The 57,671-nt window shown below is 26.3% G+C and carries 47 protein-coding genes and 1 riboswitch (2 of these 48 cut by a window edge); of the genes, 46 read left to right on the forward strand and 1 reads right to left on the reverse strand.

What is annotated here, in order from left to right; translation table 11 throughout:
• The 20 genes from AC07E4_RS05770 to AC07E4_RS05865 form a co-directional block, all read left to right on the forward strand.
• A protein-coding gene (locus AC07E4_RS05770; protein ID WP_040330550.1) for a TetR/AcrR family transcriptional regulator crosses the window boundary here: on the forward strand, nucleotides 1–377 show its 3' portion. 280 nt of this gene lie to the left of the window's left edge; only the last 377 of its 657 coding nucleotides appear in the window; the start codon falls outside the window, past its left edge; its stop codon occupies nucleotides 375–377.
• 76 nt (nucleotides 378–453) lie between these two features.
• Nucleotides 454–1,752: an MFS transporter gene (locus tag AC07E4_RS05775; RefSeq protein WP_478215918.1), complete on the forward strand. Its 1,299-nt coding sequence runs from the start codon at nucleotides 454–456 to the stop codon at nucleotides 1,750–1,752.
• A 23-nt stretch (nucleotides 1,753–1,775) separates the two neighbouring features.
• Entirely contained in the window at nucleotides 1,776–2,111 is a 336-nt protein-coding gene (locus AC07E4_RS05780) for a hypothetical protein (protein ID WP_040330548.1), read from the forward strand.
• Nucleotides 2,112–2,390: 279 nt separating this feature from the next.
• Complete coding sequence (locus tag AC07E4_RS05785) at nucleotides 2,391–3,167, forward strand: nitroreductase family protein (protein ID WP_040330547.1); 777 nt, start codon at nucleotides 2,391–2,393, stop codon at nucleotides 3,165–3,167.
• A 16-nt stretch (nucleotides 3,168–3,183) separates the two neighbouring features.
• The gene (locus AC07E4_RS05790; protein WP_430828977.1) at nucleotides 3,184–3,549 is read left to right on the forward strand and encodes an ArsR/SmtB family transcription factor; all 366 of its coding nucleotides are present in this window, start codon (nucleotides 3,184–3,186) and stop codon (nucleotides 3,547–3,549) included.
• An 87-nt stretch (nucleotides 3,550–3,636) separates the two neighbouring features.
• Nucleotides 3,637–3,972 (forward strand): hypothetical protein, encoded by a 336-nt coding sequence (locus AC07E4_RS05795; protein ID WP_430828976.1) that lies wholly within the window; start codon nucleotides 3,637–3,639, stop codon nucleotides 3,970–3,972.
• A 26-nt stretch (nucleotides 3,973–3,998) separates the two neighbouring features.
• Nucleotides 3,999–4,652, forward strand: a complete 654-nt coding sequence (locus tag AC07E4_RS05800; protein ID WP_040330544.1) for an HD domain-containing protein — start codon at nucleotides 3,999–4,001, stop codon at nucleotides 4,650–4,652.
• Nucleotides 4,653–4,703: 51 nt separating this feature from the next.
• Nucleotides 4,704–5,288: a sugar O-acetyltransferase gene (locus tag AC07E4_RS05805; protein ID WP_478215919.1), complete on the forward strand. Its 585-nt coding sequence runs from the start codon at nucleotides 4,704–4,706 to the stop codon at nucleotides 5,286–5,288.
• 184 nt (nucleotides 5,289–5,472) lie between these two features.
• A complete protein-coding gene (locus tag AC07E4_RS05810; RefSeq protein WP_040330541.1) occupies nucleotides 5,473–6,030 on the forward strand; it encodes a class I SAM-dependent methyltransferase in 558 nt (185 codons plus the stop codon).
• Nucleotides 6,023–6,700, forward strand: a complete 678-nt coding sequence (locus AC07E4_RS05815) for a response regulator transcription factor (protein WP_040330540.1) — start codon at nucleotides 6,023–6,025, stop codon at nucleotides 6,698–6,700. The genes AC07E4_RS05810 and AC07E4_RS05815 overlap by 8 nt, the downstream gene beginning before the upstream one ends.
• Complete coding sequence (locus AC07E4_RS05820) at nucleotides 6,697–7,992, forward strand: HAMP domain-containing sensor histidine kinase (RefSeq protein WP_478215920.1); 1,296 nt, start codon at nucleotides 6,697–6,699, stop codon at nucleotides 7,990–7,992. The genes AC07E4_RS05815 and AC07E4_RS05820 overlap by 4 nt, the downstream gene beginning before the upstream one ends.
• 238 nt (nucleotides 7,993–8,230) lie before the next feature.
• The gene (locus tag AC07E4_RS05825; RefSeq protein WP_430828971.1) at nucleotides 8,231–8,908 is read left to right on the forward strand and encodes an ABC transporter ATP-binding protein; all 678 of its coding nucleotides are present in this window, start codon (nucleotides 8,231–8,233) and stop codon (nucleotides 8,906–8,908) included.
• Between the two features lie 14 nt (nucleotides 8,909–8,922).
• Nucleotides 8,923–11,430, forward strand: a complete 2,508-nt coding sequence (locus tag AC07E4_RS05830) for an ABC transporter permease (protein ID WP_478215921.1) — start codon at nucleotides 8,923–8,925, stop codon at nucleotides 11,428–11,430.
• Nucleotides 11,431–11,496: 66 nt separating this feature from the next.
• The gene (locus AC07E4_RS05835; protein ID WP_478215922.1) at nucleotides 11,497–12,171 is read left to right on the forward strand and encodes a response regulator transcription factor; all 675 of its coding nucleotides are present in this window, start codon (nucleotides 11,497–11,499) and stop codon (nucleotides 12,169–12,171) included.
• A 4-nt stretch (nucleotides 12,172–12,175) separates the two neighbouring features.
• Nucleotides 12,176–13,216, forward strand: coding sequence for a sensor histidine kinase (locus tag AC07E4_RS05840; RefSeq protein ID WP_478215923.1), 1,041 nt, complete (start codon nucleotides 12,176–12,178; stop codon nucleotides 13,214–13,216).
• Between the two features lie 284 nt (nucleotides 13,217–13,500).
• Complete coding sequence (locus AC07E4_RS05845; RefSeq protein ID WP_478215924.1) at nucleotides 13,501–14,268, forward strand: ABC transporter ATP-binding protein; 768 nt, start codon at nucleotides 13,501–13,503, stop codon at nucleotides 14,266–14,268.
• Nucleotides 14,258–16,276: an FtsX-like permease family protein gene (locus tag AC07E4_RS05850; RefSeq protein WP_040330533.1), complete on the forward strand. Its 2,019-nt coding sequence runs from the start codon at nucleotides 14,258–14,260 to the stop codon at nucleotides 16,274–16,276. Before AC07E4_RS05845 ends, AC07E4_RS05850 begins: the two co-directional genes overlap by 11 nt.
• A 341-nt stretch (nucleotides 16,277–16,617) precedes the next feature.
• Nucleotides 16,618–17,289, forward strand: coding sequence for a response regulator transcription factor (locus tag AC07E4_RS05855; RefSeq protein WP_040330532.1), 672 nt, complete (start codon nucleotides 16,618–16,620; stop codon nucleotides 17,287–17,289).
• The gene (locus AC07E4_RS05860) at nucleotides 17,286–18,311 is read left to right on the forward strand and encodes a sensor histidine kinase (RefSeq protein ID WP_478215925.1); all 1,026 of its coding nucleotides are present in this window, start codon (nucleotides 17,286–17,288) and stop codon (nucleotides 18,309–18,311) included. The genes AC07E4_RS05855 and AC07E4_RS05860 overlap by 4 nt, the downstream gene beginning before the upstream one ends.
• 70 nt (nucleotides 18,312–18,381) lie before the next feature.
• Complete coding sequence (locus tag AC07E4_RS05865) at nucleotides 18,382–19,239, forward strand: AAA family ATPase (RefSeq protein ID WP_040330529.1); 858 nt, start codon at nucleotides 18,382–18,384, stop codon at nucleotides 19,237–19,239.
• A gap of 42 nt (nucleotides 19,240–19,281) precedes the next feature.
• On the opposite strand, the gene AC07E4_RS05870 is transcribed toward AC07E4_RS05865, so the two are convergent.
• On the reverse strand, nucleotides 19,282–19,872 hold the full coding sequence (locus tag AC07E4_RS05870; protein ID WP_040330528.1) for an ATP-dependent Clp protease proteolytic subunit: 591 nt from the start codon (nucleotides 19,870–19,872) through the stop codon (nucleotides 19,282–19,284).
• Between the two features lie 389 nt (nucleotides 19,873–20,261).
• On the opposite strand from AC07E4_RS05870, the gene AC07E4_RS05875 reads away from it, so the two are divergent.
• The 26 genes from AC07E4_RS05875 to AC07E4_RS06000 all read left to right on the forward strand — a co-directional run.
• Nucleotides 20,262–22,064, forward strand: coding sequence for a 5'-nucleotidase C-terminal domain-containing protein (locus AC07E4_RS05875; protein ID WP_051540516.1), 1,803 nt, complete (start codon nucleotides 20,262–20,264; stop codon nucleotides 22,062–22,064).
• A gap of 91 nt (nucleotides 22,065–22,155) precedes the next feature.
• Nucleotides 22,156–24,237: a 5'-nucleotidase C-terminal domain-containing protein gene (locus tag AC07E4_RS05880; RefSeq protein WP_478215926.1), complete on the forward strand. Its 2,082-nt coding sequence runs from the start codon at nucleotides 22,156–22,158 to the stop codon at nucleotides 24,235–24,237.
• Nucleotides 24,238–24,351: 114 nt separating this feature from the next.
• Entirely contained in the window at nucleotides 24,352–25,959 is a 1,608-nt protein-coding gene (locus tag AC07E4_RS05885; protein ID WP_478215927.1) for a 5'-nucleotidase C-terminal domain-containing protein, read from the forward strand.
• A gap of 110 nt (nucleotides 25,960–26,069) precedes the next feature.
• Nucleotides 26,070–26,603 carry a chromate transporter gene (locus AC07E4_RS05890; RefSeq protein ID WP_040330526.1) on the forward strand — a complete coding sequence of 178 codons (534 nt, stop codon included), beginning with the start codon at nucleotides 26,070–26,072 and terminating at the stop codon, nucleotides 26,601–26,603.
• A 5-nt stretch (nucleotides 26,604–26,608) separates the two neighbouring features.
• Nucleotides 26,609–27,172 carry a chromate transporter gene (locus AC07E4_RS05895; protein WP_478215928.1) on the forward strand — a complete coding sequence of 188 codons (564 nt, stop codon included), beginning with the start codon at nucleotides 26,609–26,611 and terminating at the stop codon, nucleotides 27,170–27,172.
• A 300-nt stretch (nucleotides 27,173–27,472) separates the two neighbouring features.
• Complete coding sequence (locus tag AC07E4_RS05900) at nucleotides 27,473–29,335, forward strand: sensor histidine kinase (protein WP_074432741.1); 1,863 nt, start codon at nucleotides 27,473–27,475, stop codon at nucleotides 29,333–29,335.
• Nucleotides 29,336–29,387: 52 nt separating this feature from the next.
• Nucleotides 29,388–29,551, forward strand: a riboswitch (M-box (ykoK) riboswitch).
• Nucleotides 29,552–29,741: 190 nt separating this feature from the next.
• Nucleotides 29,742–31,088, forward strand: coding sequence for a magnesium transporter (gene mgtE, locus AC07E4_RS05905; protein ID WP_040330522.1), 1,347 nt, complete (start codon nucleotides 29,742–29,744; stop codon nucleotides 31,086–31,088).
• A gap of 845 nt (nucleotides 31,089–31,933) precedes the next feature.
• Nucleotides 31,934–32,098: a hypothetical protein gene (locus AC07E4_RS05910; protein WP_158644515.1), complete on the forward strand. Its 165-nt coding sequence runs from the start codon at nucleotides 31,934–31,936 to the stop codon at nucleotides 32,096–32,098.
• Between the two features lie 12 nt (nucleotides 32,099–32,110).
• Nucleotides 32,111–32,659 carry a class D sortase gene (locus AC07E4_RS05915; RefSeq protein ID WP_040330521.1) on the forward strand — a complete coding sequence of 183 codons (549 nt, stop codon included), beginning with the start codon at nucleotides 32,111–32,113 and terminating at the stop codon, nucleotides 32,657–32,659.
• Between the two features lie 50 nt (nucleotides 32,660–32,709).
• Nucleotides 32,710–36,291: a DNA polymerase III subunit alpha gene (locus AC07E4_RS05920; protein WP_478215929.1), complete on the forward strand. Its 3,582-nt coding sequence runs from the start codon at nucleotides 32,710–32,712 to the stop codon at nucleotides 36,289–36,291.
• Nucleotides 36,292–36,785: 494 nt separating this feature from the next.
• On the forward strand, nucleotides 36,786–38,420 hold the full coding sequence (locus AC07E4_RS05925; protein WP_040330518.1) for a carbon starvation CstA family protein: 1,635 nt from the start codon (nucleotides 36,786–36,788) through the stop codon (nucleotides 38,418–38,420).
• A gap of 409 nt (nucleotides 38,421–38,829) precedes the next feature.
• Nucleotides 38,830–39,348 (forward strand): DUF8052 family protein, encoded by a 519-nt coding sequence (locus tag AC07E4_RS05930; protein WP_148361122.1) that lies wholly within the window; start codon nucleotides 38,830–38,832, stop codon nucleotides 39,346–39,348.
• 614 nt (nucleotides 39,349–39,962) lie between these two features.
• Nucleotides 39,963–40,934 (forward strand): 6-phosphofructokinase, encoded by a 972-nt coding sequence (pfkA, locus tag AC07E4_RS05935; protein WP_040330516.1) that lies wholly within the window; start codon nucleotides 39,963–39,965, stop codon nucleotides 40,932–40,934.
• Nucleotides 40,935–41,032: 98 nt separating this feature from the next.
• A complete protein-coding gene (gene pyk / locus AC07E4_RS05940; protein ID WP_478216032.1) occupies nucleotides 41,033–42,799 on the forward strand; it encodes a pyruvate kinase in 1,767 nt (588 codons plus the stop codon).
• A 368-nt stretch (nucleotides 42,800–43,167) separates the two neighbouring features.
• On the forward strand, nucleotides 43,168–45,198 hold the full coding sequence (locus tag AC07E4_RS05945; RefSeq protein ID WP_040330515.1) for a methyl-accepting chemotaxis protein: 2,031 nt from the start codon (nucleotides 43,168–43,170) through the stop codon (nucleotides 45,196–45,198).
• 331 nt (nucleotides 45,199–45,529) lie between these two features.
• Complete coding sequence (locus AC07E4_RS05950) at nucleotides 45,530–47,560, forward strand: methyl-accepting chemotaxis protein (protein ID WP_478215930.1); 2,031 nt, start codon at nucleotides 45,530–45,532, stop codon at nucleotides 47,558–47,560.
• A 163-nt stretch (nucleotides 47,561–47,723) separates the two neighbouring features.
• A complete protein-coding gene (locus AC07E4_RS05955; protein ID WP_040330514.1) occupies nucleotides 47,724–48,083 on the forward strand; it encodes a DUF1540 domain-containing protein in 360 nt (119 codons plus the stop codon).
• Nucleotides 48,084–48,294: 211 nt separating this feature from the next.
• Entirely contained in the window at nucleotides 48,295–49,266 is a 972-nt protein-coding gene (locus tag AC07E4_RS05960) for an MBL fold metallo-hydrolase (protein WP_478215931.1), read from the forward strand.
• Nucleotides 49,267–49,430: 164 nt separating this feature from the next.
• Entirely contained in the window at nucleotides 49,431–50,819 is a 1,389-nt protein-coding gene (rlmD, locus tag AC07E4_RS05965) for a 23S rRNA (uracil(1939)-C(5))-methyltransferase RlmD (RefSeq protein WP_478215932.1), read from the forward strand.
• Nucleotides 50,820–51,110: 291 nt separating this feature from the next.
• Nucleotides 51,111–52,607: a methyl-accepting chemotaxis protein gene (locus tag AC07E4_RS05970; protein ID WP_478215933.1), complete on the forward strand. Its 1,497-nt coding sequence runs from the start codon at nucleotides 51,111–51,113 to the stop codon at nucleotides 52,605–52,607.
• Nucleotides 52,608–52,862: 255 nt separating this feature from the next.
• Nucleotides 52,863–53,588 (forward strand): LytR/AlgR family response regulator transcription factor, encoded by a 726-nt coding sequence (locus AC07E4_RS05975; protein WP_040330510.1) that lies wholly within the window; start codon nucleotides 52,863–52,865, stop codon nucleotides 53,586–53,588.
• Entirely contained in the window at nucleotides 53,588–54,841 is a 1,254-nt protein-coding gene (locus AC07E4_RS05980) for a sensor histidine kinase (RefSeq protein ID WP_040330509.1), read from the forward strand. Before AC07E4_RS05975 ends, AC07E4_RS05980 begins: the two co-directional genes overlap by 1 nt.
• A 126-nt stretch (nucleotides 54,842–54,967) precedes the next feature.
• Nucleotides 54,968–55,111, forward strand: coding sequence for a cyclic lactone autoinducer peptide (locus AC07E4_RS05985; protein ID WP_074432740.1), 144 nt, complete (start codon nucleotides 54,968–54,970; stop codon nucleotides 55,109–55,111).
• Complete coding sequence (locus AC07E4_RS05990) at nucleotides 55,111–55,713, forward strand: accessory gene regulator ArgB-like protein (RefSeq protein WP_478215934.1); 603 nt, start codon at nucleotides 55,111–55,113, stop codon at nucleotides 55,711–55,713. The genes AC07E4_RS05985 and AC07E4_RS05990 overlap by 1 nt, the downstream gene beginning before the upstream one ends.
• Before the next feature lie 279 nt (nucleotides 55,714–55,992).
• A complete protein-coding gene (locus AC07E4_RS05995; protein WP_478215935.1) occupies nucleotides 55,993–56,646 on the forward strand; it encodes a response regulator transcription factor in 654 nt (217 codons plus the stop codon).
• Nucleotides 56,647–56,648: 2 nt separating this feature from the next.
• Nucleotides 56,649–57,671: the 5' portion of a sensor histidine kinase gene (locus AC07E4_RS06000; protein ID WP_478215936.1), read on the forward strand. The gene runs 390 nt beyond the window's last position; 1,023 of the gene's 1,413 nt are visible here — the first part of the coding sequence; its start codon is at nucleotides 56,649–56,651; the stop codon falls past the right edge of the window.

Below are 57,671 nucleotides of genomic sequence, written 5' to 3' on the forward strand. Positions count from 1 at the left end.
CATCGTTAAAGAATCCTGCTCAAGAAAGGCTTATTAAAGCAGCACCTAATTTAATGAAAAATCCAAGGATATTAACACAGCAGCTTTTTGATGTTATAGAAACAATAGTACCTAATGTAATTGAACCAATTATTAGAGAAGGTATGAATGATGGATCTATAAAAACTAACAATCCCAAAGAGGTTGCAGAAAGTTTTCTTATATTGATGAATGTGTGGTTAAATCCATCTATATTTTTTGTTAGTAAAGAAGAATTCAGACAAAAGTTTGAGTTTTTAAAAGATGTATTAATAGGCTTGGGAATTCCAGTTTTAGATGATGAATTTCTAGAGGTAATGGAAAAGTACCGTAGTATTATTGAAAATAGTAAAAAATAACTGCCTAATTGGCAGTTTAATTTTAAAAAAATACATACCAAACGAATGTATGTAAAATATTTAGGAGGATAATAATATGGAAAATAAAATAAAATTTTTAAACAAAAACTTTACACTAATGGTGATAGGGCAAATAATATCTCTTTTTGGGAATTCAATTTTAAGGTTTGCTTTACCATTATATCTTTTAGAAGAAACAGGTTCAGCCGCATTGTTTGGGTTAGTATCAGCATGTTCATTCATTCCAATGATTTTATTAACTCCATTTGGTGGAATTATAGCTGATAGAGTAAATAAAAAATATGTTATGGTGGTATTAGATTTTATTACAGCATTATTAATGATTGGTTTTACAATTTTTATTGGAAGTTCAAATTTAGTAATATTAATAATTATAACTTTGATGATTTTATATGGAATACAGGGAGCATATCAACCGTCAGTACAAGCTAGTTTACCTTTTTTAGTAGATAAAGAAGATTTGCTTAAGGGAAATGCAATTATTAATCAAGTTAGTGCTTTAGCAAGTTTAATCGGGCCAATAATAGGTGGACTTTTATATGGAGTATATGGATTAATTCCAATATTGCTAGCAAGTATAGTATGTTTTATTTTAGCTATAATTATGGAAATGATTATGAAAATACCATATGTAAAAAATGAAACTACAGATAGTATAGTTTCAATAGTGAAAAATGATATAAAAACGAGTGTAAGTTTTGTTGTGAAAGATAAACCAGTATTATTTAGAACTATTGTTATAATTTCACTTTTTAATTTAGTTTTAACTGCCATGATAATAGTAGGAATACCAGTAATTATCACAACTGTATTAAATATGTCTAGCCAAGCCTATGGAATAACACAAGGTGTTATAGCTTTAGGGGGATTATTTGGAGGCATTTTAACAGGGTTATTAGTTAAAAAATTGAAAATATCTAATAGTTATATAATATTATTTTTAGATATATTAGCATTAATTCCTATGGGCTTAGTTCTTATGTTTGAAATACCAACTAATATTTCATATATTATTATAACTATTTGTTGCTTCTTTATTATGACGGTATCAACTATATTTAGTATCCAGATGATAACTTTTATACAAGGAGAAACACCAGGAGATTTAATAGGAAAGGTAATGTCAATTTGTTTAACAATAGGTATGTGTGCCCAACCAATAGGACAATTAGCATATGGATATCTTTTTGAGATATTAAGAGATAATATTTCATTAATAATTTTTGGAGCATTTATAGCAGGAGGAATAATAGTATTTATATCAAAAAAAGTTTTTAGTGAATTGGAATCTTTATCTGTAGTAGGTGAAAAAGAATTAGATATAAAAGATAGCACTATGAAGGAAATAAATTAAGTTATAGGGGTTGAGGTTGACATATGGAAAAAGGATTAAAAATAGTAGGATATACAATAATGAAGATATTTAATATTTTAATAGGATTACCATTAGTATTTGCAGGAACATTAGTGGTTTTATCAATATGTTTAGTAGATTTAATACTTCTATTACTACCAGTTTTTTTAGTATTAAATGTAGTTTTAAAAGATATATGTGTTGTAGTTGTTCCGAATAGTTTAGGGTTACAGCTTGTATTTACTATTTTAGGAACACTAATGGGATATTATTTACAAAGAACATTAAAGGTATATATTCCAAAATGGTTCAAGGGAGTAAAAGTATATATAATTAGAAGTGTAACTTTTCATTATTAAGAATAAATTAGAAGAATTCTATTTAGTATAGCTATTTATGATTGAATACGGAGTAAATGAAATTTATAGCCTTAGGTATTTAAATATATTGCCTAAGGTTATGTTTGTCAGAAGAGTGTTTGTATACTTAATATAGCAAACAGATAAGAATGCTTAGAATAATTCCAAATATGTATATTAAAAATTTAATGGTAAACAAATTCTTTACCAATGAATATAAATAATATTTAAATGATACAATAGTTTAAACAAATAAACGAAAGGCAGATGAATATATTTATGAAAGAAAAGCACATAATTGAAGTTAATAGAAATCTTTGTATTGGATGTGGTCTTTGCAAAAATGATTGTCCGGTAAATAATATTGAAATGAAAGATAAAAAATCAGTAATAAAAAATCAAGAGTGTATAAAGTGTGGTCATTGTGTAGCTATTTGTCCCAAGGCGGCTATTACAATGAATGGGTTTGATGAATCACCAATTGAACTTGTAAAACAGCCTAAGTTAGATTCCAATGAATTGTTAATGTCAATTAAAGCAAGAAGAACAATTCGTAAGTTTAAAGATAAAGAAGTACCTTTAGACATTATAAAGCAAATTATTGAGGCAGGTCGATTTACACCTAGTGCTAAAAATGCACAAGATGTATCATACATTGTTTTAAAAGATCATAAGGAAAAGTATGAGGAAGTTGCAGTGAAGTTTTTTAGAAGAATAAAACCAATTGCAAGTATTTTTATGAAAGATGCAAAGGAAGTTACAATTGATGATAATTTCTTTTTCAAGAAAGCATCTATTGCAATAATGGTACTAACAAAGGATAAGATTAGTGGTTCACTTGCAGCATCCAATATGGCATTAATGGCAGAGTCTTATGGATTGGGTGTATTGTATAGTGGATTTTTCTCAGAGGTTGTAAAACATTCATCAAAGTTACGAAAAATTTTAAATGTAAAGAGTAAGAATCATGTAGTTACAACTCTTGTAATTGGATATCCAGATGTGAAATATAGACGGACTGCACAAAAAGAAACTGCTAATGTTAATTATTTATAAGGATTAGGAGAAACTTATGGAAAAAGAATGTCAGGAAAGATTAAAAGAAATAACATGCAAATTTAAAATATGTCGTAAAGCTTTGTCTGCTATGGGTGATGAGACTAGACAGTTAATTTTGATTACACTTTTAGAGAGTGAATTTAATGGAATTAGAGTAGGGGAGATTACGAAGAAAACGCATCTTTCGCGCCCAGCTGTATCACATCATCTTAAAATATTGAAAGAAGCAGAAATTGTGAATGTACGTAGAGAAGGTACAAAAAACTATTACTATCTTGATTCAAATGAATCCCAGTGGCAAACACTAACAGAGCTAATAAATCTTATATTTAATGGAATACAACATATTGGAAAAGATGATTTAAGAAAAGAGGAATAAACTACTGTAACCGTGCAAAAAATTATATGTTCAAGAGATTAAGAAAACAAGTTTAAAGCAAAATGGGAATTTGTAGAGGTGATTATAATGGCAAAGCATGAGTTTGGACTTATGCAAATTGAACCACAACATAAAGAAAGATTTGATGAGTCTCAACCCAACCAATATAATTGTATTAAGGTTGATGATGAGTTTATTGAACCAATTTTAATAGAATTAGAAAGCTTGAATTGTTATTGGCATACTCTTCAAGTTGAAGGAAAAGGTATTGCATATTGTGGAATTACACTTATACCACCTGAGTCAATGGATAATTTAACGAAAATTTTAGTAGCACAAAATAAATTAGAATATAATGAGTTAATTCTTTTATGTAAAAAGGCAAGAGAAGAAAATAAATATATAATTCATTTTGGAATATAAATTGTTATTTAAAAGAGGTTAAAGAAATGAGTAAGTTTGAGCAAATAGTAAATGATGAGAAGATTATTCAACAGTATAATAAGATATCTGAGTTTGAAGATTTAGACAAAGGGTGGGCACATCATAATTTAGAACATGTAAAAAATGTTTCAAAGTTAGTTGAGGTTTTATTGAAAAAATTAAATTATGATGAGAATTTTATAGAAGAAGCAAAGATAGCAGCTATATTACATGATGTTGGTGCAGTAGAAGGTAAAAATAATCATGCCTTACGAAGTTATGAGTTTGCTAAAAAGTATTTTGATGAAAATAATATTTTATTAAAAAATAGAGAGTTAGTTTTAGATTCAATAAAAAGCCATAGTGATGGATTTAATAGTGATAATATTATGACTTTAACATTAATTATAAGTGATAAACTAGATATAAAACATACTAGAGTTGCAAAAGAAGGATATAATGTAAAAGGAATGAGGCAGTTACAATATATAAAAGATATATTAGTTGATATTTATAATAAAAATTTAGAAATTAAATTTATCTGTGATGATAAAATTAACATAAATGAATTAGAAGAATTTTATTTTATGATTAAAGTGTTTAGAGCAATAAAAACTTTTTCGGAAAAAATGAATTTAACACCTAAGGTATTTTTAAATAATTGTAAATGGGAGTACTAGAATAATATTAAATTTAAAGTAGAATATAAATGGGTTAGTGAGGAGATTGTTATGACTGAAAGGGAGAAAATGCTAGCAGGAGAACTTTATGACTGTGGAGATGATGAACTAATTAAACAATGGCATAAAGCTAAAGATTTAATTAGAGAATACAATAATTGTATATCATCTGATATGAATACTAAAAATAGAATTTTAGATAATTTACTTGGAGGTAAAGGAAAGAATCTTTGGATTACAGCTCCATTTTTTGTTGACTATGGAAATAATATTTACTTTGGGAATAATTGCGAAGTTAATATGAATTGTACTTTTTTAGATGATAATAAAATAACCATTGGAAACAATGCATTAATTGCACCAAATGTTCAAATATATACAGCATTTCATCCAACGAATGCAAAGGATAGGTTTGGAAAAACTAAAGAAGATGGTTCATTTGAGTTTTGTAAGACTAAAACAGCACCAGTAGTTATAGGTGATAATGTGTGGATTGGTGGTGGTGCAATAATAATGCCAGGAGTAACAATTGGAGATAATGTTGTAATAGGTGCAGGAAGTGTTGTTACTAACAATATTGCTTCTAATAAGGTGGCTTATGGTAATCCATGTAGAGTTGTTAGAGAAAATACTTAATAGAAAATAGTAGCATCCAATTATAATTGGGACTATTATTTTTTTTGAGTGTGCACACATTTATGTTAACAAATTTAATGATTAATAAGTAAATTATTAAGAAATCTTAAAACATTTATAGAGATTTACTTAAACAATTATTTTTATAATTAATAAAAAAGAATTTGTGGAGGTAATACTTATAATGTTTATAATAGAATATATTAAAAATCCTAGATTGGTAGGTGCAATTGCTCCAAGTGGTAGATATTTAGCTGATAAAATGGTGAATGAGATTAATTTTAATAAAGCTAAGTGTATAGTGGAATTTGGACCAGGAACAGGAGTTTTTACTGAAAAAATATTATCAAAAGTAAAAGAAGATACAAAAGTTTTATTAATTGAAGTAAATAATGAATTTTATAATATTTTAAAAGAGAAATATGGTTATAAGAATAATGTAATAATAATCAATGATAGTGCTGAAAATATTGATATAATATTAAAACAGAATAACATAAAAAATGTGGATTACATTTTATCAGGACTTCCATTTGCATCATTGCCTAAAGAAATTTCAAGAACAATTTTAAATAAAACAGCAAAAATAATTAATGAAAAAGGATGTTTCATAACTTTTCAATATTCATTATTCAAATTAAAACTTTTCGAAAACTACTTTTGTAGTATTAATTATAAAAAGGAGATACGAAATTTACCACCAGCATATATCTTACAATGCAGAGGAGAGAAAAATGGGTAAAAATATATTAGTAGTTGATGATGACAAAGACATTAGAGAACTTATAGCTGTTTATATGAAAACAGAAAATTTTAATGTAGATAATGCATCTAATGGAGAAGAAGCTTTAAAACTAATTGAAGGAAAGAAATATGATTTAGTTATTTTAGATATAATGATGCCGAAAGTTGATGGTTTACAAACTTTAATAGAAATAAGAAAAAGTTACACTATGCCAGTAATTTTTTTAACAGCAAAAGACGAGGAAATAGATATGATAAAGGGGTTAGCTTTAGGGGCAGATGATTATATAGCAAAACCTTTTAGTTCTATGGAGTTAATTGCAAGGGTTAAATCGCATTTAAGAAGATATACTATTTTTAATAACTCAGATAAGAGTTTGATAACTATAGGAGATTTGAAGGTAGACACTGATATGAGAAGTGTAGTAGTGGAAGGCAAGGAGATAAATTTAACGCCAACAGAATATAAAATATTAGAGTTATTGTGTAAAAACAGAGGGATGGTTTTTAGTGTTGAACAAATTTATGAAAACATTTGGAGAGATAAGTATGCTGTAGGAGATACATCTATCATGGTTCACATAACTAAACTTAGACAAAAAATAGAGAAGGATCCTAAAACTCCAGAATACATAAAAACTGTATGGGGTGTAGGGTATAAAATATGAAAAAGAAAATAAATATAAAATATAATTTAATACTAGGAATATTTATAGGATTTTTTTTAGCTCAGTTAGTAATGGCAGAGGGATATGCAATTTTAGTTAGAAAGCAACAAAATAATGGAACATTGGAAATGGGATTAACTTATACAGACACAAAGTTTTTAAAGATAATATCAATATTGGTTTTTATATTAACAGTAGCTATTTTTTGTACAAAAAGACTTAGACAAATTAATTTAAATAAAATGAGTATATATTTATTGTCAGTTGTAATAATTTCGGTAATAGTAGCTATTGAAGGGGTTATGATTTTAGTAACAATTGTATTAAAGTTAAATCCTAATATTAAAAACCTTATAGAAATTAACTATTTTATATCAGTGAATTTCTTCTTTATTATGTGTTTTATAGGAATAGCTATATTTTTAGCTACATTTATTTTTTTTGTAAATAGAAAAGTTAAGTATATAAAGTTTATAACAAAGGAAGTCAATGTTATTAAAGAAAAAGGATTTGGGACAACAATTGAAATAAAAGGCAAGGATGAATTATCTAAGTTATGTAAAAGTATAAATGATATGTCCATAGAACTTGGGAAAAAGATAGAAAATGAAAAGAAGATAGAAAATAATAAAAATGAGCTTATCACTAATATTTCTCATGATTTAAAAACACCATTAACTTCTATAGTTGGTTATTTAGAATTATTAAATAATAAAGATATTAATGAAGAAGATAAAGAGAAATATATTAAAATAGCATATAATAAAAGTTTAAGACTTAAAGAATTAGTTAATGAACTTTTTGAATACACTAAGTTAACTGATAATAATATAAAAATAGATAAAGTAAAATACAATATTTCAAGTCTAATTAATCAAATAGTTGGTGAAAGTATATTAAGTTTTCAAGAAAATAATATAGAAGTAATATTAGAAAATCCATACAAAGATTTATATTATGATATAGACCCTAAGTTATTTGTACGTGTTATTGAGAACTTAGTAAAAAATGCTGAAAAATACAGTGATCCAAATTCAATATTTAAGGTAATAATTGAGAAAAAGATAGAAGATATAGAAATATTATTTATAAATCATTGCGAAGGCTTAAATGAAAAAGAGTTAGAAAAAATATTTGAAAAGTTTTATAGATTAGATAAAGCAAGAAGTAGTGACAATGAAGGTTCAGGGTTAGGGTTAAGTATAGCAAAAAGAATAATAGAATTACATGGTGGAGATTTGACTGTAGAAAATAAAAATAAAGATATAATATTTAAGATTACTTTGTATTAAGAGCTATGCTAAAAATAATAAAATAGTATTTTAATTAAATTTACTATATATAGTAGTAATTAAATTTGTTTGGATAGGTTTTAAATAGTCTATCCTATTTTTATGCATAAAATTATGATGTAAAAGTTGAAGTTTATAAGTGAAAAAATATTATAAATAGAATTATACTGTAAGAAGATTGTAAGAAGTGTTGTTTAGAATAGAATTATAGAAAATAAGAAGTTTGGGAGTGAGAGAAATGTGTATTTTAAAAACAGAAAATTTAGTTAAGATATATGGTGAAGAGCCTAATGTGGTTAAGGCATTAGATGGAATAAGTATAGATGTAAATGAAGGTGAGTTTGTTGCAATAGTAGGTACTTCAGGAAGTGGAAAGTCAACTTTATTAAATATGCTTGGTGGACTTGATAAACCTACTAGTGGAGAGACTATTATAAATAATAAAAGATTAAGCAGTATGAAAGATGAAGAACTTACAATTTTTAGAAGAAGAAGTATTGGATTTATATTTCAAAATTATAATTTAGTACCTATATTAAATGTTTATGAAAATATTGTACTTCCAATAGAGTTAGATGGAACTAAGATTGATAAACATTACGTTGATTCAATAATAGATACATTAGGATTAAAAGAAAAACTAAGCAATATGCCTAATAATTTATCTGGTGGACAACAGCAAAGGGTTGCAATTGCAAGAGCATTGGCTACAAAACCAAGTATTATACTTGCAGATGAACCTACTGGAAATCTTGATAGCAAAACAAGTATGGATGTTATAGGACTTTTAAAAACAACAAGCAAAAAGTTTAATCAAACTATGGTTATGATTACCCACAATGAAGAAATAGCACAACTTGCTGATAGAATTGTAAGGATAGAAGATGGAAAAGTTGTTGTTAAAAATAATAAGTAATGTGGGGGTAAAAAATGAAGATTGAAAATAATAATAAAGAAATTATACAAAGAATAACAAAACGCTCACTAAAAACTAATAAAGTAAGAAATATCTTTGCAATTTTAGCAATAATATTAACTACATTTATGATTTCTTCTGTATTTAGTGTTGGTATAAGTTTTGTGAAAAATTATAAAACAATGAATACGCGTTTACAGGGGACTACAGCAGATACTTATTTACAAAGGCCAACATCTGAGCAAATAAATAAAATTAAAGATTTAAATATATTTAATAGTACAGGCTCTGAAATTAATGTTGGAAAAGTTCACTTAGATAATTTAAGGGAAAATAGAACAAGTGTAATATTAAAATATCATGATAAGGACAACTTTAAAAATCAAATATCACCTGCACTTGGAGATATAAAAGGAAGCTATCCAGAAAGTAATAATGAAATTATGATATCAAGATTAGCTTTAGAATTACTTAATAAAAATAATTCTAAAATTGGAGATAAAATAGACATTCCATGTAAAATAAATGATGAAGTTAAGAATGAAAGTTTTACTATAAAAGGAATTTTTACTTCTTATGGATTAACTCAAGATGTTGGTTATATATTTGTTTCTGAAAAATTTGTTAGCGAAAATAATTTAACTATAGAAAAAAATGGATTATTTTCTATGAAAACAAAAAAGGATTATATGAATGCATCATCTGATATATTAAGTAAAGAAGTTAAACTTAATAAAAATCAAAAATTTGATTATTCTTATGCAGTTGATGATTTAACAGAACAAGCAATAAGTATTGCTATTATAGTTTTAGTAATTGTATCATTTATAATATTAAGTGGATATCTTTTAATTTATAATGTTTTTTATATTGCAGTTACAAAAGATATTAATTTTTATGGACTTTTAAAAACTATAGGTTCATCACCAAAACAAATTAAGAAGATAGTTAAAGGTCAAGCTTTACGACTTTCTATAATAGGAATTCCAATAGGATTAGCAGTTGGAGCAATTGTTTCATTTGGAATAGTTCCAGCTGTTATGGCAATGTTTTTTAGTGGAACATCAAAATTGGCAATGCCAGGCGATGTGTCATTCAGCCCATTAATATTTATATTATCAGCATTATTTTCGTTAATAACAGTAATAATAAGTTGCAGAAAGCCAGCTAAAATAGCTGGAAATATTTCTCCAGTTGAAGCATTACGTTATACAGGAGCAAAAGCTAAAAAGCAAAAGAAAAATAGAAATACAACTAATGGTGGTAAACTTCATAAGATGGCTTGGTACAATGTATTTAGAGATAAAAAAAGAGCTATATTAGTATTTTTATCATTATTCATGGGTATAATTGCATTTTTAAGTGTTAACACATTTATAGACAGCATAAAAGTGGAAAATTATATAAATGAATATGTTCCAAATGACTTTGAACTTCAAAATGAAAATGCAACAGAAGGAAAAATGGATAATGATGTTTTAGATAACATTAAAAATATGACAGGTGTAGAAGAAGTAACAGACTTTAAGATTAGTACATTACGTTTAACTATGAATAATGACATAATAGTGCCATCACTAAAAAGTAGTTTTGAAAGATTTGGTCAAGAAGAAGAAAATGTTGATTTATTTATTGAAAATAGTAAAGAGAATCCTGAGTTTTTAGATACTAATGTAATTGGAATAGATGACAAAACTATTGAAAAAATAAATAAAAATAATAATGATAAATTTGATGTAGAGGCATTTAAAAATGGAGATTTAATACTTATAAGCAATTGGTACTATGGAGATAAGTATAAAGATATAAAAGGAAACCTTACAATTAATAATACTAAGGAAAAAATATCGCAAACATTTAATACACAAGTTATTAAATTTGATGATAGTTTGCCAGATGGACTGCCTACTCCATTAGGAATACCAACTATTTATATGAGTCAATTAGCACTAGAAGGATTAGATAAAAAATCTTCAAATTATGTTTTATATGTAAATGTAGATGATAAATATGAAGAGCAAATAAAAGCTAGTTTAGAAAAAATATCAAAAAGTCAGGGTTTAATGCTAGAATCAAAAACTGGAATGACAGAACTATTTAATAAAACTTCCATGGTGCAAAGAATTCTTGGTGGTGGAATTTCAATTATATTAATACTAATAGGTATTTTAAACTTTGTTAATGTTATGATTACAGGAGTAAATATAAGGTTAAAAGAACTTGCTGTTATGGAAAGTATAGGTATGACTAAAAAGCAGATTAAAAAAATACTTACATTTGAGGGAGTTTACTATGCTGGGATAACAATGGCATTAATATACACAATAGGAATTGGAATTATATTTGGAGTGTCTGTGTTAACAAAAAATGTAGCAGATTATGCAGTATTCACATTTCCAACAGTACAACTTGTAACTTTAACAATTATAATATTTATTATATGTTTAGTAACTCCAGTTATGGTATTTAAATCATCATCAAAGGAAAGTGTAACAGAAAGAATTAGAAAAATAGAAAAATAGACTATTATAAAAGTGGTAGATGGTTATCTACCACTTTTGTTATAATTCATAATAAGAGGTGATATAATGGCAACTATTTTAATTATAGAGGATGATAGAATTTTAAATAGAGGAGTTTCTTTTGCTTTAAAAAAGGAAGGCTATGATATTCTTTCAGCATATACAAAATTAGAGGGAAAACAAATAATATTAAATAATAAAATAGATTTTTTACTTTTAGATATTAATTTGCCAGATGGAAATGGTATAGAACTATGCAGGGAAATTAGAGAAAAGGTTAGTTTTCCTATAGTATATTTTACTGCAAATGACACGGAAGAAGATATGGTTAAAGGGTTTGAAAGTGGATGTGATGATTATATAGCCAAGCCTTTTTCAGTAGAGTTATTAAAACATAAAATAAGCGCAATGCTTAGAAGAAATACTATAGTTAATAATAATATATTTGAGTATAAAGATTTAAAAATAGATTTTGATAAAATGGCGATTTGGATTAAAGAAAAAGAAATTGCATTAACGGCTACAGAATATAAACTGTTAGAATTACTTGTAAGAAATAAGGGCAAGGTTCTTACTAAAGAAATGTTATTAGAAAAGCTTTGGGATAATAGTGGTAACTTTGTTGATGAAAATACTTTAAGTGTAAATATAAGAAGACTTAGAAAGAAAATAGAAATTGACTCTAAAAAGCCAGAATATGTAGTAACTGTATTTGGTATTGGATATATATTTGGAGAATAAGATTATGAAGGATTCATTTAAAAAAGAAAATTTTATAAATAAATTAAATATTATTTTGAAAGCTAGTGTAATTATAATTAGTATTTTTTTTGTTGGATTAATATTATCTTTAACGAGAAGTATAAAATTAACTACTATAGCAAGTGTTTTTTCAATATTAATAATTTTAATAATGTTTGTATATGAAAAGATATATAAAATGTATATGCAAAATATATTTGTTCAGTTATCAGACATGTTAGATGCTATTATAAATATGCGAAATGAAAATATATTTTCTACAACAGAAGATACAGTACTTTCTAAGTTACAATATCAAACTATAAAATTAACTAATATACTTAAAAGTAAAAATAAAAAAATAGAAGATGAAAGAAATGAGATTAAATCTCTAATATCAGATATAGCACATCAATTAAAAACACCTCTTACTAATTTAAAAATGTATGGAGAGTTTTTGCAGGATGAAAGTTTAACTGATGAAGAAAGAAAAGAATTTTCTGAAGTGATAAATACATCTCTAAATAGATTAAGTTTTTTAGTTGAAAGTATGATTAAAATGTCTAGATTAGAGAGCGGAGTTATTCAATTAAAAACTCATAAAAATAATTTAAATGATACAGTGTTGATGGTTATAGGACAAATTCAAAAAAAGGCAAAAGAGAAAAATATAGAAATTAAATTAGAAGAAATAGATAAGATAGAGCTTAATTATGATAAGAATTGGATATCAGAAGCAATACTAAATATTTTAGATAATGCAGTAAAATACACTGGGAAAAATGGAGAAATTCAAATTACATTACAAAGTTATGATATATTTTCTAGAGTGGATATTAAGGATAATGGAATGGGAATAGAGGAAAATGAAATACCTAAAATATTTTCAAGATTTTATAGAGGTAATAATACATTAGATGTTGAAGGAATAGGAATAGGACTTTATTTAAGCAGAGAAATAGTAGATAAACATGGAGGATACATTAAAGTAAAATCAAATGAAAATGAAACAATATTTTCAGTGTTTTTACCTAATAATATATAATAATTAGTAAGATAGACTTTGAAAATAGCCTATCTTATTTTTATGTAATAATTTATTTTTTAATACTAAATTAAAACAACTATAAAATTTTTCAAAAGAGAAACATTACAAAAATGTAGCATTAATGAAAAGCAAATCAATATTATAAAAACGGAACAAAATATATAATGTATTCATAAGGTTTATAAAAATTAAAATTTAGTATAGCAAAAACATATGCAGATAAGAAGTAAGATTAAGGAAATATTTAATAAAAAAATTTATTATAAGGGAGAGTAAGTCTTATGAAAAATATATTAAGTGTAGAGAAGATAGAAAAATATTATGGAAATAAGGGCAATATTACAAAGGCTTTAGATAATATTAGTTTAAAAGTTTATGAGGGGGAATTTGTTGGTATAATGGGTCCTTCAGGAAGTGGTAAAACAACTCTTTTAAATTGTATTTCAACAATAGATGAAGTTACTGCGGGAAAAATTATAATTAATGATAATGATATTACAAGATTAAAATCAAAACAGTTAGATAAATTTAGACAAAATGAGTTAGGGTTTATATTTCAAGATTTTAATTTATTAGATACATTAACAGCTTATGAAAATATAGCATTAGCATTAACCATTAAAGGGGAAAAACCATCAGAAATAGATAAAAACATTAAGGAAGTTGCTGGATATTTAGATATTCAAGAAATACTTTCAAAATATCCTTATCAAATGTCAGGTGGACAAAAGCAAAGGGTTGCATCAGCTAGAGCAATAGTAACAAAGCCATCATTGATATTAGCAGATGAGCCAACAGGAGCACTAGATTCTAAATCTTCAAGACTGTTATTAGAACGATTTGAAAAGCTAAATAAAGAGTTAAATGCAACTATTTTAATGGTAACACATGATGCTTTTACAGCAAGTTATGCTCATAAAATTTTATTTATTAAAGATGGCAAGATATTTACTGAAATAGTAAGAGAAAATGATTCAAGAAAAGAATTCTTTAATAGAATAATTGAAGTAATAACTCTAATTGGGGGGGATGACAGCAATGTATTCTAAAATGGCTTTAAAAAATGTTAAAAAAAGTTTTAAAGATTATACAATTTATTTTTTAACATTAACATTGTCAGTTTGTATATTTTATAGTTTTAACTCCATAGGAGCTCAAAAAGCTTTACAGGAAGTTTCTTCAAGTGGAAAAGAGTTTACAGAAACAATAACAGCTATCATATCATATATATCTATTTTTGTTTCTATTATACTAGGTGGACTAATTCTTTATGCAAACAATTTTCTTATAAAAAAGAGAAATAAGGAACTTGGAATATACATGACATTAGGAATGGGAAAAAATAAAATTTCAAGGATATTAATAATGGAAACATTAATAGTTGGAGTTATGAGTCTTATAAGTGGATTATTACTAGGAATTATAGCATCACAAGGACTTTCCGTACTAATATCTAAAATGTTTTATGTTTCTATGAATGATTATAAATTTGTAATATCAGTTTCAGCTATTTATAAAACAATATTATATTTTGGTGTAATGTTTTTACTTGTAATGATATTTAATACTATAGTAATTTCAAAATATAAAATAATAGATCTTTTAACAGTAGGAAGAAAAACACAAGATATAAAAGTTAAAAATCCATTGATTTTTCTAGGTACATTTATTATTTCAATTAGTTCACTTGTTATTGCATATAAATTTGTTTTATCAGTTGGAGTTAACATAGACAACCCTAAGTTTACTATCTCTATAATTTTAGGAGTTGTTGGAACTACATTATTTTTCTTTAGTTTAGCAGGCGCTATTTTATTCATAGTAAAAAGAAATAAAAATATATATTTTAATAAATTAAATATTTTTACTGTTAAACAGATAAATAGTAAGATAAACACTAACTTTATTTCAATGTCAGTAATATGCTTAATGCTTTTCTTAACAATTTCTATTTTATCTACAGGAATTAGTTTTAAAAACACAATAGAAAAAGGATTAGAGGCTTCAACACCATATGATGTAAGTATGCGTGGGTATGGTGATGATGAGAATTTAACTACAATTTTAGATTTTCTGAAGAAAATGGATTTTGAAATAGATGAAAAATCTGAGTATGTAGAATTTAATCAGTATGGAAAAGGATTATATGTAAGAGATTTAATTCCTTTAGAAGGAGTGAAAATAGTATCTGGTGCAGATGTGAAATTTGTTAAACTTTCTGATTACAACAAGTTAAGAGAACTTAGAAATGAAGAAACTTTTACATTAGAAAATGATGAAGTTTTGGCAATTTCAGATTCAGCAAAAGTTATTCCAGTGTTAGATAAATTGATAAAAGATAGAGAAAAAATTAAGTTTGATAATAATGACTATTCTATAAAGAATAAAAAAGTAATAGAAGAGAATTTAGTGACTGATTATCCAGAAATGTTTAAAAAGAATTTCTTAACTATAGTTACTAATGATAGTATTTTGAGTGACGCTGAAATTATGTTAAAAAATATTAATATAAATTATAATGATGGTGATAGTAAAGCTGAAGATAAGAGATATAAAGAACTTTCTAGAAAGAGATATAGTAGAGATTTAATGAGTATGGAAACAAATAAAGATGATTTAGGACTTGTTATGATAAATACAAGAACAGATATTTATGATAATAATAAAAGTGTTACAACTATTATGTTATTTGTGGGAATGTATATAGGAATAGTGTTCCTAATCAGTAGTATGGCAATTTTAGCACTTCAACAGTTATCAGAAGCAAGTGATAGTGTTGAAAGATATGAAGCTATTAAAAAATTAGGTGCAAGTAAAAAAGATATAAATAAAACTATATTTACACAGACTTTAGTATATTTTAGTTTACCTGTAATTTTAGCCATAGTTCATTCTATTGTAGGAATAAAAGTAGCATGTGGATTTTTAACTATGTATAATAGGCCAGATATAGGAGGTTCTGCATCATTAACAGCAGGAATATTCTTAGTGATTTATATAGGATATTTCTATGCAACTTATACTGGATATAAAAATATAGTAAAAATGGGGCTGTAGCATAAGCTACAGCCTTTTTACAACCTTATAGCCCAACCCAAGACCGCCAAGGTTAAAACCTCAGCCACAAAGGATAAGAAAAGCTCGTTTATCTGTAGGCAAGAATTCATTCTTTCGAAATGTTATTTAAATATATTATTTAAAAAAATCACACTCCACATTAAGACCGCCAAGGTTAAAACCTCGGCTACAAGGGAAAATAAAGTATTAATTACAAAGGAGAACGAAATCTCAGTTATAAAGAAAAAGGAAGTTTGCAGTTATGAAGGAAGAAAATAACACAAAACATTGAAAAGAGAAGTATTTATGTTAAGATAATTATGAAAATAGGAGGTGTATTTATGTTTAAAATTACTATTATAGAAGATGATGAAGTTATAAGAGAAGAACTAAAAAGCTTTTTAGAGAATTATGGATACATGGTAAAAGCACCTGTAGATTTTAAAAATATATTAAATTTCTTAGAAAATGAAGACAGTGATTTAATACTTCTAGATATTAATCTCCCAGTTTATGATGGTTATTACATTTGTAGAGAAATTAGAAAAAAATCTGATGTACCAATAATTATAGTAACAAGTAGAGATAGTGATATGGATGAGCTCATGAGCATGAATTTAGGTGCAGATGATTTTATAACTAAACCATATAATACACAAATTCTTTTAGCAAGGATTTCTGTATTATTAAAGAGAACTCATGGAAATAACAATATGAAAGCTATTTTAACTTATAAGGATTTTGAAATTAATTTATCTAATGCTACCATAAAACACATGGGAAAAGAAATGGAACTTACAAAAAATGAAGTTAAAATAATGTCTTGTTTAATAGAAAACAAAGGCTCAATAGTTTCTAGAGAAAGACTTATGGAGTATCTTTGGAACTCTGATTATTTTGTAGATGATAGTACATTATCTGTTAATGTAGCTAGACTACGTAAAAAACTAGAGAATATAGGTATAAAAAATGCAATAGAAACAAGAAGAGGACTAGGTTATATAATGCCATGAAGATAAGAGATTATATTAAAGATAAAGGTGTATTTTTGATTGTTAACTTTATTATATTCTTAGTCATAACTATAAGTATGATATTTTATGGAATTAGTTTTATATTTATATTTATATTAGGATGTATTTGGTTTTTACCACTCTTAAGTTATATGGCTATAGATTATATAAAATTTAAAAGATACTTCTCAAATATAGAAAGTATCTTAGAGAATTTAGATAAAAAGTTTCTATTTCCAGAATTATTGGAGAAAGAAACTTTTGGTGTAGGAGAAAAATTTAATGAAGTTTTAAAAGAAATAAGTAGAGGAATGTATGAACACCTTAAGTATTACAAGGACATACAAATAGATTATAGAGAATATATAGAAATGTGGGTTCATGAAATAAAGACACCTATAGCGTCAACGAAGCTTTTAATAGAAAATAATAATAGTAATGAGACTGTTAAGAAAATAGATAATCAAATTAATAAAATAGAAGGATTTGTAGAGCAGGTATTATATTATTCTAGAAGTGATGATGTTGAGAAAGATTATATAATAAAAGAAATTGATTTAAATGAAGTTGTTAAAGGTGTAATAAAAAGAAATTCTAGAGATTTTATAAATAAAAAAATAAAATTAAAATTAGAGAATATTTATGAAACTGTTTATTGTGATTCTAAATGGATTGAATTTATTTTAAACCAAATAATAGTAAATGCTATAAAGTATTCTAAAAATAAAGGTGCTATAATAAGTGTTAAATCAATTGAGCTAAATAATTCAATTGTATTAATCATTGAAGATAATGGTGTTGGAATAGAGGAAAGAGATATATTAAGAGTATTTGAAAAGGGGTTTACAGGGGAAAATGGAAGGGTATTTGGGAAAAGTACTGGACTTGGACTATATTTATGCAAAAAAATGTGCGATAGATTAGGGGTAGGCTTAGAGATTAAATCTAAAGTAGATAAGGGAACAGAAGTAAATATAATATTTCCTAAGTGTAAAGTAATAGCAGAATGTAAAGATATATAATATTTAATTTTTAAATATTAGTGACAGTAAATAGGTTAAGATTTATAAAAATATGAGAGGAAAATAATATATGTTATATTTAAATACGTTTATATTTCCAAATGCAGATATGGAGTTTGATTTTATAATTGAAGAGAAAAGAAATTGTTACGATTCTTTTTATCCATTTAAAATACTATCTAAAAATGAATTTGAAAGAATTGATTTTGAGCCAATTACTATTTTGTATGGAGGAAATGGTTCAGGAAAATCAACAGCATTAAATGTAATAGCTGAAAAGACTAAGATAAATAGAGATTCTATTTATAATAAGTCTAATTTCTATTCAGATTATGTTAGGTTATGTGATGTGTATGTTGAAAATGATATTCCAGATAATAGCAGGATTATAACTAGTGATGATGTGTTTGATTATATGCTTAACATTAGAAATATTAATGAAGGAATTGATGAAAAAAGAGATGAACTTTTTGAAGAATATTTAGAGGCCAAGTATTCTAGTTTTCAGATGCAATCCATAGAAGATTATGAGGAGTTAAAAAAAATAAATAATGCTAGACGAAGAACACAATCTAAATTTGTAAGAGAAAACTTAATGGATAATGTAAGAGAATATTCAAATGGTGAAAATGCATTTAGATATTTTATTGAAAAGATTGATGAAAATGGATTATACATATTAGACGAGCCTGAAAATAGTCTTTCACCTAAACGTCAATTAGAGTTGGTTAAGTTTATTGAAGATAGTGCAAGATTTTTAGATTGTCAATTTATTATATCAACACATTCACCATTTATACTTGCAATGAAGGGAGCAAAAATATATAATCTTGATGAAAATCCTGTAAGCATAGAAAAATGGACGGATTTAGAAAATGTGCAAATATATTATAAGTTTTTTAATGAACATAAAAATGAATTTAAATAAATAAAAAACCTCAGTTTATCTGAGGTTTTTTTCTATAGATTATTATAATTCAGAACGGTTTGATATAATTTTACTAACTATGCCATAATCGATAGCATCATTAGAGCTTAACCAATAGTTTCTATCTGTATCTTTATCAACTTTTTCTAAAGGTTGACCAGTAGCTTCACTTATTATTGTATTGATTCTTTTTCTAACTCTTAAGATTTCTTCAGCTTCAATTCCTATGTCTGTAGCTTGACCATTGAATCCACCTAATGGTTGGTGAATCATGTATCTTGTATTAGGAAGAGAGTATCTGTTTTCCTTATCAGCAGCAAGGTAAATAGTTATACCAGCACTTGCTACCCAACCAGTTCCTATCATAATAACTTTAGGTTTAATAAATTTAATCATATCATGGATTGTATCTCCAGATTCAACATGACCACCTTGGCTATTTATAAATATTTTTATAGGTTCATCACTCATCTCTTCAAGAATTAAAAGTTGAGTAACTACTTTTTCAGCTAACGCTTGATTTATTTCACCAGAAATTATAATAGTTCTTGATTTTAATAATTTCTCTGTAAGTATACTTTGGTTTTCTTTAGATTTTTCTTCTTTTTCATTTTCTTTACCGTAAAAAAACATACTATTTTGTCCTCCTTAAAATTCAATGTATTTATAAACAAAAAATATGTATTATATTTATGTTTATAAATATAATATCACTAATTTAATTTCTTTCCAATATATTGAAAAATAAACATGAAAATTCGCAAAATAATTAAAATTTAAATTTGTAAAGACAAATTTCATTTTAATAAATTATTATTTGAAATTTTGAATATTAGTTATTAAAATTAAGAAAAATAAATATACTATATAAATAAATGAAAAAATATAGTATATCAAGAAAAAATACTACAAAAAACGACAAATGTTGTATACTTTTTAGTGCGTTAAGGCGAAAAAGTATTACATTTTTATAACAAATAGTGTATAATTTAGCTGATACTATTTCAATAAGGGGGAAAATTATGAAGAATTCATTGAAAATGAAAAAGATTTCATTAGCTGTGGCATTTTGTATGATATTTTCACTTGTTTTACAAGTAAATATGAATACAGTTTTTGCTGCTGATTCAGAGAAAGTTATTAATGTTTTAACTTTTAATGATTTTCATGGTTCAGTTCAAAATGCTGGAAAAGATTCAGGCGCAGCTAAGTTAGTTGGCGAAATAAATAAATTCAAAAGTGAAAATCCTAATACCATTGTTGTGGCAGGAGGAGATTTATTTCAAGGAAGTGCCATGTCAAATTTAACTTATGGAGCACCAGTAGCAGAAATGCTATCTTTAGCAGGTGTTAAATATTCTGCTGTAGGTAACCATGAATTTGACTGGGGACTTGATAAGTTTGCAGGTTGGGAAGAAAAAGGAAACTTTAGTTTCTTAGCATCAAACATATATGATAAATCTACAAATGCACCAGTTTCATGGGCAAAGCCTTATGCTATAGAAGAGATTGATGGAGTTAAAATAGGATTTATTGGTCTTACTACTCCTGAAACAGCAACAGCAACAGCAGCAGCTAATGTTGCAACTATAAATTTTGAAGATCCAGTTACAGTAGCTTCAGGACTTGCTAAAAAATTAAAAGAAGAAGAGAAAGTCAATGTTGTTATAGCATTAACTCATATGGCTAGTTCACAATCTGGTGATGGAAGTATTACTGGTGAGGCTGTTGAACTTACAAATGTAAAAGGCATAGATGCTGTAGTTTCATCTCATAGTCACTTAAAAGTTTGTGGAAAAGTTAATAATATACCTGTAATACAAGCTATGAAAAATGGAAGAGCTTTAGCAGGGTTACAAATAAAAATGAATGCGGATAAAACTATAAATGCTATAGAACCATCAATTGATGTATTATATGAAAGAGCAGATACTTTAGTTTCAGATTCAAATGCTGAAAATATGGTAAATAGATATAATCAAGAATTACAACCAATATTAGGTGAAAAAGTGGCAGAATTACAAGTTGATTTACCACATAATAGAGAAAATGGATTAAGTCCTCTTGGAGAATTTACAAGTAAATACTTGGCTAAAATAGCTGGAACAGAAATTTGTATAATGAACGGTGGAGGAATAAGAGATTCTTTAAATAAAGGAACTATAACTATGGGTGATATGTATAAAATATTCCCATTTGATAACACCCTAGTAAAAATGGAACTTAAAGGTTCTGATTTAAAGAAAGCTATAGAAAACGGTATAGCTCCAGCAGATTATGGTTGGGGACAATTTTATGGATTAAAAGTTTATTATGATAAAGATAAAGAATTTGGAAACAGAATAACTTATATGGAAACATTAAATGGTGAACCAATAGATATGGAAAAATACTATTCAGTAGCTACAAATGATTTCATGTTCACAGGTGGAGATAAATATGACTTCTCAGGCGCAATAAATTATGTAGACACAATGATACCTCTAAGAGATGCATTAGTTGATGAGTTCAAAAAAGAAGGAACATTAACTCATACGTATACTAATGCCCTTGTACAAGGTCCAAAACCAGAAACTAAACCAGAGGTTAAGCCAGAAGAAAAACCAGAAGTTAAACCTGAAACTAAACCAGAGGTAAAACCACAAGTAAAACCAAATACAGATAAAAAACCTTCAAATAACAAAAAACCTTCAAGTGATAAGTTACCTCAAACAGGTCAAAAACATGGAACTAATGATATGGTAGCTACAGGAACAGGTTTAATTATTATAGCAGGTATGATTTATGCTATAGGCAAAAAGAAAAATGAAAATGATGCAGCATAATTAAATATATGTCTGTAAATTAAAGTGATTGATAATTAAATTTATCAATCACTTTTGAATCAAACGAAATTTAACTATATAGGGGGACAATATGATAAAAAGTAATAAAAAAAGAACAGCATTAATGTTAGCACTTACCATGATGTCATCTATTGCATTAGGAAATATAAATAATAAAGTATTTGCAGCGGAAGAAAACAAAACTATTCAAATACTAGGAACATCTGATTTGCATGGATGGTTTGTATCTCATGATTATGCAAGCAATCAGGAAAATAAAAAGGGTGGATTAACACAAATCTCTACAGTAGTTAAGGAAATGAAAGCACAAAATAGCAGAACTATGGTTGTAGATGCTGGAGATACAATACAAGACAACATGTCAGATTTGTACATAAATGATGAGATTCATCCAATGATATATGCCATGGATGAAATCGGTTACTCATCTTGGACTCTTGGAAATCATGAATTTAATTATGGCAGTGAAGTTATTGAAAGAGTAGTTACACAACCTAAAAATATGAAAGTTCTTTGTGGAAATGTTTATAAAGCAGATGGAACATTACTTGGAGAACCATATACAGTTGTAAATTTAGATGGTATAAGAGTAGCAAACATCGGAATGACAACACCAAATATAATGAAATGGGATGGACCTAAATTAGAAGGATATAAAGTAACAGATCCAATAGTTGAAACTAAAAAGGCTATAGAAAAAATAAAATCAAATAATGAAGCTGATATTATAATTGCTACAGTTCATATGGGAAAAGATAAGGAATACATAGATGGAGACAATGCTACAGATTTAGCAAATGCTTGTCCTGAATTAGCAGCAATAATAGGCGGACATGCACATTCAAAAATTCAAGGAGAATCTGTGAATGGTGTTATAATAACGGAGCCAGGAAAACAAGGTGAACAAATATCTAAAATTAACATTGAGTTATCAAAAGATAATAATGGAAAATACAATGTTGCAAATAAAAGTTCAGAATTAGTTGATGTGAAAAATTATCCAGTAGATGAAGAATTAAATACTAAATTAAAGCCTTTTTATGATAAAGGTGTAAATGATGCAAATCAAGTTATAGGTACTTTAGTAGGTGGTGATTTAACTCCACAAGATGAAATTAAAGGAATAACACAAGCACAAATACAAGATACACCAGTAATGGACTTAATATTAAACACACAATTATATTACACTAAACCATATATTCCAGAAGGTGCTAGAAATGTTACTTCAGCAGCTTTATTTAGTAATAGTGCAAATATAAAAGAAGGCGAAATAAAGAAATCAGATGTAGTAAAAATTTATAAGTTTGATAATACTTTATATACATTAAAAGTAAATGGAGATCAATTAAAAAGATATATGGAATGGTCAGCATTATACTATAATCAATATAAAGAAGGAGATTTAACTATTTCTTTTAATCCTGAAATGAGAGGATATTTATACGATATGTTTGCTGGGGTAAAATATGATATAAATATATCTAAGCCAGCAGGAGAGAGAATAGAAAATTTAACTTATGAAGATGGAAGTAAAGTAAATCCAAGTGATGTAATATATTTAACAGCAAATGATTATAGAACAAGCACTAAGCTTTTAGGTGATCTTTATAAAGATGAAAATGTGGAAGTTATACATAAAAGTGCAGATACTGAAATAGGAGCTGTTAGGGATTTAATAAGAGAATATATAATCAATGTTAAAGGTGGAGTAATAACTCCGGAAACTGATAACAATTGGAAAATAACAGGATGTAACTTTGATAGTGCTAAAAGAAATGCATTAATAAAACTTGTAAATGAAGATAAAGTTCAAGTTCCAACTAGTGAAGATGGAAGAACTTATAATATAAGAAGTATAACATGGGATGAAATTAAAAGTTTAGTTCCAGTTATAGAAGAAGATGTTAAAAAAGATGAAGAAGTTAAAGGTGAAGAAAACACATCAAAAGACACAGTTAATGCAGAAAATAGTGTAAATAAGAATGAGAAAACAAGTAGCAAAAACTCAAAAAATAATGATAAGTTACCACAAGCAGGACAAAAATATGGTAGTGAAGATATGATTATTATAGGATTAGCTTTAATAGTTGTATCAGGAATAACTTACTTTTCTTATAATACTAAAAAAAATAAGAAACATAGTGCATAGCAGATAAATATAAAAAAGCAGTTAAATATTATATTAACTGCTTTTTTATGTTTATTTTTGGAAGTTTAGGGTAGTAATTAAATATAAATGTTTTTTATGAATGGAGGAATAAACTTGATTAAGAAGAATAACAAGATAAAAGTAGTTATCTTTACTTTATTTTTGACATTTGTATTAAGCACAAAAAATTTAGCATATGGAATTGAAAATGATTGTGATATTAATATTTTAAGTATGAATATGAACAATATTATATCAATTACAAAAGAAGAAAAGGAAAATTTGATTAATAAAATTAAAATGAGTGTACAAGACAATAATAGTACAATTTTATTGATGAATATGGATTTAAATTATGATAGAAATAATTATGAAAATGATGATTGTATAAGTGAAATTTTGGAGTTATCAGATATTAAGTACTATAGTAGTAATCAATTTATAGACAATATAGATATTATTAAAGAGAAGGATGATATTAAAGTATTATGTTCTAATATGCAATTAAAAGATAATAAATATCAGATTTGCGAATATGAAATAAAAGAAGTTGGAAATAAAAAAATAGCATTTTTAGGAGCTAAAATATTAGATAAATATATATTAAATGAGGAAGAAATTAACTTTACAGAGCCAAAAGAAAAAATATTAAATATCATTGAAGAATTAAAAGAAAAAGAGAGTATTGATGAATTTGTGATAATTACTGATGTAGAAGAAAATAGTATACAATCAGATATGATAAAAACACAATTGAATGAAATTTCTAAGTTGAAGGATGTAAGTTTAGTAGTTAAAACAAATTCAAATAACTTAATAGTTGAAAATAAAATAGTTAAAGATATTAATAATTATGAGGTAGAAATAGTTGATGAAAACAAAAAAGAAGATGTTCAAAAAAGTGTTGAAAAAGGGTATATAGGAACACTAGAAACAGAACTCATACATGATAATATTGTTGGATTATCTCCATTAGGAGAATTTTTAAGTTATAACTTGAAAGAATTTGCACATACAGATATAGCTATGATAAATGGAGAAAATATAAAGGGAAAGTTACAAGAGGGAGCAATTTCAAAAGAGAACATAGTTAGTTTATTTAAAGAGGATACTGAATATAAGAAAATAAATATAAAGGGAAATGAGCTAAAGAAAATTATAGAAAGTGGTATAAAGGAAAAAGGCTGTATTCAATTTTACGGAATAAAAGTAGAATACATTAAATACAAAGATAATAAAATAAATATAAATAATATTAAGGATTTAAACAATAGTAGTATAGACGAAGAAAATATATATAATTGTGTTGTGGATGAAAAATTATTAAAAAAGTTAGATAACAAAAGTTATAAAAAAATAGATGAGTTTTATTTAAATAATGAATGTTTTATAGATTTGCTTTCAGAAAAAATAGGAAAAGAAAAAAATATAGAATATAGTTTTACTAATGCTCTAATAAAATTGGAAATTGATATTGAGAATGAAATGTGTGAAGACGAAAAACAAAATGAAGCAACTAATGAAAAAATAAAAAATTATGAAGATGAAGTAAAAAAATTAGAGAAAAAGGTTAAAAAACAAAATAGTAGTGATAAGATGTTACCGCAAACAGGATGTATTATAGGGGCTAATACATTAATAAAACAGGGCATAATTTTTGCTGTTATAGCAGTTACTATGAAGGAGTTTACAAAAATTAAAAAGTTGAAAAATATGGATTAAAATGATATTATAATTATAAGGTCATTAAAAAGGAGAGCTATATTTAGCTATGCTTTTTATGACCTTTTTTATTTGTGAAATACAATATATTAGTTTTTAGGGGGACAGAAATGAAGGAGTTATTAGACTTATTTTGGACGTTTTTTAGAATTGGAGGTCTTACTTTTGGTGGTGGATATGCAATGCTACCAATGATACAAAAAGAAGTTGTTGAGAAGAGAAAATGGGCAACGGATGAAGAAGTAGTAGATTATTACGCAGTAGGACAATGTACACCAGGAGTTATAGCAGTTAATACTGCAACATTTATAGGATATAAACAAAAAGGAATAGTAGGAGGAATTATTGCAACTTTAGGAGTTATATTTCCATCATTGATTATTATAATGACAATAGCTGCATTTTTGCAGAACTTTGCAGAAATTCAGTGTGTACAATATGCTTTTTCAGGAATTAGAGTTGCAGTAGTTGTATTAGTAATAAATGCAATAATTAAATTGTGGAAAACATCAGTTAAAGATAATATAGGAATTTTTATTGCTATATTATCTTTTATTGTAGTTGCTTTTTTAAAGTTATCACCTATATATATAATACTTGCTTCAGGGGCAATTGGATTATTATTAAAAGGAAGTAAGAGGTAAGAAAAATGATATACATAAAGTTATTTATAGAGTTTTTTAAGATAGGATTATTTTCAATCGGTGGAGGATTAGCAACACTTCCATTCTTGTATGATTTAGCGAATAAATATACATGGTTTGATAAAAAAATGATTGTAAATATGGTGGCAGTTTCAGAATCTACACCAGGTCCAATAGGAGTAAATATGGCAACATTTGCTGGATTTCATTCAGGTGGGATATTTGGAGGTGTTTTGGCAACTATAGGTCTTGTTGCACCATCAATAATAATAATAATAACTATTGCACACTTTTTAGAAAAGTTTAAAGAGAGTGAATATGTAAAATCAGTATTTTATGGACTAAGACCAGCAGTTACTGGACTTATAGCAGCAGCAGGATTTGAAGTCTTAAAAATTGCTATATTAAATTTAGATAAATTCAAAGAGTTTGGACAAATTAGAAATTTAATTAATATGAAAGCTACAATACTACTAGTAATATTATTGTATTTGACTAATAAATATAAAAAACATCCCATTGTATACATAGGATTAGCCGCTGTAATTGGGGTTGTGTTTAAATTCTAAAATTTATAAAATAATTTAATATATTTAAGAGCAAGTTTAATTATAAATTTGCTCTTTTTATAAGCTAAATAATATATAATTATTTAAAAAAATACAAAATATTATAAAAAATATACAAAATTTAAAACAAATATTTAATTTTAAAGTTAATAAGTTGTATATACACTTGTAAAATATTATAATTAATTTAATATATGTAAAATAATTTCAATACTATATAATAAAATTCTATTTTAATATTTTGTGTTCTGGTACTAATTTATAATTTAAATTTATGAAGATAGCAGGAGGTAAAGTGTTTTGGGTGGGGAGAATTTTAGAGAGATACTAGAGGTCAGTCCTATTAATTATTTTTATTGTGAGGTTATAAAAAATAGCACTGGACAGATTAAAGACATTATTGTAATTGAAAGCAATTATAGAAATTTTAGCAATGAAAAGGATCTAGAGATATTACCAAAAACATTTAAAGATAACAATATAAATTTGATTGAAATTATAAAAAAAGTATTAAAAAATGGAAAGTATAAATATGGAGAATTAGAATTTACGAAATTATCAGAAAAAAGAATTGTTATATGGGGAAATATATTTAATCTATTTAGTGAAAATAATTTAGTTAATAATGAGTGTTTTAGCAAAAATCTTTTTAATTGCATTCCAACATCTATTTTTTTAAAAGATATGGAGGGACGATATGTTTTTTTCAATAAAGCATTAGAAAAGCATCTAGCATTAAAAGAATCAGATATATTATGGAAAAAAGATAATGAAATACCTTTATTAAAAAGTGATGCAGAAGCATTTGAAAGAACTGATAAAATTGTAATTGAAAATCGAATGAATATAAAGTTTGAACAGAAACTTTATAACAATAAAGGAATAAAACATTTAGAAGAATGTATTAAAAGTCCATTTATAGATGAATATAATAATGTAAGAGGAGTTGTTGGAATAATTAGAGATATATCTAAACAAAAAGAGTTTGAAAAGCGAATGAAGCGAAAAGAAGAGGTAATCAGGGAGATATTCGACAACATTCAAGATGCAATAATATTTAGCTCTAAAGAAGAGATATTATATGCAAACGAAGCTTATGAAAGATTAACTGGATTAAATTATAATAAGGTAAAAGGTTATAATAGCATAGAAATTTTAAAACAATGTATATACGATGAAGATAAGTGGATTTTAGATAATTATGATTATAAAAATGAATTTGAATGTAAATTTAGAATAATAAAATCAGATAATAAAATAAAATGGATTTGGTTTAAGGCAAATCCAATTAAAAATGAAAGTGGAAAAATTGTTAGGAGAGTAGAAGTTTTAACAGATATTACATTTGAAAAAAAACAACAGTTAGAATTAGAAGAATTAAGAACAGAATTTTTTGCTAATTTATCTCATGAATTTAGAACTCCAATAAATTTAATGTCTAGTGCAATACAGATATTAATGTTAAAATTGCAACACGATCAGGTAGAAGATAAAGAAAAATATATGGAGTATATATTTATATGTAAAAAGAATATTTTTAGATTATTAAAGTTAATAAATAATTTAACAGATTCAACAAAACTAAGTGCAGGATATCTTGAATATACTCCTGAAAACTATGATATAGTAAATTTTATTGAGGATATTTGTTTATCAGTTGCAGAATTTGCTAAAAATCATGAAATAAATGTGATATTTGATACTGAAATAGAAGAAAAAATTATAAGTTTTGACTTAGAAAAGATGGAAAGAATAATGCTAAATTTACTTTCAAATTCAATAAAGTTTGGGAAAAAGGGTGGTAATATAACTGTACTAATACAAGAGGGTAAAGACTTTATAAAAATATCTGTTGAGGATGATGGGTTAGGAATACCTAAAGATAAAATTGATTTTATTTTTGATAGGTTTAAAAATATTAACAACAGACTTACTAAAGTCAATGAAGGAAGTGGCATAGGTCTTTATATAGTAAAAGCATTAGTGGAACTCCATAATGGGAAAATAGAAGTTGATACAGAATTTGGAGTAGGTTCAAAATTTACTATTACGATACCAAACTTATTAAATGAATATAGTGATGAAGCATATGAATTATATAAATCTAAAAAATTCTCACTCAGTAAGATGGATGTAGAATTTTCGGATATATATATTAATTAATTAAAAATAATTGACATATTTAAGCTAAAGCAATAATATGAAGTGAGGATAAAAAAATAACTGTTAGGTGAGGTTCCTATAAAGAAATATGCTACTGCCCAGAAAAATCGAGAGATTCCAACGGGTTAGCAGAAGTTATCGATAAGGTAATTTTTAATGTAGCTGGCTAGTTTGTCTACGCTTTATAGTGCCAAAGCTCCACAGATAGAGAGTTATAGGACTTTTTAGTGTGAGCTAAAAAGTCTTTTATAGTTTGTTTCTAATTTTATTTTAAGAAAGTGTGGTGGTATAAATGGAATCTGGTCCTCATAGTCAGACGTGTTCTAGGGAAAGATATATTAAGCTAGAGGAAGATAGTACGGACATTTATATCACGATTTCCTTTAGCAAATAAGGGAGGAAAAACATGAATATTGAAATAGATAAGGAGAATTTAAAAGAATTTTTACTTTACTCATCATTAGAAGAGATAAATGAAAATATTGAAGATATTCATCCAGCTGATATTTTAGATGTTATACATGAGAATGAAGAATTAATTTGGGATATATTAGGCAAAATACCAGAGTGGATGATAGCACAAATTATAGATGAAGAAGAAGATGACGATAAGAAATTTGAAATATTAAATAAGTTTCCAGAAAGTAAACAAAGAAAAATTGTTGAAGATATGTCATCAGATGAATTAGCAGACTTGTTAGGTACATTAGATGAAGAACAAAGTAATAAACTCTTAGGTATAATGCCCAAAGAAGATGCAGAAGATGTAAGACAACTGTTAACATATGATCCAGATACTGCTGGTGGAATAATGGCAACGGAGTTCATATCAATTAATGAAAGTATGTGTGTAAAAGAAACATTAAAATATCTTCAAGAAGTAGCTCCGGATGCAGAAACAGCATATTATATGTATGTTATAGATAATAATGAGATGTTAAAAGGTGTTGTTTCTTTAAGAGAAATTGTTGTAAGCCCTTTTGATACTCCAATTTCAGAAATAATAAATACCAATGTAATAAGCTTAACTTATGATATGGATCAAGAAGAAGTTGCACATATGTTCGAGAAGTATGGATTCTTACTTATGCCAGTTGTTGACCATAATGATAAGATGCTTGGGATAGTTACCGTTGATGATATTATGGAAATATTAAGAGATGAAACAACAGAAGATATTCACCGTCTTGCAGGTATGGATGAAGGTGAAAAAGTAAATGGTACTATGATTGAATCAGTTAAAAGTAGACTTCCATGGTTATTTGTAAATCTAGTAACAGCAATTATAGCATCGAGTGTAGTAAATTTATTTCAAGGAACAATCAGTGAAGTTGTTATTTTAGCTACATTTATGCCTATTGTTGCTGGAATGGGTGGTAATGCAGGAACACAAACATTAACACTTATTGTAAGAGGTATTGCATTAGGAGAATTAACTGGAGAAAATTCAAGGAAAATATTTTTTAAAGAGTTAGGTGTGGGATTTACTAATGGGATTTCAGTTGGTCTAGTAGCTGCATTGATTGGAATGATTTGGGCAGGAAAGCCTATTTTTGGATTAGTACTTGGCACAGCTATGATATTAAATATGACAGCAGCGACAACAGCAGGTTTTTTAGTTCCAGTTATACTTAAAAAATTAAAAGTAGATCCAGCTTTAGCATCAGCTGTATTTGTTACAACATGTACAGATGTTTTAGGATTCTTTTTCTTTTTAGGATTATCAACAGTATTTATACAATATTTAATATAAAATATGAAAAATGAAAGTTTTGATATGAAACTTTCTTTTTTTATTTAAAAAGACATTATTTAATTTTTTATTTGTCTTCTTATATAGGGTTCCAAGCTGAAAAATGAAATTATTCAAATATTAAATGAGAATAGTAGTATTCCAAGAAACAGTAATTATTTAAAACGTTATTCATAAAAATCTCAAAGAAACTCTAATAAATTTGCCATTTTATTTCCAAGACTAAACGGCTGAATCGACGTCCTGTCTAGGCAGTCGCTGAACCCGTCCTTGGGTTCAGGTCTTGAAAATAAAACACAAATTAATAAGATTTTCTAAATCAATTTTTAAAGAAATACTAATTTAAATAATTCCTGTTTCTTGATGAAATAAAAAAGTTTTTCAATTGATAAATGTGTTATTTGGAATTTGAACTTGTAACCCTATATAGGGTTACAAGCTAAAAATTGAAATTAATCTTATTTCAATTGAGAATTCTAATTAATTTAATGGAAAATTGAAAGTTGAAAATGAATGTAAAAATTGGATTTCCAATTTTAAAAAATTATTTTTTATTAGATTTGCAGAGCAAATTAGTTGAAAACAATATAAAAACGTAGTTTTTATGTATTTTTATTTTAAATATTAGGAATGAAATGAATAATATTAACTATAACTGTCAATTGTCAACTGATTCCCAATATAAATATAGCAATAAACTGTAAGATTAGTACTATTATTTGAGAAAAACATTACTTTAAATTTGAAATTGGAACCCTATAAGTGAAATTAATATTAATTTTCAATTTAGCACTAATTATAGTAAAATAGGCTTATAAAATCTTTATTGGGATGAGGAGGGGGAAATGAATAAAATATTGAAAAAGTCTATTGGTAATATAGTTAAGGCAACATATAAAATAGGTGCTTTAAAAAGTCGCAAAACAGGTATTAAATTAGTTTCAAAAGAAGCTTTGTATGGTATAAAAATAGCGACTAAAGTTAATAAAATAAAGAGAAGTTTAAAATAGGGAGAGAGAAAAGTGAAGGTTGGAAAAATAATTTTTAATTTAGTTGTAATTTTACTGCTGTGTGCAGGTATAGCAATGGTTGGAATTGGTATTAACAATAAGTCTAAAACACAGAAAGCTCAAAATGAATATAAAGAGGCTTTTGAGAAGGGTGTGGATGAAGGAAAGGTACAAGATGAAAGTATTATTTGTATGTTAGAAATACCTAAAATTAATCTAAGTGTTGTTGTAAGAGAAGGAACTGAAGATGGAACTTTAGCATATGCAGTAGGGCATTTTGAAGATACAGCTATGCCAGGTGAAAAAGGAAATTTTGCAGTGGCAGGACATAGAAATTACACAACAGGAGAATTCTTTTTAAAAATTAATGAACTAGTTAAAGGTGATGAGATTAAAGTTACAACATATGAAAATAACTACACATACATAGTAACAGATAGTGAAACTGTAGCACCTAATAATATGGATGTGTTAAAAGAAACAGAAGGTGCAACTATAACATTAGTAACATGTAATGATGACGGAAGTGAAAGATTAATAGTTAGAGGAAATTTAAAATAGGTTAAGAGATTAAGTTGGAAAATGATAAAAACAAAAGAAAGGAGTTATAAATGGAAGAGAATTTAGGCGATTTTGTTCATTTGCATGTTCATACAGGATATAGTCTTTTAGATGGTTCAGGAAAGATTGATAAGCTAGTAAAAAGAGCTAAGGAATTAGGTATGAAGAGTTTAGCAATAACTGACCATGGTGTGATGTATGGATGTGTGGATTTTTATAAAGCTGCAAAAGATGTTGGGATTAAGCCTATTATTGGATGTGAAATATATGTATCATCAAATTCAATGTTCATTAAAGATAATAGAACAGAGAATAAGACCAATCATTTAGTTTTACTTGTGAAAAATGAAAAAGGTTATGAAAATCTAATGGAAATAGTTTCAAAAGCATCAATAGAAGGATTTTATTATAAACCTAGAGTTGATCATGAGTTTTTAGAAAGTCATAGCGAAGGATTAATTGCATTAAGTGCATGTTTAGGTGGGGAAGTACAATCACACTTATTAAAAAATAATAAAGAAAAAGCAAAAGAAGCGGCATTAAGGTTTAAAAAAATCTTTAAAGAGGGATTTTACCTAGAGCTTCAATATCATAACTTACAAGAACAATTAAAAGTAAATGAGATGCTTATAGAACTTTCGAAAGAATGTGATATACCACTTGTATGTACAAATGATGTGCATTACATAAATGAAAAAGATGCTAAATCCCATGATGTACTACTTTGTATACAGACAGGAAAAGTAGTTGAAGATAAAGATAGGATGAGATATCCTTCTAATCAATTCTATTTAAAATCTCCAGATGAAATGAAAAAAGTATTTGGATATATACCAGAGGCATTAGAAAATACAGTTAAAATAGCTGAGGAATGCAATTTTGATTATGAATTTCATAAGTCAAAGCTCCCAAAGTTTCCATTGCCAGAAGGTACTGATGCATATGAGTATTTAAAAAAGGAATGTTATGTTGGATTAATAGAACGATATGATTCCTTTAAGGAACTTAGAGGAAGAGAATATGATTTTGATGCTGTATTAAAAATTGGAGCAGAAAATTCTGAAGCAAAAAACCTTATTGACAGACTTGAATATGAGCTTGGCATAATAAAACAAATGGGATATGTAGATTATTTCTTAATTGTTTGGGATTTTATAAAATATGCAAATGATAATGGAGTGCCAACAGGACCAGGACGGGGCTCGGCTGCAGGAGCAATAGTAGCATATACTTTAGGAATAACTAAAATTGATCCAATTAAATATGGATTGATATTTGAAAGATTTTTAAACCCAGAAAGAGTTAGTATGCCAGATATTGATTCGGATTTTTGTTATGAAGGAAGACAAAAAGTTATAGATTATGTTGTTGAAAAGTATGGAAAAAACAATGTATCACAAATTATAACTTTTGGAACTATGGCACCTAGAGCAGGAATTAGAGATGTTGGAAGAGCTATGAATTATCCATATGCAGAAGTAGATAGAATAGCCAAAATGATTCCAACAGTTTTAAATATAACTATTGATAAAGCATTAGAGATGAATCCAGAGCTAAAGGAAGCTTATGATAATGAAGAAAGAGTCAAAGAACTTATAGATATAGCTAGAGATTTAGAAGGTCTTCCAAGGCATAGTTCAACACATGCAGCAGGAGTTGTTATAGCATCAAAACCACTTGTAAATTATGTTCCACTTCAAAAAAATGAGGATATGATAGTAACACAATTTACAATGGGTACACTAGAAGAACTTGGACTTTTAAAAATGGATTTCCTTGGTTTAAGAACTTTAACTGTAATGAGAGATTGCTTAAGAATTATAAAGAAAAATAAAGGAATTGATATTGACTTAGACAAGATAGATTTTGACGATCATAATGTATATAAAATGATTGGAGAAGGAAAAACAGTTGGAGTATTTCAATTAGAGTCAGCTGGTATGACAAGTTTCATGAAGGAATTAAAGCCAGATTCACTAGAGGATATCATAGCTGGAATAAGTCTTTATAGACCAGGTCCAATGGCTGAAATTCCTAGATATATAGAGAGTAAGAAAAATCCTGATAATGTTAAATATGAAACTAAAGAGTTAGAAGATATACTTGACGTAACTTATGGAGTTATGGTTTACCAGGAACAGGTAATGGAAATAGTTAGAAAGTTAGGTGGGTATTCTTTAGGTAGAAGTGATATGGTTAGAAGAGCCATGTCTAAGAAAAAACATAAAGTAATGGAAGAAGAGCGAAAAAACTTTATTTATGGAATTGTAGATGAAGATGGAAACATAGAAGTACCAGGATGTATTAGAAATGGAATATCTGAAGATGCAGCTAATCGAATATTTGACCAAATGATGGATTTTGCTTCTTATGCATTTAATAAGAGTCACGCAGCATCATATGCTGTAGTTGGATATCAAACTGCATATTTAATGAGATATTACCCAGCAGAATTTATTGCAGCTATGCTAAATTCAGTTAAGGGAATAAGTGAAAAAGTTGCATTTTATATTAGATTTGCAAATCAACTAGGTATAGATGTATTTCCACCAGATATAAATGAAAGTTATTCTGAGTTTACTGTTAATGAAAATAGTATAAGATTTGGGCTTTCTGCTATAAAAAACGTAGGAGACAATGTTATAAAATCAATAGTTCAAGATAGAGAAGAAAAAGGTAAGTTTGTAGGATTGATGGATTTTTGCAATAAGATAGATACATCTATAGTTAATAAAAGAGCAGTGGAGAGTCTAATAAAAGCAGGTGCTTTTGATTCATTAGGAATATATCGTTCAAAACTATCAGCTGTGTTTGAAAGAGTATTGGAAGGTATAAACAATGAAAGAAAAAGAAATGTAAAAGGGCAATTAAGCTTGTTTAATGATATTTTGGAAGATGATAAGCCGGAGGAAGTTGAATTCCCTAATATAAAAGAATTCAATAAAAGGGCATTACTGGCTATGGAAAAAGAAATGACAGGAATATACCTTACAGGACATCCATTAGATGATTACGAAAATTCATTGAAAATGCAAACAAGTCATAAAATATCTGATTTGCTTAAAGATGAGGCTTTGGAAGAAGAAGCTTTAGATGATGAAGTTGAAATACAAGAAAGTAATATGAAAGTAAATGATGGAGATAAAGTTGTAGTTGGTGGGTTAATATCAACAGTAAGTAGAAAAATAACAAAAAATAATACAATGATGGCATTTTTGACGTTAGAAGATATATATGGTTCTATAGAAGTTGTTGTATTTCCCAAAACCTTTGATAAATGTAGAAATATGATAAATGAAGATGAAGTAGTTCTAATTAAGGGAAGAGTAGCAGTAAGAGAAGATGAACAAAATAAGATTTTGTGTGAAGAAATAACACCATTAATTAATATAGGAAAAGATAAAATCTATATATTAATTGAGAATAAGGATAAATTAAAAGATACAACTTCACTTATAAAGCAGGAATTTATAGGTGCTAGGGGGAATACTCCTGTATACTTATGCACTGCAAGTGATAGGAAATCTTATTTATTAGATAAGAGTTATTGGTTGGAAAATGAATATGACACATTAATTTTACTTAAACAATTATTCGGTGAGAATAATGTAAAAATAATAGAAGGCAAATAAAAAACTAAAGTATAGAGGAAAATGAACTATTTCATTCTCCTCTATATTTTTTATGACATATTAAATTTTTTAATATATATAATTAAATACTTGATTTATAAAATTGTAGGGCTTAAAATTAAATTAAAGGTAAAAAAGTAAAATAAATACATTTGTATAATCATAAAATAATATTAGTTTAATATACATTTAGTAAGCACAGATATATAATTAACTTTAAATCTATAGAGTTTATAATTAACTTTTATGCACTTATGTTAACGTATTTATTGAAAGTATTTCATCGAAGTAAAAGTCTACAAGATGTTTAAAAAACATATTATGAGTACACTTAAAAATATTTCCAAAGAATAATATCTTTTTAATTTTAGCTAAATTATTTAAATTTTAAAATAAACTCCTAATTTAAATTAATGTATATCTTTGTAAAATAGCTTATTCTAAGAAACTATATATTTCATGGAGTAAATATTAAAAAGGGGGAGAGTATTTTTATGAATGCAGTAGTTTTATTGTTAGGAGCAGTAGTTATATTTATTATTGCTTATGTAACTTATGGAGCATGGTTAGGAAAAAAATGGGGCATTGATCTAAAGAGACAAACGCCAGCACATACTAAATTTGACAATGTTGATTATGTACCAGCAGATGCGAGAATATTATTGGGTCATCACTTTTCATCAATAGCTGGAGCAGGGCCAATAACAGGACCAATAGTAGCAGCGGTTTTTGGTTGGTTACCAGTATACTTGTGGATATTAGTAGGTAGTATATTTGTTGGAGGAGTTCATGATTATGGTGCATTATTTGCATCAATAAGGCATGAGGGTAAAAGTATTGGAGAGATTATAAAAGATACGTTGGGTAAAAAAGGAAAATTACTATTTAATATATTTGCATGGGCAACATTAATATTAGTTGTTGCGGCATTTACAGATATTTGTGCAGGATCATTTGCTTATGATGCTGCAAAACCTGAAAATTTAGCAGGTGCTCAAGCTGGAACTGCATCAATGCTTTTTATAGTGCTTGCAATAGGTTTTGGATATTTTGTAAATAAAAAAGGCAAAGGTGTAGGGGTATCCACTGTTGTTGGAGTAATACTTTTATTCTTATGTGTATGGATTGGGTACATGTTCCCAGTTATAAAACTAGGGAAAGGTGCTTGGATGATAATATTAATAATATATATAGCAGCAGCATCAATAATGCCAGTGTGGATATTATTACAACCTAGAGATTATTTATGTTCATTCTTACTATATGCAATGTTAATTGGTGGAATTATAGGTATATTTGTAAGTCATCCAAGTTTAGAAATAGCATCATTTACAGGATTTACAAATGTTAGAGGAGAGACATTATTTCCATTCTTGTTTGTAACAGTTGCATGTGGAGCAGTTTCAGGTTTCCATTCATTAATTGGATCAGGAACTTCTTCTAAACAGATAGATAAAGAAGGCGATGCAAGACTTATAGGATATGGTGCAATGCTAATAGAAGGTATTGTAGCAGTAGTTGCTCTTATAGCAGTTGGAGCATTTGCAAAAACAGAAGGTGCACCGGCAACAGTATTTGCAAATGGATTAGCAAGTTTTATGAATGGATTTGGAGTACCTGTTGATGTAGGTAGAGTATTTGTACTTTTAACATTTTCAGCTTTTGCATTAACAAGTTTAGACTCAGCAACAAGAATTGGTAGGTATATATTCCAAGAAACTTTTGAAGAAACAAAAGGTGAATTGAAGAAAACATGTACTAATAAGTGGTTTGCAACAATAATTACAGTTGTAGCAGCAGGACTTTTAACAGTTTGTGGTTATGAAAAAATTTGGCCAATATTTGGTTCTGCCAATCAACTATTAGCTGCTCTAGCACTTTTAGCATTAAGTGCATGGTTATTAAAAATGGGAAGAAGTTATGTAATGGCAATAGTTCCTATGGTATTTATGTTTATTGTAACAATTACAGCTTTAGTTATACTTATCTATAAAAACTTATTTGCTGGTGGAACTATAGTATTAGGAATATTGGGGCTATTATTATTAGTAGTAGCAATACTTTTACTAATAGAAGCATATAATCAACTAATAAAAAATAAGAATAAATCAACAACAAAACAAGCGTAAAATCAAATATAAAAGTATATATAAAGAGAACTTTTGATTTAAGTTCTCTTTTATTAATATAGGGTTCAAATCTCAAATTTTAAATAATAGCTTTTTCAAATGATACTACTAATATTACAGCTAATTCCAATTATTGTATCTAGAACCAATTACTGATTAACAGTTAACAATTAACAATTAACAATTATGGTAGATATTATTAACTTCGTTCTTAATATTTATGAATAAAAGTTCATAAAAACTAAGTTTTTATATAATCTTTAATTAATTTGTTCTACAAATTATTTTAAAAATTCCTTAAAAAAACTGAGCTTTCAGTTTTATCCTTCATTGTTAATTGTTAATTTTTTTACTATATTTTAAATTGCTTTTGCTCAATTGGAATAAGAGTAATTTATGGGAGGGGAAAATGATGAATAATAGTGATGAATATATTGAAAAATTAAGTAAAAAATATGAAAGGAATTTCAAGATTTATAAGGATGAAGTTATAGAAAATAAGAAAATAAATTTGTATGCAAGTTATAAAAATATAGCAGGAAGAACTTTTATAACTAAAAATGATGTTATAGATAGATATGAGATTAATGAGCATTGTTTAATAAAGAAGTTTGACAATATAAACAAAGATATTTTAATGGATTTTTGGGAATATGGAAAGAAGCTTACAGAGGTTTTAGTAAAACCTCATAGTGAACATAAGAGTAGTGATATAACATTAGTGATGATATGCAATGAAAGTCCTAGAGAAGATGAAATAAAGGCTATAAAAAGATTAAAGTATAGTAAGTTATATAAATTATCTTTTTATGGAAGTAGTCAAGTTAATTTAATTCTTGTAGATATAAATAATAAGAAAGTTTACAGTAGTAAAATGGCTAAGAACTTGAAAAAGGTTTATGCTCCTGAAGTTGTTTCAGTGATATAGGGTTCCAAGTTCAAATTTAAAGTAATGTCTTTCTCAAATGATATTATTAAGCTTACAGTTTATTTTTATATTTGGAACCAAGTAAGAATTAAGAGTGAAAAGTTATAGTTGATATTACTCACTTCGTTCCTAATATCTAAAAATGGAAATGCTTAAAAACTACGTTTTTATATTGTTTTCAACTAATTTGCTCTGCAAATTTGATAAAAAATTATTCTTTAAAATTGGAAATACAATTTTTATATTCACTATAAACTGTCAATTGATAAATTATATTAAATTAAAAATAAGGAATAAAATAAAAGTATCATTTTTTTTATAGTCTTGTGATAATTTATATAGTGAATTATTTAAAAATATAAATGTAAAACTTAAAATGTAGTGTAAAACAAAGTTTATTCTTTTAAAATTAAAGATGAAACACTATAAAAAAGTATTTATATTATTAGTATTGGAAACTATAATTAATAAAAAGTAAACTTTTATGTTAAAAATAGATGAAACTCATTGATAAAAATACAAAATTTGCTTACTATTTATAATATAAAGTAATTTTATAAATTTAAGGTTCACATTGAAATCTTATAGTGTAGGTGAAGTATAGGAGGTTTTTTATGAAAACAATAGGCGTTTTAACAAGTGGCGGCGATTCACCCGCAATGAATGCTGCTATACGAGCAGTTGTAAGAATGGGAACAGATAATAATTTAAGAATATTAGGTGTTCAAAATGGATATAACGGACTTGTAGAAGGGAATATTATTGAATTAGATAGAAATTCAGTAGCAGATATAATTCATAGAGGTGGAACAATACTTAAAACCGCAAGAAGTGAAGAATTTAAAACCCTTGAAGGCAGAGAAAGAGCTAAAAAGGTTATGGATGTTTTTAAGATGGATGCGCTTGTTGTTATAGGTGGGGATGGTTCATTTAAAGGAGCGGAACTTTTAAGTGAACTAGGTGTTCAAGTTATAGGGATTCCAGGAACTATAGACAATGATTTAGCTTATACAGATTATACAATAGGATTCGATACAGCACTTAATACTATATTAGATTGTATAAATAAAATAAGAGATACATCAACATCTCATCAAAGAATTAGTATAGTAGAAGTTATGGGCAGAGAATGTGGAGATTTGGCATTATTTGCAGGCATAGCAGGTGGAGCTGAAAATGTAATTATACCAGAAGTAGAATTTAGTTTTGATGAAATATGTGCATCAATATTTGAAGGGAAAACTAAAGGTAAAGTCCACAATTTAATAATATTAGCTGAAGGTGTGGCTAAAAATATAGGTGGAGCAGAAACACTAGCAAAACAGTTAGAAGATGTGACAGGAATTGAATGTAGAGCAACGGTACTTGGATATATACAAAGAGGTGGAAATCCTAGTGCATTTGATAGAATTTTAGCATCTAAATTAGGTGCAAGAGCAATTGAATTACTAATTGATGGGAAAACAGCAAGAGCAGTTGGAATGAAAAATGGAGAAGTTATGGATATAGATATAAAAGATGCATTAGCAATGGAAAAGGATTTTGACCAAAAGTTATATTATATATCTAGAGCTTTATCCTATTAAAAATATATTTTATTAAAATAAATAATAACTGGGGTGAAAAAATGAAAAATATAGAGGGCTATACAGAAGAAGAACAAGTTGTAGAGAGGATGAAACGTATGAAAAAGACAAAAATAGTGTGTACAATAGGACCAACTACAGATGACAAAGAAATAATAAAAGAACTTATGAAAAATGGAATGAATGCAGCTAGACTTAATTTTTCACATGGAAGTCATGAAGAACATAAAAATAGAATTGACATGATAAAGGAAGCTAGAAAAGAATTAAAAAAACACATAGCTATAGTATTAGATACTAAAGGCCCTGAAATTAGAACTCATAAATTCGAAAATGATACAGTAGAACTTGTACAGGGAACAGAATTCTCTATATATTGTGGAGAAGAGATTTTAGGGGATGAAACTAAATGTTCAGTAACATATAGTAATTTAAATGAAGATATTGAACCTAAAGATATAATTTTAATAAATGATGGATTAGTAGCTTTAGAAGTTGTAGAAGTAGAAGATAAAGTTATAAAAACCATTGTTAAAAATTCAGGTGTTATAGGAAATAATAAAGGTATAAATGTACCTAATGTAGCAATAAATTTACCTGCTCTTACAGAAAAAGATGTTTCAGATTTAAAATTTGGTGCTGCCAATGAAGTTGATATTGTAGCTGCATCTTTCATAAGAAAAGCATCTGATGTATTAGATATAAGAAAAGTTTTGGCTAAAAATGGAGGAGAATCTATACAAATATTCTCTAAAATTGAAAATAGACAGGGTGTTAATAATATAGATGAAATAATAAAATTCTCAGATGGAATAATGGTAGCAAGAGGAGATCTAGGTGTTGAGATTCCAGCAGAAGAAGTGCCAGTAGTTCAAAAAATGATTATAGAAAAATGTAATATAGCTGGAAAACCAGTAATTACAGCTACTCAAATGTTAGATTCTATGATAAGAAATCCAAGACCGACTAGAGCAGAAGCATCAGATGTTGCAAATGCTATATTTGATGGAACTGATGCAATAATGTTAAGTGGTGAAACTGCTAATGGAAAGTATCCAATAGAAGTTGTAAAGACAATGGCTAATATAGCTAAAACAGCAGAAAAACACATAAATTATGACTCAAAATTATACCATAGTAGAAAAAGTCATATTCCAAATGTTTCAAATGCAATAAGTTTAGCAACATGTACAACAGCAATAGAATTAAATGCAGCAGCAATAATAACAGCAACACAAAGTGGCCATACAACTAAGCAAGTTTCTAAATATAGACCACAATGTCCAATTATAGCAGTAACTCCAAGTGAGAAAGTTGCAAGAAGTTTGGCTTTAAATTGGGGTGTATATTCAATAACAACAGAAAAAGTAGATAATACAGATGAACTTATGGATAAATGTGCAAAAGTTTCATTAGATGCAGGATATGTAAAAAGAGGAGATCTTGTTGTAATGGTAGCTGGAGTTCCAGCAAACTTTGTGGGAAGTACTAATATGATGAAAGTTCATATTATTGGAGATATATTATTACAAGGAATTGGAACAATTGAAAAAACATCATATGGAACAGCTTTCTATGCAGAAAATGCTAAAGATGCACAAGATAATATGCCATCAGGAAGCATTTTAGTTGTAAATAGATTAGGACGAGAATATATTGATTTAATAGATAAAGCTGAAGCTATAATAGTAGAAGAAGATGAAATGAGTTCAAGTGTAATAATAGAATGTACATCTAAAGATATTCCTATAATATACAATTCAGCAGATGCAAAATCAATAATAAAAACAGGTTCATTTATAACTATTCACTCTAAAAAGGGTGTTGGAATAGTTTATAGCGGAAAAGCAAATGTAAGTAAATAAAAAAAATAAATAAAAATTAAAATAATAGGTTTTCAAACTAAATTTTTTTTAGTATAATAATACTTTATAGGTTATCCATAAAATTTTTATACATGAATAATAGTGTAAAAAGATGGATAAAATTAAGAGGAATATGTTTGGCAACTGATTTATTTATTATTGACACCCTTAGGGGTGTTCTTTTTTGTGTAAATTTATAAGTTTTCATAATAATGCTGTTTACATATTCTTTGTATAATATATATAATAATGTTGTATATATGTAAATTTTTTGTTAAGAAAATGGGAAAACAAACGAAAAAAGTATATATAAGTATACATTTACATTTAATTTAAAGTGTTATTATGTGTATATTGGGGGGGTTTTTATGAGAAAAGCAAATATTAAAAATAATGAAAGAAGTATAGCATCAAAACTATTAATAAGTTTTATTGTAGTTACATTTGTAATATGTAGCTCATTAAGTCTAATATCTGGAATTATATCATCTAAAGCATTACATAATCTATTAAATATATCATTGCCAGAAACAACAGAGATGTGTTCATCATACATAGAGCAAATTATAAAAAGTGATAAAAGAGTAGTAGAAAATATTGCATTAGAAAATGATATAAAAAATAGTAGAGTTTCAATAGAACAAAAGATAAAAATTTTAGAAAATTATTTAGAGCCTAATAATTTTTTTAGAATAGGAATAGCAGACAAAAATGGAAATGGTGTTTTCAATGATAGTAAATTAAATGTATCTGAAAGAGAGTATTTTAAAGAGGCATTAAAAGGAAAAACAACAATTAGTACACCTATGCCAAGTATTAATGAAAAAGATAATGGTGCAGTAATAATTGGGTATGCTACACCAATAAAAGATGAAAAAGGGAATGTGGATAGTGTATTAATGGCAATAAGTGATGCATCAGTATTTAGCGACATAGTAAAAAATATAAATTTAGGTAAAGGTGGAGAAGCTTTTGTAGTTAATAGTACAGGACAGGTTGTAGCAGATAAAGATATTGAATTGGTCGGCAAACTTAATTTAAAAGAAGAATGTGAAAAAAATCCAAAATTTAAAGATCTTAAAGATCCATTAAATAGAATGTTATCTGAAGAAAATGGTATTGAGGAATATGGAAAAGGAACAGGAGCTATATTTTTAAGTTTTGAAAATATTAAAGATACAGATTGGACTGTAGGTATTCAAATGGAGAAAGGTGAAATTTTAAAAGACTTAAAAAATATGCAATTGTATATATCCATAGTAGCTTTAACATGTTTAGTACTAGGCAGTTTAATTATATTTTATCAAATAAGACCAATAGGTAAAATGTTAAAAGAAGCAACAAATACATTAGATACACTTGCTAATGGAGATATGACTGTAGAAGTAAAAAACAATTTAGTTAATAGAAAAGATGAAATTGGATTAATGGCTAAGGCTATGAAAAATATGCAACAATCCATTAATTTAGCAATAAGTACGGTAAAAGAAAATGCAGATATGATAGATTCATACAGTGAAAATTTAGCTAGTGTATCAGAAGAAATGTCAAGCTCAACAGATTCAGTAGCAATCTCTATACAAGATGTTGCAAAAGGAACAGAAAGTCAATCTGAAGACATGAATAGCATGGTAACAATGTTTGATGATTTTAATACAAGTATAGAAGAAGTTATGAGATCTATTAGAGAAATAGGAAAAGAAAATAGAAATATTTATGATTTATCAGAAAAAAATAATACAGATATGAATAGAGTTGTTATATCTGTAAAAAATGTAAATGAAGCATTTGAAAACCTAGTAAATAAAGTTAATTCAGTTGAAGGTAACATGAATAAGATAAATGAAATTATAACGGTTATGAATAGTATATCAGAGCAAACTAACTTACTAGCATTAAATGCTGCAATTGAAGCTGCACGTGTAGGTGAAGAAGGCAGAGGTTTTGCTGTTGTTGCAGATGAAATAAGAAAACTTGCAGAACAAAGTAAATTATCAGCTAATGATATTACAGAATTGCTTAACACTGTATTTGATGAAACACATATTATGGTTGACACAACTGCTAATGTAAAAAATGAAATAGATTCTCAAGGCGATATAATTAATAATGCTATTGAGACATTTGAAAAAATAAAATACGCAGTTGATGATATGAATCCTAAAATTCAAAATAGTGAAGCTATGGGAAACATTATAATTCAAAAGAAAGATGAAATAAGTAATAAAGTACAAAATGTTATGTCAGTGTCAGAAGAAGTATCAGCATCATCAGAAGAAATAGCAGCTATATCAGAAGAAATGAATGCTTCATCAGAAGAAGTAGCAAGCTCAGCTTTAAAATTGACAGAAATGACAAAAAGTATGAAGGATGAAATAAATAAATTTAAAATACAATAGCATATATAGAAAATATTATTATATAAAAAGAGAGAATTTACTAAAAGGTTCTCTCTTTTTATTATTTATTTATATTAATTAAATTTCATATAGTTCATTTATTCTACATTTAATTTGAATATATAACTTTTAAAAGAAAAAAAGTATAAAATTTTTAATAAAAGTAAAATTAAACTAAAATTAAAGGAAAAGTATAAAATAATAAATATTCCATACGAGAATTAATATGTCAATGTTCATGACGTTAAGAAAATTATATTTTTAAATTATGTTTTTTTAATGTGATGAATATTATGGTGATAAATTATAAAGTAATTATGGAGGAATTAGAATGAAAAAAATTTTTGAAATGAGCTCAAAAAGCATTGGTTCAAAGCTAATTGCTACATTTATTGGTATTATACTTTTAATATCGTTATTGTTAGCAGCTATATCAATATATGTATCGGAGAGAGCTTTAGAAGACTTGTTAGGGGATACATTACCACAAACAACTAATATGTGTGCAAATTATATATATGAAAATATAGAAACTAGTTCGCTGGTAATAGAAAATATAGCATTACAAGATAGGATAATGGACGATAATATATCAAATAAAGAAAAAGTTAAAATTTTAGAGTCAAACATTGAAGTGAATGGATTTTTAAGATTAGGTATTGCAGACAAAGAAGGTAATGTTATTTTCAATAATAGTAGCACTAATATTAAGGAAAGAGAATATTTTAAAGATGCTATGAATGGAAAAACAGTAATAAGCAATCCTATGAAAAGTGTAAATGAAATAGATAATGGAAAATTAATTAGTGTATATGCAACTCCTATTAAAAATTCAAAAGGAGAAGTTCATAGTGTTATAGTAGCAGTTAAAGAAGCAAATGTATTTAGTGATACTGTAAAAAACATAGAAATTGGAGGATGTTCAGAGGCATATATAATAGATAATAGTGGTGAAGTGATAGCATCAAAAAATGAAAGTGATGTTGGCAATTTAAATTTAAATGATGAAGTATCTGCTGGTGGCAAATTTGAAGGATTCAAAGAATCATTAGAAAATATGATTAAAAATGAACAAGGTATAGAAATATATAAAAATAAAAGTGGAGAGAGTATATATTTAGCATATCATAATATTCCACAAACAAATTGGACATTGGGAGTGGAAATCAGTAAAAATGAAATTTTAAAGTCAGTAACAATTATTAAAATTGTTTCAATAATAGTATCTTTAATATGTGCTACATTAGGTGGATTAGTTGTATTTTATCAAGTTAGAGGTATAAGCAAGGCATTAAAAAAATCAACTAGTTTTATTGATAATATGTCTAAAGGTGATATGACAGCTGAATTTGATGAGAATTTAATCGTGAGAAGTGATGAAATTGGAATAATGACTAAAGCCATGAAAAATATGCAACAATCAATAAATTCTGCTATAAGTACTGTAAAAGAAAATGCAGATATGATAGATTCATATAGTGAAAATTTAGCTAGTGTATCAGAAGAAATGTCAAGTTCAACAGATTCAGTAGCAAATTCTATACAAGATGTTGCAAAAGGAACAGAAAGTCAATCTGAAGACATGAATAGCATGGTAACAATGTTTGATGACTTTAACACAAGTATAGAGGAAGTTATGAACTCTATTAGAGAAATAGGAGAGGAAAATAAAAATATTTACGATTTGTCAGAAAAAAATAATACAGATATGAATAGAGTTGTTATATCTGTGAAAAATGTAAATGAAGCATTTGAAAATCTAGTAAATAAAGTTAATTCTGTTGAAGGAAATATGAATAAGATAAATGAAATTATAACAGTGATGAATAGTATATCAGAGCAAACTAATTTACTAGCATTAAATGCTGCGATTGAGGCTGCACGTGTAGGTGAAGAAGGAAGAGGTTTTGCTGTTGTAGCAGATGAGATAAGAAAACTTGCGGAACAAAGTAAATTGTCTGCTAATGATATAACTGGATTACTTAATACTGTATTTGATGAAACACATATTATGGTTGATACAACTGCAAAAGTGAAAAGTGAAATAGATTCTCAAGGAGATATAATTAATAATGCTATTGAGACATTTGAAAAAATAAAGGATGCAGTGGATGAAATGAACCCTAAAATTCAAAATAGTGAAGCTATGGGTAATGTTATAATTGAAAAGAAGAATGAAATAAGCAATAAAGTTCAAAATGTTATGTCGGTATCAGAAGAGGTTTCAGCATCATCAGAAGAAATAGCAGCTATATCAGAAGAAATGAATGCTTCATCTGAAGAAGTAGCGAGTTCAGCAATGAAATTAACAGAAATGACAAAAGAAATGAAAGAAGAAGTTAATAAATTTAAAATAAAATAAAATAAAATAAATGTAGAAAAATGCTATTAAATAAAATTATTTAATAGCATTTTTTATACATAAAATATTCCTATTTTCACACAATATATCTATATAAGAAAATTAAACATTAAATTTATTTTAGTGCTTTAATGAAATATTTAATGAAATAGGATGTGATTTTATGAGTGGAACACTAAGTTGCACAGCACGAAATTGTCTATATAATGGAAATGGTTTATGTACAGCTAACACCATTAAAATAAGTGGAAGAGATGCAGAAAGCAGTATATATACTCAATGTGATACTTTTGCAGAACAAGGATTAAGAAATTCTTTATCCAATATATTTAATGTAAATATTGGAGGAGAAATAATGCAAGCATTTAGCAATACATCAATAGAAATGTCACCTCACATACAATGTGATGCTCAAAAATGTATGTACAATATGGGAAACACATGTACTGCAGATTATATATACATAAATGGTCATGCTGCATTATCAAACATAAGAACAGAATGTGAAACCTTTAGGAAATAAACATATTTTAAGGAGCTTGAATTTAGCTCCTTTTTTAGCAGTAAAATTATACTTGTAAATTAATTAAAAGTATAAATCTATCCATTAAATATGAAGTTGTAATGTCAATTAATAATCTTATAGTCAATATATTTAAATTTTATAAAAATAGAGGTGAATTTGAATTATTAATAGAATTTATAATTGAGGCAATGTATAGGGGGATAGCAATATGTTAAAAGAAGTTTATAAAAATATTTACGTAAATGAAATACCATTACCTAAAAATCCATTGAAAGCAATAAAAAGCTATATAATTAAATCAAAGGATAAAAATTTAATTATAGATACAGGATTTAATATAGAAGAATGTAGAGATGTATTTTTTAAAGGAATTGAAGAATTAAAGTTGGATTTTAACAAAACAGAATTATTTTTAACTCATTTACATTCGGATCATTCAGGTATGGCATCAGAACTTTTTAAAAAAGGCGTAAAAATTTATGCTAGTGAAAAAGATGGACAACTTATAAATAAAATGACAACTATTGAGTACTGGGAAAACTTTGAAAAAAGAAAAGTTTGTTTTGACCTAGAAAAAGATAATGTTTCATATAGTAATCATCCAGGATACAAATATTGTCCTAGAGAAAAAATGAATTTTACATTTTTAAAAGATGGAGATAAATTGGAGGTTGGGGAATATAATTTTAAAGTTATAGATATATCAGGACATACTCCAGGACAAATTGGACTTTATGATAAGGAACATAAAATATTCTTTTGTGGAGACCATATTTTAGATAGAATAACTCCCAATATAACATTTTGGAGTTTTGAAATGGATGCGTTAAAAGTATATTTTGAAAATTTAAACAAAATATATGATTATGATATAAAATATTTATTTACAGCACATAGAAGTGATGTAAGTGATCATAAACAACGAATAAATGAAATTTTTCATCATCATAATGAAAGAATAAATGAGATATTAGACATAGTAAAAAGTGACAAGAAAAGTCCTAGAGATATAGCCACAGAGATGACTTGGGCAATTAGATGTAAAGATTGGGATGATTTTCCGAATTCACAAAAATGGTTTGCAGTAGGGGAAGTAATGGCTCATTTACAATACTTAAAAAATTTAGGTAAGGTAAAAGAAGATATAAATAATAACATAATGTATTATAAAGCTATTTAAAGTAGAAATCAGAATAAATTCTATCAATTTGTTCTGATTTTTACTTTACTATGCTTTAAAAATAAGTTGTTTTTTGATAAAATAGATAAATGTGAAATTTTAAGAGAAACTAATAATATTATTATATAAATTGAAAAAGTCCTTATTAATGAAAGGTGATTTTTATGAGTAAAGAAAATAAATTTAATAGTACAGTTGAAAAAAATCAAGAATATATAGTTGAGATTGAAAATAATGGACATCAAGGTGAAGGTGTAGCAAAGATAGATAATTTTACTGTTTTTATAGACGGTGCATTAAAAGGTGAAAAAGTAAAAATAAAAATAATAAAAGTTAATAAAAATTATGGAGTAGGAAAATTATTAGAGGTTATAGAAAAATCTGATTATAGATCAGAACCAGTATGTGTGACTTATAAAAGATGTGGAGGTTGTAACTTACAACATACAACATATGAATCGCAATTAGAATTTAAAACGGAAAGAGTTAAAGAAGTTTTAAAGAGAATAGGGAAATTAGATGATGTAAAAGTACATAATACTTTAGGTATGGAACATCCATACAATTATAGAAATAAAGTTCAATTACCCGTTGGAAAAAATAAAGATGGTGAAGTTTTAGTAGGATTTTATGCTCCAAGAAGTCATGATATTATAAATATGGAATGCTGCTATATTCAAGATGAAGTTGGAGATAAGGTAATAAGTATAACTAAAGAATGGATAAAAGAATTCAATATACCAACATATAATGAAGAAACTAATACTGGAATAGTTAGACACATAATGATAAGAAAAGGCTTTAAGACAGGTAGTGTAATGGTTGTTATAGTAACTAATGGAAATAAGCTACCTAACAGTGAAGAATTTGTGGATAACATTAGAAAAAATATAGAAAATGTGGATAGTATTATACAAAATATAAATGATAAGAAAACTAATGTTATATTAGGACAAAAATGCAAAGTTTTATATGGAAGTGAAACTATTACTGATTTTATTGGTGAATTTAAATTTAATATATCTCCATTATCATTTTTCCAAATAAATTCATTACAAACAGAAGTTTTATATAATAAAGCTTTAGAATATGCAGATTTAAAAGGTAATGAAGTAGTATTTGATGCTTACTGTGGGACAGGAACTATATCATTATTTTTATCACAAAAGGCTAAAAGAGTGTATGGGGTAGAGATAATACCACAAGCTATAGAAAATGCAATAAGAAATGCCAAAGAAAATAATGTAAAGAATGCACAATTTATAGTTGGAGAAGCTGAAAAAGAAATACCTAAGTTAATAGAAAATGGTGTTAAAGCAGATGTAGTAGTTGTTGATCCACCAAGAAAAGGTTGTGAAGAAAGCTTATTACATGCAATAGCTAAAATGGCGCCAGAAAAAATTGTTTATGTTTCATGTGATCCAGCAACATTAGCAAGAGATTTAAATATATTAGATACATTAGGTTATAAAACATTAGAAGTACAGCCAGTAGATATGTTTCCACAAACACATCATGTTGAAAATGTAGCAAAGTTAGTAAGAGATATATAAATTAGATATTGTAAATATGAAGTAAGGATTGGGATAAATTTCCTGATCCTATTTTAAATTGTATCAATTTATTATGAAATACAAGTTAGAACAATTAATGATATGTCTTTTTTAGGTTTTAAAAATAAAGGCAAAAATTTAATTTGAAACACAATAATTTCAAAAAAATATATTAAAACAATATAAATAAATATGAAAATAAGTAAAAATATAGATTTTGAATTAAAGATTATGATGAAAAATGTCGATATTTACACTAAAGTTAAAGTTAAAGTTAAAAGAGGTGTAAAAATGGAAAAAGAGTCGCATTTTAGTTTTGAAAAAATACATAAGGTTAATTATATAACGATAATAGGTATATGTTTACTTATGAGTTTAACAACTATATCTATGAATAACTTTGAAATACGTATAGATGAGTTATTGCCATTCATAATAGTTAGTATACTTTCAACAGCAATATATTTTTTCAAAATAAAGGATATAATAAAAGCAATGTCTTTTAGTTGTATTATTATACTTTCTAATGTAGGATATTTATTATTAGGAAGTTTTAATGAAAAAACTGTTGCAGCAGATATATTAGTTTTTGTTGCAGGAATTATATGTTCAGCATTATATTTTAACAAAAAACTATTAATTATTAATGCAATGATTTTAGATATTTGTATTATAATTATATTCTTTATTAATCCTAGCAGTATTTTAAGTGGGAAATTTTCAATATCAAGTATGTTAAATTTCTTTGCTATATTAAATGGAGTTATAATATTAATTTATTTCCTTACTATTTGGGGAAGTAAGTTGATTGAAGCTGCAAACAAAAAATCTTTAGAAAGTAAAGAACTTATAGAAAAGTTAAATTTAATTCTGATAAATATTAAAGAAAACACTACTAATTTAGATGATAACATAGATGTATTTTCAAAAGATATTATGCTTGTTAATACGAACAGTAATAATATAAATGTTAATATGAGTGAAATAAATAATGGAGTTCAAAACATAGCACATAGTATTTCAGGAATAAATTTAGGAATAAGTAAATCAAGCTCATCATTAGATGAAGTTAGAAATATATCAAACAAAATATATGAAACATCAAATGATATGAGAAAAAATGTTATTAGTGGAGCTAAAGAAATTAAATCAATGAATGATACTATGAGAATGATAAGAAGCTCTGTAAATGTATCACTTGAAACAGTCAATGTATTAAAAGAAAGTATTGATAAGATAAACAATGAAATTAATAATATTTATGAAATATCAGAGCAAACTAATTTACTAGCACTAAATGCAAGTATTGAAGCTGCTAGAGCGGGGGAATATGGAAAAGGATTTTCAATAGTAGCGGAAGAAGTAAAAAAATTAGCTGAAGAGACAAATGATATTGTAAAAAATGTTTATGACATTATTACTGAAATTAATAATAGTACTAAAGATGCTGTTGTTAAAGTAGCTGATGGAAATGTTTCAGCAGAAAAAGGAATAAAAGTTGTAAATAATGTACATGATGCTTTTAGTGAAATAGAGGATTATTTTGAAATAATTAGTAAATATATATATGAAGAACATGCATTTATTGAAAATGTAATAAATAATTTCAATCCTATGAAAAATGAAATTGAAGGTATTGGAAATATTACCGAAGAACATTTAGTGTCTACTGATGAGATTGAAAAATTAATTAATGAACAAGGTGAAAAAATTAATTCAATGACTTTATCAATAGATGAAATTAAATTGTTAAGTAAAAACTTAAAAGAGCTTTCATCTAGCCGATAGTATATAGAGCAAATGCACATTAAAATTTGAGCATTTGCTTTTATTATATTTTATATAAATTTACATTAATGTTACTATTTAATATAAAAAAGTATAAAATAGAACATGTTATAGTATATACAGTATAAATTTGGCAAAAAAATTGTTTATTAAGTAGAAAGAAAAAAATCTTTTGATATAATAAAAATATAGTTATTGAATTTCAATAGATAAATAAATTTCTATGGTTAATTATAAATTTATGGAGGTTAATTTATGATAAAGATTGCAATCTGCGATGATGAAAAGTGTACATGCTCAGCTATTGAAAATATTGTATTGGAATATGGAGAGGAAAAAAATTTAGAAATAGATACAGAGGTATTTTATTCAGGAGAAAAACTTTGTGATTATTTGGAAAAAAATGATTATTTTGATATAATATTTTTAGATATTGAATTAGAAAACTTGAATGGTGTAGAAGTAGGTCGATTTTTAAGAAATACATTAAAAAATCAAACTACTCAAGTTATTTATATATCTTCCAAGGAAAGTTATGCTATGAAATTATTTAAAATAAGACCTTTAGATTTTCTTATTAAACCTATTGTGGATAAAGAGATAAAAGAAGTATTAAATAGTGCATTTAATTTAATTGATAAAGAAAATGAATTTTTTGATTTTAGTATTAGAAAAGCGTTATATAGAATTCCACTTAAAGAAATTCTGTATTTTACAAGTGAAGGTAAAAAAATAAAGATAGTAACAATGAATGATAAAGAAGAACAATCATTTTATGATAAATTGGAAGATGTAAGAGATAGGTTGCCTAAAGATAAGTTTTTACTTATACATAAATCATATTTAGTTCAGTTTAATTATATTATGGAGTATAAATATGACTGTTTAAAAATGATTAATGGAGATGTACTTAATATTAGTCAATCTAATAGAAAAGAAGTTAGGCTTAAACTTATGAAACATAGAAAGGAGAATAAATAGTGGGAACAGATTGTGAGTTAGTTAATTTAGCATCAAATTTGTTCAGGGTATATGTTATCTATAGATTTGCAGGGGTTTTTTATAATAGAGAATTTATAAATAAAAAGTTAGAGTTAATACTATATTTTATATTTTATATTACAACAAGTGGTATATATGTAATTTTCAATGTTCCACTTTTAAATATTATATCAAATATTGTAGGTTTATTAATAATAGTATCTATTTATAATGACACCATACTAAAAAAAATATTATCAGTTGTATTAATTTATGTTATTAATATGGTGGCTGATAGTTTTATAGTTTTTTTGTTAGGTCAAAACGTTTCCAATGTACATCTTAGTGGTGTAGAAAGCATAATATCTACATTAATTATTTTTATATTGGAGTTAATTGTTGAAAAAATAGTGTCTACTAAAAATCAGTTTGAATTGTTAGCCAAGCATGGCGTTTTTTTAATTGCAATACCAACTATAAGTATTTTTATGATAGCAATTTTAGTTTTTAATTCAACAGAGAAAATGATGATTATTTCAGAGAGTACTTTTATACTATTTATTAATATGGTTATATTCTATCTATATGATTCTATTATAAAATCATATGAAGAAAAGTATTCTAAAGATTTATTAGAGCGTCAATTACATAGTTATGATAATCAATTAAAAATTATAGAAAAATCACAAAATAATATAAAATCATTAAAGCACGATATAAAACATCACTTATTACAACTTATGGATATGGCTAAAAAAAATAATGTTAAAGAAATAGTAGAGTATTTAAATACAATGGATGAATTTATAAAAAATCCAGATGAATACGTGAATACTGGAAATAATGCTATAGATATAATATTGAATTATATGATTTTAGAAGCAAAAAAAATAACAGATAATATTAAGGTGAAAGTTTGTATTCCAGAGGATATAAAACTAGACAAATTTGATATGAATATTATACTAGGTAATTTACTAAAAAATTCCATTGAAGCTTTAGAAAAATGTAAAAATAGAGAATTGGATATTTTTATTCAATATGATAAAGGAGTTTTATATATAAGTATAAAGAATAATTATAACGGTGTAATAAAGAAGCAAAATGGAAAAATAATTACAAGTAAAAATGATAAAAAAATGCATGGTATAGGGTTATCTAATGTAGAGAAAATTGTAGAAAAATATGATGGGATGTTAACTATAGAAGAGGAAAAAAGCTACATAATAGTGGATGTTTTGTTGTATATATGACAAGAAGATATTAAAAAATATACACAAAACTGTAAAAAAAGGAATTAATATATACTAATTTTGTAAAGATGAAATTTAGCTAAATTATAGTGGTAAAATATATGTATAAAGAAGGGGGAGATAATTATGAAACAAGTATCAAAAAAATGTGGAAGTATGTTAGCAGAAATGGCAAGAAAGGTGACAACTGCAAGTGCTAATACAGCATGTCCATTCTTAACATATCAACCTAGATTACCAGAAAGCGCAAAAAAATTACGTAAATTCTAATGAAACTAATAAACCAAAGTAATGTTACGAATTGGCTAATAATTAAAGGTTTTGCAAATGAAGAAGAAAAGGAAATTATTGAATATGGATTATACCAAGGGTTTCTAATGTTAATAAACATTTTGACAACATTCTTTTTGGGGTTTATATTTAATGTATTTTGGCAAAGTATAATATTCCTAATATCCTACATGTTACTTAGAACTTATGCTGGTGGATATCACGCGAATACAAAAAATCGTTGTTATATACTATCTGTAGTTATAATGATAATATGTTTCTTTTTAATAAATAACTTTGAACTTACAATGAAGTTTGGAGTGCTATTAAGTGCTATTTCAGGAATTTTAATTTTTACATTAGCACCAGTAGCAAATGATGTAAAACCTTTAGAAGAAGTAGAAGTTAAAATATACAAAAACAAAGCAAGAAAAATTTTTGTTATAGAATTTGCAATTGCAATTATAGCAGAAATGTTAGGAAAAAATAGTATATTTGGCACCATTGTATTATCAATATCAACGACATCAATATTGCTTGCTTTAGGATATTTAAAATACAATGTACTATTAAATGTTAGTCAATTAAATACAAAAGAATAGTTAAGCTCAGATTTAATTATATATAGTAATGTTTAAATATATAAAATTTTATATATTTAAATATCTGGAACTATAAAAATTAATTGAACAATTTTAATATCTATAACTTTTACAAAATTTACTATAAAGACACACTATAATTTTCAACATTAATGGACTATTGAACTTATTTAGTTTCGATAGTCCATTAATGTTTTTTTATGAAATAAAAAATTACAACTTATATACATTAGGGGTATAGAATTAGAAGGATAATAAAAATATGGGGGATTAAAATATATGTTGAATATTTTAATTGTTGAAGATGATAAAGCTATTTCAAATTTAATTTGTAGTAATCTAAAATCAGAAGGCTACATGTGTGATTATGTTTACGATGGAGAAAAATCTATTGATATGATAGATAAAAATAAATACGATCTAATATTATTAGATATCATGTTGCCGAATGTAAATGGCTATGAAATTATGGAATATGTTAGATATCTAGATATTCCAGTAATTTTTATTTCTGCTAAAAGTCAAGTTGATGATAGAATTAAGGGATTAAAATTAGGCGCAGATGATTATATAGTTAAGCCTTTTCAGATTGGAGAACTTCTAGCAAGAATAGAATGTGTATTGCGTAGATCTAATAAGTTTCAAAAAACTATATGCATAGATGATGTAAAAGTAGAGTTAGATTCACATATAGTTTTAAAAAATGGAAAGCAAATAGAATTAACTATTAAGGAATTTAAATTATTGGTTGAACTTATAAGAAATAAAAATATTGCACTATATAGAGATAAATTGTATGAAAATGTTTGGGAAGAAGAATATACAGGGGAAACACGTACATTAGATTTACATATACAAAAATTAAGAAAAAAACTGGATTGGAATGAAAAAATTAAAACGGTATTTAGAATAGGATATAGATTAGAGGTTTAATAATGAAAGTATTTACAAAAATATTTTTATCAACAGTAATAGTAATATCGCTATCGTTATCTCTATTAGAATATTACATGATATCAATCAATTTTAAAAATTTAATAGAACTTGAAATGAATAATACTCTAAATAATTTTAGAACCATGAGATTTATATTGCAGCCTAATATATCTATAGTAAATAATGTTAGTGGAAATGTGGAAAGTATATTATCTAAGATATCTTCACAAGCTTCTAATCTAGTTAGAGATAATTATTTTATGTCAATTTATGATAAGAAAAATAATGTAGTATTTTCTAATTCTAATAATAAATATAAAATAGATGAAATTTCTAATATAAATGATGGGAAAATACACTCAGTAATAAAAAAAATAGAAAATGATTATTTTGTTGTAATTTATGCAAATTTACAAAATAGTAAACAAAGTTTAAGTCTTATAATGGAAAAAAATATTACCAATATTTTTATAGAAAAAAATAAAATGGAGATAGAGTGTAGGTATATTTTCTTGATAATAATGGGTATAAGTACAATGCTTATGTTTGGAACAACTTATATTTTAACTCGTCCAATCAAGGAATTAAAGCAGATGAGCATAAAAATTTATAATGGAGATTATAGTAAGAGGGTTCGAATAAGAAGCATGGATGAAATTGGAGAGCTTGGATATACATTTAATAACATGGCAGATAAAATTGAAGAAAATATAGAAGAATTAAAATTACAAGTAAGACAAAAAGAAGACTTTGTAGCAAATTTTACTCATGAATTAAAAACACCATTAACTTCCATAATTGGTTATGCTGACATGCTTTATAGAAATAAATTAGAGCAAAAACATGTAAGGGAAGCTGCTGAGTATATTTTTAATGAGGGTATGAGATTAGAAGGATTATCTTTTAAATTGATGGATTTAATAGTTCTTAATAAGCAAGAATTTGTGAAGGAGATTATAAATATTGAAGAATTTTTTAAGGATATAAAAACTAGTATTGATCCAATTACTAGTGAGAAAAAT

It is taken from the genome of Clostridium amazonense, from assembly GCF_056431285.1.

Bases quoted from the DNA above. Each gene is read 5' to 3' on its own strand.
- AC07E4_RS05775 (WP_478215918.1), top strand. From the start codon at position 454: ATGGAAAATAAAATAAAATTTTTAAACAAAAACTTTACACTAATGGTG.
- AC07E4_RS05780 (WP_040330548.1), top strand. From the start codon at position 1,776: ATGGAAAAAGGATTAAAAATAGTAGGATATACAATAATGAAGATATTT.
- AC07E4_RS05785 (WP_040330547.1), top strand. From the start codon at position 2,391: ATGAAAGAAAAGCACATAATTGAAGTTAATAGAAATCTTTGTATTGGA.
- AC07E4_RS05790 (WP_430828977.1), top strand. From the start codon at position 3,184: ATGGAAAAAGAATGTCAGGAAAGATTAAAAGAAATAACATGCAAATTT.
- AC07E4_RS05795 (WP_430828976.1), top strand. From the start codon at position 3,637: ATGGCAAAGCATGAGTTTGGACTTATGCAAATTGAACCACAACATAAA.
- AC07E4_RS05800 (WP_040330544.1), top strand. From the start codon at position 3,999: ATGAGTAAGTTTGAGCAAATAGTAAATGATGAGAAGATTATTCAACAG.
- AC07E4_RS05805 (WP_478215919.1), top strand. From the start codon at position 4,704: ATGACTGAAAGGGAGAAAATGCTAGCAGGAGAACTTTATGACTGTGGA.
- AC07E4_RS05810 (WP_040330541.1), top strand. From the start codon at position 5,473: ATGTTTATAATAGAATATATTAAAAATCCTAGATTGGTAGGTGCAATT.
- AC07E4_RS05815 (WP_040330540.1), top strand. From the start codon at position 6,023: ATGGGTAAAAATATATTAGTAGTTGATGATGACAAAGACATTAGAGAA.
- AC07E4_RS05820 (WP_478215920.1), top strand. From the start codon at position 6,697: ATGAAAAAGAAAATAAATATAAAATATAATTTAATACTAGGAATATTT.
- AC07E4_RS05825 (WP_430828971.1), top strand. From the start codon at position 8,231: ATGTGTATTTTAAAAACAGAAAATTTAGTTAAGATATATGGTGAAGAG.
- AC07E4_RS05830 (WP_478215921.1), top strand. From the start codon at position 8,923: ATGAAGATTGAAAATAATAATAAAGAAATTATACAAAGAATAACAAAA.
- AC07E4_RS05835 (WP_478215922.1), top strand. From the start codon at position 11,497: ATGGCAACTATTTTAATTATAGAGGATGATAGAATTTTAAATAGAGGA.
- AC07E4_RS05840 (WP_478215923.1), top strand. From the start codon at position 12,176: ATGAAGGATTCATTTAAAAAAGAAAATTTTATAAATAAATTAAATATT.
- AC07E4_RS05845 (WP_478215924.1), top strand. From the start codon at position 13,501: ATGAAAAATATATTAAGTGTAGAGAAGATAGAAAAATATTATGGAAAT.
- AC07E4_RS05850 (WP_040330533.1), top strand. From the start codon at position 14,258: ATGTATTCTAAAATGGCTTTAAAAAATGTTAAAAAAAGTTTTAAAGAT.
- AC07E4_RS05855 (WP_040330532.1), top strand. From the start codon at position 16,618: ATGTTTAAAATTACTATTATAGAAGATGATGAAGTTATAAGAGAAGAA.
- AC07E4_RS05860 (WP_478215925.1), top strand. From the start codon at position 17,286: ATGAAGATAAGAGATTATATTAAAGATAAAGGTGTATTTTTGATTGTT.
- AC07E4_RS05865 (WP_040330529.1), top strand. From the start codon at position 18,382: ATGTTATATTTAAATACGTTTATATTTCCAAATGCAGATATGGAGTTT.
- AC07E4_RS05870 (WP_040330528.1), bottom strand. From the start codon at position 19,872: ATGTTTTTTTACGGTAAAGAAAATGAAAAAGAAGAAAAATCTAAAGAA.
- AC07E4_RS05875 (WP_051540516.1), top strand. From the start codon at position 20,262: ATGAAGAATTCATTGAAAATGAAAAAGATTTCATTAGCTGTGGCATTT.
- AC07E4_RS05880 (WP_478215926.1), top strand. From the start codon at position 22,156: ATGATAAAAAGTAATAAAAAAAGAACAGCATTAATGTTAGCACTTACC.
- AC07E4_RS05890 (WP_040330526.1), top strand. From the start codon at position 26,070: ATGAAGGAGTTATTAGACTTATTTTGGACGTTTTTTAGAATTGGAGGT.
- AC07E4_RS05895 (WP_478215928.1), top strand. From the start codon at position 26,609: ATGATATACATAAAGTTATTTATAGAGTTTTTTAAGATAGGATTATTT.
- mgtE (WP_040330522.1), top strand. From the start codon at position 29,742: ATGAATATTGAAATAGATAAGGAGAATTTAAAAGAATTTTTACTTTAC.
- AC07E4_RS05910 (WP_158644515.1), top strand. From the start codon at position 31,934: ATGAATAAAATATTGAAAAAGTCTATTGGTAATATAGTTAAGGCAACA.
- AC07E4_RS05920 (WP_478215929.1), top strand. From the start codon at position 32,710: ATGGAAGAGAATTTAGGCGATTTTGTTCATTTGCATGTTCATACAGGA.
- AC07E4_RS05925 (WP_040330518.1), top strand. From the start codon at position 36,786: ATGAATGCAGTAGTTTTATTGTTAGGAGCAGTAGTTATATTTATTATT.
- AC07E4_RS05930 (WP_148361122.1), top strand. From the start codon at position 38,830: ATGATGAATAATAGTGATGAATATATTGAAAAATTAAGTAAAAAATAT.
- pfkA (WP_040330516.1), top strand. From the start codon at position 39,963: ATGAAAACAATAGGCGTTTTAACAAGTGGCGGCGATTCACCCGCAATG.
- pyk (WP_478216032.1), top strand. From the start codon at position 41,033: ATGAAAAAGACAAAAATAGTGTGTACAATAGGACCAACTACAGATGAC.
- AC07E4_RS05945 (WP_040330515.1), top strand. From the start codon at position 43,168: ATGAGAAAAGCAAATATTAAAAATAATGAAAGAAGTATAGCATCAAAA.
- AC07E4_RS05950 (WP_478215930.1), top strand. From the start codon at position 45,530: ATGAAAAAAATTTTTGAAATGAGCTCAAAAAGCATTGGTTCAAAGCTA.
- AC07E4_RS05955 (WP_040330514.1), top strand. From the start codon at position 47,724: ATGAGTGGAACACTAAGTTGCACAGCACGAAATTGTCTATATAATGGA.
- AC07E4_RS05960 (WP_478215931.1), top strand. From the start codon at position 48,295: ATGTTAAAAGAAGTTTATAAAAATATTTACGTAAATGAAATACCATTA.
- rlmD (WP_478215932.1), top strand. From the start codon at position 49,431: ATGAGTAAAGAAAATAAATTTAATAGTACAGTTGAAAAAAATCAAGAA.
- AC07E4_RS05970 (WP_478215933.1), top strand. From the start codon at position 51,111: ATGGAAAAAGAGTCGCATTTTAGTTTTGAAAAAATACATAAGGTTAAT.
- AC07E4_RS05975 (WP_040330510.1), top strand. From the start codon at position 52,863: ATGATAAAGATTGCAATCTGCGATGATGAAAAGTGTACATGCTCAGCT.
- AC07E4_RS05985 (WP_074432740.1), top strand. From the start codon at position 54,968: ATGAAACAAGTATCAAAAAAATGTGGAAGTATGTTAGCAGAAATGGCA.
- AC07E4_RS05990 (WP_478215934.1), top strand. From the start codon at position 55,111: ATGAAACTAATAAACCAAAGTAATGTTACGAATTGGCTAATAATTAAA.
- AC07E4_RS05995 (WP_478215935.1), top strand. From the start codon at position 55,993: ATGTTGAATATTTTAATTGTTGAAGATGATAAAGCTATTTCAAATTTA.